This window comes from Almyronema sp. (assembly GCF_052168255.1).
Lineage (GTDB): Bacteria > Cyanobacteriota > Cyanobacteriia > Phormidesmidales > Phormidesmidaceae > Sphaerothrix > Sphaerothrix epifaneia.
This window is the reverse complement of record NZ_JBQLZL010000034.1, coordinates 1-57,671: the sequence shown is the minus strand read 5'-3', so window position 1 is coordinate 57,671 and position 57,671 is coordinate 1. Positions and strand designations below refer to the sequence as shown.

The following is a 57,671-nucleotide window of genomic DNA, read 5'->3' as shown; positions in this document are numbered from 1 at the left end:
CCTCAATCGGACTCAGTTCAGCCACGGGAGGCTGAGGGCCAATGATCAACTCCACATCGGGAATCACTTCAATAATCACTTGCGCCTGAGAACCCAGCGTGGTTAGCAACCGCTCTTGCCAATGGGAAAGCTGATAAATATCTTCAGCCAAGAGCTGCGCCACCAATCCCTGAAAAGCCTGCCGAAAAGGTGCATAAGGCACATTACGCTGGAGCTGGTCGCACTTTCCCGCAACAAAATAACCACGCTGCTGAGTAACTGGCTTATGAATTTCGTTGACCAAAGCCGACTTACCAATGCCAGAGTAACCCGATACCAAAACCAGCTCTGCTTGCCCTACCGTCTGCGCTTGGCTCAAGCGATCAAACGCCGTCAGTAGGGTTTGCAGTTCAGTCTCACGGCCATACAGCTTTTGGGAAATTTGGAGCTTGCCGGAGTAGTCTTGCTGGCTCAGGACAAAGGTTGTGATATCACCTGTGCTTTGCCACTGTGCCAGACAACGATCTAAGTCGGCTTTCAGGCCAAAGGCGCTTTGATAGCGATTTTCCGCAATTTTGGACAGCAGCTTGAGCACAATCTCTGAGAGGATAGGCGGAATTTCAGGCCGCAGTTGGTGGGGCGGTACTGGGGTTTTGGCGAGATGGGCATGGACTAGCTCCATCGGATCTTGGGCGGCAAAGGGCAGTTGTCCCGTCAAAATTTCATAAAAGCTCACCCCTAAAGAGTAGAAGTCGGTGCGATAGTCGATGGCGCGGTTCATGCGTCCGGTTTGTTCCGGCGACATATAGGCCAGCGTTCCTTGAAATTCGTGTGGGCTGCTGAGTGTTTGGGTTTCTTGTGCCAAGAGCGACGAAATCCCAAAGTCGGTAATTTTGACAAATCCCGACTGAACATCAAAGATAATGTTGGCTGGCTTGATGTCTTTGTGAATAATCCCTTGCTGATGGAGTTGGCCTAACGTCTCAGAAAGCTGAATCGCAATTTGCAGAAACTCTGAGAGTGAAAATTGCTGGCGCTGCAGCACTTGGCGCAAAGACTCATGACCGAACGCCTCTAAAATTAAGGCTAGGCCGTTGTGATATTTCTCCAGGGTATAAGATTTAACCACACCCTCGATCGCCAATGACCGGGTCAATTGATACTCATGGCGGAGCTTGGCAATATCTTGTAGCTGCGGATATTGAGCTTTGAGAACCTTCGCCACAATCGGCTGCCGATCAGCTTGGCGCAAACCCCGATAGACATCAACGCGAGTTCCTCGGTTAATAATTTCTGAAATGTCGTAGCCCGGCAGCACAATCATGAAGGCACCTAAAAGAGGGCGCTAGCTATGGTTACTTCAGCTTGAACGATGAAGCCTTAGACAGGTAGAAGCCGATACAACGCTTTCGGCTGTTATCTGCTGTCAACATGCCGATTAGCTCAGCTCTAGCGCTGATGCCCACTACCGCAATATTCGGATAGACACCCCCTACTTTTAACTAAGCTAATACAGGCTTTAAAATGTTGCAGCTTTAGTCAACATTTACGCATATTTTCCAAAGATCCAGGAGTCCCATTCACCAATAATTGGTTTTCCATAACTTAAGCCAAACTGCTGCTTTAGGATAGCTCTAGCCGCCTGCATACTCGACATGACCGTAGCTTCGATACAACTGGCGTTATAACCGTTGTTGACCCAGTCGCCCGCTAGATAGAGGTTATCAAAACCGGATTCATCGGCCTTGAGCCGCTGTGACAAGGTACCAGGTAATGACAGCACGTAGCGCTCGGTAGGGAAAATATTAATTCGCCAATACTGCGACTGCAAGCGTTCGGCCAATCCTTGGCCGTTATCGAGATCGACTAGCAAATTAGCCGCTAGCGATCGCGGCTGACCAGCAGCGGTAGCCAGCGGCCACAAATAGCCAATGTCGTTTTCAAGAAAATGCAGCGATCGCGCTTCGACAGCCGCCTGAGCCTGAGCCGGAAAATCATAGTGATCGGCTGGGGGAATGCCCGGATCGGCAATCACCCCGGTAAAATAGGCCAGATTGTGGGGATAGTTTTCAGCTGGCCAGTTTTCGCGGGGGAGCAAATCACTCATATCGGCGTAGGTATCGAGCGGTTCTACATAGGCACCGACCACTGGACTGGCTAAGGGCCAACCTAGCTGGCTGAGGGTAGGCGTAAGCCAGAGTTGCCCCCCCTGAGTGGGGACGGTTTTAGCTTGAGTTTGATCAAGCAGCGTCTGCCAGCGGGGGCTAGCAGCAATCAGTTCTTGGCAGAGATCCGGCAGTGCTGCCAGCGAAATACCCAGCAGAACCAGGTCAAAATCTTGGCCTGCTTTTAGCGTTACTGGTGTTTCTCGCTGTTTCCAGGGTGACCAGTACGACTCTAGGTTGATGCCTTGCTGCTTGAGTTCGGCTCCTTCTACGAGCTGATCATAGTGCGGTTCGCTCGGCCAGCAGCCCATTCCTTTGACGGTAATTAACGGTTCGTATCCCTGAGCAGGGTCTTTGAGGGTAGCCTGACGACCCAGGGTAATTTCAGCGATCGCCGTTTTTTCTGCGTTCAAGTGCAGATGTTGAACGCGGTGAAAAAACTCAAACTTAACCCCCCGTCGCTTTAGCACGGTGTACAGCGGCGTAAACACAACATCTCCCATGCCGCCCTGCATCTTCCACATGACAGCGCCGTTGTATTGAAAAATGATGGTAATCAAAATGCGCACAGCCACCCCAGCCGCCAGCCGAGGCTGGGTGATATTACCACCGGGAAAGGCATAGACCAAGTCGTACAACACACGGATAAAGGCTGATTGCAGGCTGCTGGGACGAGCGCCATGCTGCAGCAGCCAGGTGCGGTAGTCAAGATGATCGATCGCGGCTAGCGAACCGTGGTAAACAATGCCATCCACCAAAAGCCCTTTAAGATTGGCAAGGGCAATATCAATGAGCGCCAGCCGCCAACGGCCATCATAGATCTCGTCTGATTCAGCGGCACAGCGCAGACTAAAGCGATCGATAAACCGCTCTAAAAGCTGAACCAGCAAGCGATGGTGTTCGCGGCGGTGAAAGCTGGGGTTTTCGGGTAGCGCTTCTGCTAGCTGTAAAGCCAGATGCAAAAATGCCCCTTCTGACCCCACATCCCAGGTCTTGAAAGTTTTTTCTATCCGCTCAAAGGCACTGCCCAGCCAAGCCTGCCAGCGCTGAGGTTCTTGCACCAGCGATCGCAGTAAATGCGCTGGCAAATGCAGAAAAACGCCGTCAAAGGCGTATTCAAAAATCTCACGACCCACTTCAAATTGTTCAATCAGCGTTTCTAAAAACTGAGGGGATCCGGTTTGGGGCGATCGCTGAATTTGGCGATACTCTACATACAAACTCAGCACAAAGCGAATTGTCGTGCAGACATGCTGCCACAGCGACCAGCGACAGCCCCCCGTCCAGGGACGCAAAGCATTGGGTGGAAAGTTGAGGGAAATGGGTTGCCATTGATCGTTGGCATACTCTTGCAAAACGATCAGGTTATGAGGCTTGAAAGCATCTTCAACCGTAGCGAGGGGGCCATTGCCTCCCATCTCGGCGTAGCAGCGCTGCATCAGCCGAAAGGCATTTTCATAAAAGCCAAAAAAGATATGCAAACCGTGTTCTTCAATGCGGTAGGTGGGTTCAGCCGCATCCGCATGGGGCTGAAGATTGCGCCCACTTGCACCTTTACCACCCAGTCGCCATCCCATTTGGTAAACAGTAATGTCGTACAAGCTATCCCAACCGGGCTGGCTGGTCAGTTCAAAGGCCGTTGTCAGAGAGGCCATACCACCACCTAAGATGGCAATTTTTTGACGCTGCGGAAGTTCAGACATAGTAAAAGCTGGAGAAGGGGCTATGGGTTATGACATCAAGACCGACCAATCACTTTTCGGTAACGCCAAGCAGACCAACCTCTGCCAGCGCTGTGGGCAATTGCGGCGCAGCACCTAGAGCCTGCAGACATCATGAAACATGGCTTGGTTTTATCAATCAGGCAGACTAGCGACGAGCCTCCCAGATAATCTGGCCGTTTTGCAACTGAAAATCAAAATCGACCCAAAAAGCAAATTTAACGGGCACCTGTAGCGGACTATCTGGCTGTAAGCTGCTTCCCTGGGTGGTTAGTCCTAAATCTTGCACCAACGGATGGCTGGCAAACTGCCCAATGGCCACCGTAAACTGATAGCCTAAGTGCTCAGCCCCTAACAGTCCACCGGCTTGCAAGGCCGTGAGCTGGGCGGGGGTTTCGACGATGGCTTGATAGCAGGCGCGATCGCCCCTCACCACATCGCGAAACTGCTTTAGCAAAACAATCGGCACCTCACCCGTTAGCAAATCGTCTGCCAGACTAAAAGGTAGCTCCCAACCCGGAATATCAATCGCATTTTGGCCACTAAGCAATAGCTCCACCAAATGCCGCCCTGCTTCCGCTGCCGTTTGCCAGCGCTTGATCGGTTCGCTTTGGGGTTCAGCCGCTTGCACTTGAATCAGCGTTTCCCAGCGAGCCGGGGTTTGAGGCGAGAGGGTTTTCCAGGTCAGTGCCTGCAGGTGAGCGGGTTGCGTTAGTTGATTGAGATCGGGCAGCTTAAATTTCCCTAGTTCTTTGGGAAAGCCACAGACTTCGCGCCCGGAAGCAATAATCGGTTCATTGCTGGCAAACATATAAGGAATAAACCAGGCCAAACGCTCCGCACGAAAAACAGGCCCGCATTTTTTGCCCGCCAGCGTTAGCACCCAAATCGCAACTTCTTTTTCAGAGAGAAAGCCCCGGTTAGCATCCGGTGGGTTGAGCGAACTCACCCGCCCCATGTGCTGAAAGCTCAAAATCACGTAAGGAATCGCCACCTGATAATGCACAGATCCATCGGCAGGCTGATTCAAGCTGCGATCGCAGAGTTTTTGCAACTGCGCCAAAGATCCTTCTAAAACAAAGCCAAAGAGCTGAGTATTTTTGAGTTCATAGGGCTGCAAAAAAGACTGATCGTTCGGGCGGTTGATGTATTTGGGCAAAGGGCGATCGCCCCAAGCTCGGCCAGAAAACTGTTGACAGGTGGCTTCTAAAGCTTCGGCAACCACAGCCCCCTCCGTTACCAGTCCGGCAAAGAACTGCGATGGATTTTGCTGTAGCTGTTGCCAATCCTGGCTGAACTGCTGCGGCTGCTGGGGCAAGCTAGCCATGCGCTGCAACGTCCCTAGGGCAGCGTACCAGCCAGACTTAAGCGGATCTGCAGGGGGGGAATGCATAGGGGCGGTACGAAATTAACGATGGCGTCATTCTAGATTGGCGAGAGCTGCCGCCCTCGGTTTTCTAAGACTTTTCTAAGGCGGGGTGGGGTAGCGCCCCTGGCTGTAAGTAAAGATTTCTAAAAATTGGCGGATCTAGCCTGTGGAAAACTAATTCTTCTCTGTGGAAAAACTGTGGAAAGTTAGGGGATAAGTTAGCCTGTTCAGTGGAAAAAAACTGACAGTTTATAAGGGCTGTGGAATACTTTGTCAGTTTCCCACAAGTTTTCCACAGGCTAGCGATCGCTCAAGCCACCGCCTCATGATAGATCCCCTCCATTTTCCACATTTTCCACAAGCCCTACTACTACTACTTTAAAAATTTTTTAAAAAGAGAAGAAGAGCGAAAGAGCGACAAAAATCTTTGGATTGAACCCCCCAAACAAGGGTGTTACGATTGGCATCCAGCCCTTAGAATCCTGAGTGAGCTGCCAAATTCGCTAGACTAAATGCTTTGAACCTGGGCAAAATCCATGAAATTCGTTTGTTCTCAGAGCGAATTAAACACGCACCTTTCCCTTGTCAGTCGGGCTGTTCCCTCACGACCAAGTAAACCCGTTTTAGGCAATGTTTTGCTCAAAGCCGACGAAACCGCTCAGCAGGTAATGTTGACTGGGTTTGATGAGAGCTTAGGCATTCAAACCTGTTTTGCGGCTCAGGTGGAGCAAGCGGGGCGCTTGACTTTACCAGCTAAACTTTTGGGCGATATTGTCTCGCGGCTGTCGGCTGAAGATTTGGTTTTAGAAGCGCCAGAAGCGGAAACGGTGCTAACACTCACCTGTTCTTCCGGCCATTACGAGGTACGAGGACTCAGCGCCGAAGAATATCCCAATTTGCCCGAAGTTGAAGCAGGACAGTCGGCTGAGCTATCGCCAGAAATTTTGCTAGAAGGGCTGCGTGGCGCTTTGTTTGCCGCTAGCGCCGATGAAACTAAGCAGGTGCTGACGGGGGTGCATCTGCTGAGTGAAGCTGCCACGCTAGAATTTGCGGCGACTGATGGGCATCGGCTGGCTGTGGTGCAAACACCTGACCAACCCGCTGCCGCTGCGGCTGAGACAGCCATAGAGGTGACGGTTCCTGGCAAAGCGCTACGCGAGTTAGAACGCATTGTGCAACTGCATCAAGGTAGTGAAGCGATTGCGCTCAAGTTTGACCCTACGCAGGTCATTTTTGAACTGGGGCAGCAGCGAATTACCACGCGCTTATTAGAGGGGCAATACCCCAATTATCGGCAACTGATTCCGCGACAGTTTTCCCGACAGATGACGATTGATCGCAAGTTATTTGTCGCCGCCTTAGAGCGGATTGCCGTACTGGCTGACCAAAAAAATAATATTGTTAAGCTCAGCCTGGACAATGAACGACAGGCGATCGCCCTGACGGTAGAAGCTCAAGAAGTGGGCAGCGGCCGAGAAAATGTGACGGCTCAAATTACGGGCGATAGCTTAGACATTGCCTTTAACGTGCGTTATTTGCTCGATGGCCTCAAAGTTATCAACACCTCTGAGGTGCAGTTGCAGTGCAACAGCGCGACTAGCCCTGCGGTACTGTCTCCGCTAGGCGGATCTAAGATGACGTATCTAGTTATGCCTGTGCAGATTCGAGGCTAAGGTCTATAGAGGGTGACACCAATCTCCACTTAGGGGCTGGGTTCGGGTACAGTAATGACAGCTCTCATGTACCGCTCTCGCCCGTGGGCGACAAGGTGCAATTGACTGTTGTCATACCTTAGGAGACTATTTATGGATCTTGCACTGGCTGCTGTGGTTTTTGGCACCATACTGGTTTTGTTTACCCGCGACGTTTTTAACAAGTAACGGCGATCGCCCCCTGGTTTTTTAGACAACACCGCCCTGTAAAAAGAAGCTGACCTCTAGAGCGGCAGAGCCGCTTTCACTCCAGGAGATCAGCTTCTTTTTTGTTAGGCAGTTTTGGTGGTTTTGAAGTCTGGCGGTAGCCCTGAGGGGGGTCAGCCCCTTAAAGGGCTACCGGCGGCTGACAGAAAGCTTTTCCGTTTGGCTTTTCGCGATGCCTAGCCCGCTGCTAGATCAGGTAGGGTTTTTGGTGCCGTAAAAATCGATGCGATAGTCGGTAATCGTAATGCCGATTTCCGCTTCAATTTTACGAATCACCTCTGGCGGTAGCTCAACATGCACGTCAATAATCTGATTAGTATCGAGACAGTTAACATGGCTGTGAGAGTCGCTAATGTTGCCATATAGACGACCGTCTGAGCGCTCTAAGCACTCAATAATGCCCTGCTCAGAAAGGGCTTCTAAATTTTGATAGACAGAAGTATGGCCAATTTCGCGGCCTTGGCGATTGAGGCGATCGTAAATTTCCCGCGCCGAAAGGTGCTCTTGCGCCTGCCAAAGCAGCTCTAAAATGTAGCGCCGTTGCCGACTCAGACGCATACCCAATTCTTGACAGCGCTCTAGCGCGTCATCGAGAGATCGAAGCCGTTTATTGGCGATCGCTTTACTTTGCATGGATGTCATACTCTAATCCCCCTGGGAACACAGCTGCTAACCCAAGCTAATTGCCCGCCCTTAAATTCTATCGTGGCTAGATTTTGAAGTTGCTGCATAGCGTAAATCAGCCATTGGGTGCGGTTTTGCCGGGAAGGTGAGTTGGCTTAGGCTAAACGATACGGTCGTTATCAAGCCAGATACAAGCGTCAATTTGCTCGACAGGCAGCGATGAAACCGTTCGCTAAAACATAGTCAGTACCACTTTAGCTTAGAAAAGAGGCGACTGTCTACGGCGTTCAAGGCCAAAGCGTCATCTCACGCCCGTTACATTTGCTGCTCTAACCACTGAGGGATGTACTGCCAAGCTTGCTTAAGCTGCTGCCGATGTATTGCATAGTCGGGTAGGTGTTGTTCAACCAGCCGCCAAAAAGCGGCGGAATGGTTCATTTGCAGCGTATGACAAAGTTCGTGAACCAAAACGTAGGTCACCAGCGGTGGCGGTAAAAACAAAAGCTTGTAGTTGAGGCTAATATTTTGCTGACTGGAGCAACTGCCCCAGCGCGATTTTTGCCCCCGCACGCTAACTCGCTGATAGGGCAGTTGGGCGCGTTGGCTGATTTGGCTCAGCCAGTTGGGCAAAACCAGGCTGGCCTTGCGCTTGAGCCATTTTTGTAAACCTGCTTGGCAAAGTTTGAGGTTGTCGCTAGGGCCAACGACCGCTAGCTGGCGTGAGTTGAGGGGGGTAACTTGCAGGCGATCGCGCGAGTTGAGTAAATAGACCAGCTCCCAGCTTTCATCAAGGGCACGTAAATCGATTTGCCCTGGCTGAGCGCTCGTTAGATCCGGTGCGATCGCCTGCCGCTGGTGAGCTAGCCGCGCTAGGGTTTGCTCAATCCAGGCTTGTTTTTGGCGCAAAATCGCAGGCAACTTTTGGGGGTCAAACTGTCGCGGTGTCACAACCTCAATCTCACCGTAGGGAGAGATTTTAATAGAGATATGTTTGGCTCTTGCGCTTTGGCGCAGGCGATAAGGGTGAGTGCCAATCGTGCCGCGATCGGCAAAGGTTGGAGGTTGACAGCTAGCCATAAGTGCCCTGCAATTTTAACGCCCTTGGTCTGACCAGGTGGGTTACTCGCCGCCGTAGCTGCCGCCAGTAACCTTACCCTGAAAAACGATGTACTGGTAAAGGTTGTAAAACAGCATCACCGGAATCAACCCGCCAATAAAAATCAGCATAAAAACCAGCGCGCTGGGATCGGCAGCAGCTTGGTAAATCGTAATTTGGGTGGGAATGATGTAAGGAAATACGACTAAGGCCAGTCCCACAAATGTCAGCAGAAACAGCAAAATTGTCCACACAAAGGGCCACCTTTCTTCATGACGATTGAGACTGCGCAACAACAGCGTAATCAGCAACACGCCCAAAAGGGGAATGACCGCAAAAATGTAGATTTGCGGCGTCTGAAATAGGCGAGTGCGGGCATATTCGTAAAAGATTGGTGTGGCGATCGTAATCAAAATTGCCCCAATCAGTGTGGTAATGGCAGCTAGCTTAGCCGTGCGATAGTGGGTTTGCTGCAGTTCCCCTTCCGTCTTCCAGACCAGATAGGTTGATCCAATCAGCACGTAACCTTGAATCAGCGTCAAGGCCACCAGAACCGACGGCAGATTGAGCCATTCCCAAGTGCTGCCGACAAAGTGCCCGGTGCCATCTACCGGAATACCTGCTAGGACGCCACCGAGGGCAAAGCCCTGGCCTAGGGCTACCACAAAACTGCCAACACCAAAGGCTGTATTCCAGAAAAATTTGCGATTAGACTGTTCCCGAAATTCAAAAGCAACAGCACGAAAAATGATGCCAAACAGCATGATGAAAATGGGAATGTATAACGCATTGAGGATGGTGCCATAGGCAAGCGGAAACGCTCCAAACAAGCTGCCACCCATCAAAATCAGCCAGGTTTCGTTGGCATCCCAAACATTACTCAAGCTGGTCATCAAAACACTACGACGTTCTTCTGACGAGGCGGTAAGTGACAAAATCCCCACGCCTAAATCAAAGCCGTCCAGCATGACATAGAGAAAAAGAAAAAGAGCCAAAATGCCAAACCAGACTTGCGGTAAAAAGTAGCTGAGCGTGTCCATAAGCGTAAACCATTACTGTTGGGCTTCTACGGGGCGTTCGTCCGGGCTAAACTGGCCGGGTTCTGTATTAACAGCGGGTTTGTCTTCTATGCCAGGAATCGGTAGATCCAGTCGCGGCCCGCGCCGAATAATGCGACTGCCAAAGTAAATCGCGCCGAAAAATAAGATGGTATAGGTAGTGGCAAAGCCCACCAGCGTTGTTAGCACATCACCAGGGGGGAGGTTGGAGGCGGCGTCTACGGTACGGATTTGGCCGTATACCACCCACGGTTGCCGCCCCACACAGCGCACAATCCAGCCCGACTCAACCGCGATATAGCCCAGAGGAGCCGCAAAAATCCAGCCGCGCATCAGCCATCGCTGCGCGGCGATGGTTTCGGCAGCAAGCTGACCTCGCAGCCACTGAAGCGTTGTCAGCAGCATCAATCCGGCCAAAAAGAAGCCGATCGCAATCATAAGGCGAAAAGAATAGTAGACTAAGCCAACCATGCTAGGACGATCTTCGGGGGGAAATTCCTTTAACCCTTGCACGGGTTCCGACAGGTTAGGCTTGAGTTCTAAAATGTAGCCCAGCGCGTTAGGTACTTTGATTTCCCAATCGTTTGTTTCGGTTTGTTTGTTGGGCAAGGCGACCAGGCTCCAGTCGGCGGGTTGGCCAGCGGGTTGAGTTTCCCACAAGGCTTCCATCGCGGCCATTTTAGTGGGCTGTTGGCGATACACTTGTTCGCCGCTGAGGTGACCCACATAGATTTGCAAAGGGGCTACGGCGATCGCAGTTGCTAGCGCGATTTTGAAGGCTTTTGCAAAAAAGGCGGGATGACGCTGATTGAGAATGTACCAAGCGCTAATGCCGCCGATGACAAACAGAGACGTCTCCAACGTCGCCAAAAACATGTGGGCAATACTCACGGCCATGAAGGGATTAAAAATGGCCTGAAAGTAGTCGTTGACAATAAAGATGCCGTCGGTAAACTGTCCCCCGGCTGGGGTTTGCATCCAAGAGTTGGCAGTGAGAATCCAGAAGGTTGAAAGGTTGGCACCGAAGGCCACCAAAATAGTGGCGACAAAGTGAATAATCGGGTTTACCCGCTCCCAGCCAAACACCATGATGCCGAGAAAGGCCGCTTCTAGCATGAAGGCCCAAGACGCTTCAAAGCCGATAATGCTGCCAAAAAAATTGCCAACGGCTTCCGAAAAAGGTGCCCAGTTTGTGCCAAACTGAAAGCCCATCGGGATGCCGCTGGCTACTCCGATACCGAAGTTGAGAACGTAGAGCTTCGACCAAAACCGAGCGTGGTAGTAATAATCAGGATTGCGAGTTTTGAGCCACAAAGCCTCAACTAAAACCAGATAGATACCCAATCCGGTGGTGAGGACTGGCCAAATCATGTGGAAAATGGCTGTGAGCGCAAACTGCATGCGCGAAAGCACGACCGTATCGGATAAAAAGTGCATGATGATTGATCGTTAGGGAATCGCTAAGGGCTGACGCAAGACAGCGATCGCTGCCTGCTCAAACGATTCCATGCTAGCGGCAAAGTGCTAAATGGCGAGTATTGAGCTATTCAAATCTGATCGCTTAGCAATAGGCGATCGCGGTGGTGATTCAAGCTAGCTTTCTGCCTCTGGCAAGATCGAGGATGACTCAATAGAGGCTGGCTCAACTGGGCATATCGGCAACCGGACGGTGAAGGTGGTACCAACGCCTTCCTGACTTTCAAAGGCGATCGCCCCCTGCTGCCGCTCCACACACTTCTTGACGATCGACAACCCCAGCCCTACCCCTGGCAAATTGCCCACATTGCTAGCCCGCCAGAAAGACTCAAACAAGCTGGCTTGATCGATCGTGGGGATGCCGATGCCCGCGTCTTGCACCTGAAACTCAACACTTTCAGCCCAACAGCGCAGCCGGAAATGAACCACTGAGCTAGCGGGTGAATATTTAATGGCATTGTTCAGCAAATGGACGAATGTTTTTTTCAATACCCGACCATCCCAAGTGGCCAGCGGACAGTCGCCCTGGTGGCTAAACTCAATCCTGTGGGTGTGATGGGGGCTAGCTAGCTGCACTTCTTCGACCAGCGCTTGGCAAAATGGTAGCAAGGCCAGCGGTTGCGGGTTGAAGTCGATCTGGCCAAAGTCAGTTTGCTCTAGAAACAAAACATCGTTAACCAATTGAGTCAAATGCTGAACGGAATGCTGAATGCGGCCAAGATGTTTGAGCTGTAGCTGTTCGGTGAGCTTTTCGCGATATTCTTCTAAAACGCCAGCCGAGCTGCTGATAATAGCTAAAGGTGTGCGGTACTCGTGTGAAATCGTCGTGATAATTCGCGATTTGAAAGCGCTAAGTTCCTGCTCTTGCGCCAAAGATTGGCGTAACTGGCCTTCTAGGCGTTGCAGTTGCTGGTTAGCGGTGGTGAGTTCAGCCGTACGCTGCTGCACCCGTGTTTCTAAGTCTTGGTTGAGCTGTTGTAGTGCCTTTTCGGCTTTGTGACGTTCTTGAACTTCTTGTTGTAGCTGCCAGTTTTGCTGCTTGAGCTGGTTTTGCAGGCGAATAATGTTGAGCTGATGCTCAATGCGGGCAACGACTTCTTGAATTTCAAAGGGTTTAGTAATGTAATCGGCTCCGCCAATAGAAAAGGCTTTGACTTTATCGAGCGGTTCGTCTAAAGCACTGAGAAAAATAATTGGAATATCTTGAGTGTTTGGATCAGCTTTGAGCCGCTGACAAATTTCAAACCCGTTCATCTGCGGCATGATAATGTCTAGCAAGATTAAATCGGGAGGATTCACCTGGATCACGTCAAAAACGAGTTCTCCCTTAATCACCTTGCGGACTTTGTAGCCTTGCTCGTTGAGCAGATGAGAGAGCAGCCTGAGGTTATCGGCTCGGTCGTCAACGACCAAAATATCGCCTTTGGGAGTCAGAGTTTGGGGCATTGCCGGGAGGGGTGAGAGGTTGGTTTAACTAAGGGCAATCAAAGCTAAGCCAGATGGCTGATGGCTGTGGCTGTGGTTTCGGTATAGAGGTACTTCACCCCTAGATGTTCTGCAAGTTTGCTCAAGAGCTGTTGTTCTGAAAGAGGCTGGCGTAACCAGTCGTCACAGCCCGCTGCAAGGAGACTGCTTTTTTCAGTTTCAAAGACGCTAGCGGTCAAAGCAATAATGACGGTTTGCCTCCCTTGAGGTTGAGATTTGATCGACTGGGCAACTTCGTAGCCACTCACACCGGGTAGCCGCATCTCTAGCAAAATTAGTTGCGGCTGATACTGCTGCCACAGGGCGATCGCTTGGTGAGCGTCTGGGGCTTCGTCAACTTCAAACCCAATGGGTTGCAGAAGCTGGCATAAAAGCTGACGGTTTTCAGCGCGATCGTCTACGACCAAAAGGCGGTAGGTGGGCTGATCCGCCGCTAATCCTACAATTTGCCGAACGTGGGTGGGCTGAAGCGGGGTTTCGGTCAGGTGAACAATGCGATCGAGACGAAAGTTATTGACCAGTTCTGCTAGGGCATCGGCTAACGGAGCATCGGCGGGTGGAATTTGATCTAAAAGCTGCCAAATCAGTTCATCTTCGGCTCCTCGTGCTGCCAGGTTAAGCTGCGCAATCCATTCGGCGGGCTGTTTAGCCAAATCACCTGGCGCTAGGGGTTTAGCGGCTGAGGGGGGCGTTGGATTGGGGCAGGTTGCTTCAGCGTAGGTATAGGCAACGCCTAGGTGCTGGCTCAGGCGATCGAAGATTTGCGTTTCCGAAAAAGGTTTACGGACAAAATCATCACAGCCAGCCGCTAAAATACTGGCGCGCTCCTCTTCAAAAACGCTGGCAGTGACGGCAATGATGACGGTATCTTTGCCCTCTGGCTGAGCTTTAATCCACTTGGTTGCTTCATAACCGCTCAGCACTGGCATCCGAATATCCATCCAAATCAGATGGGGCTGGTGTTGTTGCCACAGGACGATCGCCGCTTCACCGTTTTCTGCTTCATATAGCTCAAAGCCTAGCGGTTCTAGAATTTGAACCAGTAGCTGGCGATTCTCCCAGCGATCGTCCACAATGAGCAGGCGATAGACAGGCTGATGAGGCGCTAAGCCCACCACCTGACGGCAACCAGGAGACGCTTGATTTGACTCCATTTGACCTGGCCGTACCTGAATAGTGAACTCAAAGACGGTGCCAGCGCCTAAGGTGCTGCTGACTTGAATTTCGCCGCCCATCAACTGCACAAATTGATGGCTAATGGGTAAGCCAAGTCCGGTACCTTCTTGAGCGTTGCGACCGCTCTCGGTTTGCGAAAAAGCGGTAAAAAGGTGATCTAACTCGGTGGCGGCGATCCCTGGCCCGGTATCTTCAACCGCAAAATGAATCAGGTGGTAGGGGGCGGTTTCTAAATGAGTTGGGGCAGCTAGTTGGCGAACCCGCAGAGTAACGCTGCCCTCGTTGGTGAATTTAAGGGCGTTGCCCAACAGGTTGATTAAAACCTGGCGCAGCTTACGTTCGTCACCCATAATGCACTGCGGCACCTGGTCGCCACATTCATAGAAAAGGGTGAGTCCTTTGGCATCGGCTCGAATTTGCAGCATTTCAATCAGTGCTTCGAGCATGGCCAGCAGGTCAAACACGGCTTCATTCAAGGTGATTCGACCCGCTTCAATCTTAGACATGTCGAGTACGTCGTTAATCAAACTCAGCAGATGTTCGCCGCTGCGATGAATAATTCCTAGGGTTTCTCGCTGTGCTTGCAACTGTTCGTGCTGGCTGGTGGTGTGCTTGCGATTGAGGTTGCGCAACATTACCTGGGTAAAGCCCAAAATAGCGTTGAGCGGTGTGCGTAGCTCATGGCTCATGCTGGCTAAAAACTCACTTTTGGCGCGGCTTGCCGCTTCGGCAGCTTCTTTAGCTTCTCGGAGTTCGGCGGTACGCGCTTCAACCCGGCGTTCTAAGGAACTGTTGGCGGCTCTCAATCTAGACTCAATCCGGCGGCGGGCGGCTAGCTGCAACCCGCCGTAGCTCAGGCCGCCAATGAGTAATCCTGAAAATAGCAGCCAGTAGCGGTGCTGGTAGGCGGCAGCGGCAATTGAAACTTTGCCCCAATCTTCGTAGGGTCGCACATTGAGCAGGCGTAGGGTTTCGTGGCAGGGTTGGTAGTTGGCCGGAATCGTCCAGCCTTCATAGCGCCCAGCTTGCGCGGCTGGGTGGTCGCTGGGCAGGGTCATGAGGGCGATCGCCACTTCTTCCGCCAAATCGACTGACGTATGGGGAAGGGTGGCAAAGGGCCATTCTGGATAGAGCCGAGTGCTAACAGCAAAGGGAAAGCTATCGCCATACTGGGCTTGCTGGTTGTTTAGCACCACAAAGTCTGCCCGGTTGATTTTGCCTTCTTGCGCCATGCGCTCTAGCGTGTCAGTTCGTACTGTTCCGGCATCCACTTCGCCTGAGCGAACTGCATAAACCACGGCGTCGTGGCTACCGCCAAACTGAATTTCTTGAAACTGCTGGTAAGGATCAATATGGGCTTCTTTGAGCGTGGCCCAAGCCATTTGCCATCCGCCGAAGGCAATTTCGCTCACGGCCATAAAAGACTTGCCCTTGAGGTCTTGCAGCGTTTGAATATCTGTGCGATCGGCGCGCCGAAAGATGACAGCGCCAAACTCTGTATAGCTTTTGCCTAGGCGCAAATTTTTTAGGGTGGCGATGCGCCTTGCCCCGTAAAGCGTCTCTAGCTCAACATACATGCCGGGATTGGGCAAGACAAAATCAATTTGCTGATTGGCGATCAGGTCTTCTAGCGTGTCGAATTCGAGCGGCACGAGTTCGAACTGGTAGCCAGAAATTTGGCGACTGAGATAGTCAATGGTGGGCTGCCACTGTTTATGAGTTTGTTCGACCCCGCGAATGGCCATCACGCCCACTCTGATGATGGGGCGGGTTTGGGGTGCCTCGGTGCTGCTAGCGGGGGGGCTGTTAGCGACTGCGATCGCGGCGGGCAGTCGCAGCGCTAGACCTTGCAAGGTGGTTAGCAAACCGAGGCTTAGAGCGGTTAGGGGGCGATGCATGCAAACCTCAACGCTAATGACGATGTCTGAGGATGGCTCAACGGGGCGCAAAATGAGCTACGGATCTTACAACCTGGCGCTGCGTGCCTGAGAACGCTCAAGCCAGAACGCCGCCTGAAAGACCTTTGGTCAAAGGCTTTTAGCCACTCAAGTGGCTCAACTCTGGTAGCTGCAGCTATACCTGGCCGAAAGCTAGCCGATGGGCGATAGCCGGGACAGTGCCCCTCTAGCTTCTGCGACTTTTTCGCTGTCGTCATCGGCAACCTTAGGCATTTTCTAGCAGACAAAATTAAGTGAGTGTACGGAGAAAAGAGGCTTAAACTCTACGAGTTTCTACAGAGATAAACGAGTTTGCGGCGATCGCCTGCCTTCTAATTCAGACCGCTGTTGCCCTAAATAAAGGTGCGGCTCGTTAACAGACGGCTGCGATCGCCTGTCGCTCATAGACAAGAGCCGCTGACCGTAAAAATACGGATGCAACAATTGCCGTGACTCTGTATGTCTTCGGATGGGATACAGCGCCGTCGCCTCAAGCGTTAAGACGCTCAAATAGCCCCAAGCCGATGACAGCATAGCCTTGCTTTTGCCCTCAGCCTTACCTTTTTGCCTTTAGCTATAACTGCGGCCTAGCCTGACGACTGACCCAGCCCAATATCTGGGCGACTTGAGTGCTTAAACTGAGCGGGTTGAAGGGTTTGTAGATAACTCCGGCAATGTCAAGCTGGGCAAAATGGGCGCGATCGCTGGCTCTGCCTTTAGCCGTCAACAAAATCACTGGAATGGTCTGAATTAGGCTATCTGCCTTGATGGCAGCTAATATCTCCAACCCGTTTGTAGCAGCAGGCATGGCAACATCGAGCAAAATCGCATCTGGCTGTTCTAGTCTGGCCTGTGCTAGCCCCTCCAAACCCGAAGCCGCGCCCCAAGTTCGCCAACCTGCTAAATCTTCAAGACAAGCCCGCACCACCTCACGGATGCGTTCTTCATCATCAATAATCAAAATTTTTCTCGCCATTGGACAGCGGCAATGTAAAGAAGAAGGTACTGCCTTGGTTAACCTGGCTATTCACCCAGATTTTACCGCCCTGTTGCTCTACCAGGCTTTTACAAATCGCTAACCCCAAGCCCGTACCGGGTGCGGCAGCGACACCGGATGGATGAATTTGATGAAAACGCTCAAAAATGACGCTGCGCTGATCGCTGGGAATACCGCAGCCCTGGTCTTGAACCATAAAAACTACGCTTTGGCGGGTTAAATGCCTGCAACTCTGTTGAGTATCCGGCAAGCTGCTCGCTTTTAGCCAAATGGTACTCCCCGGTGGTGAAAACTTGATGGCATTGCTAATGAGATTGGTAAGGATTTGCAAAACGGCGTCTGGATTCGCCTGTACCTGCACGGTTGAAGGTTCAATGTGGTAGCAGATGGCTTTGTTTTGGGCGATCGCGTGTAGACTACGGGCTGCTTGCTCTAGCAGGCTGACGGCATAGCAGGGTTGTAAAGGCAGTAAGACTTGTCCGGTCTGCAAGCGCTCAAACGCTAAAATCTCATCAATCAGGCGCACCAGGCGATCGCATTCTAAATCAGCGATTTCAAGCATACGATTGGCCTTTTGAGGATGGCTTTGATAAATTCCGGCTTTGAGCAGTCCCAAAGATCCTTGAATGGCGGTCAAAGGGGTTCGCAATTCGTGGCTGATATTGGCTAGAAATTCAGTTTGTTTTTGTTCTCGACGGCGATGCTGGCTGATGTCTTGCACAATCAGACTTAGCAAGGGTGGGCGGTCTGGACTGTTAACCAAAGTCGCCTGAAGACTAACCCAAATGACTTTGCCAGGTTTAGTTTGCAGGCGTCGTTCTAAAAAAAGGCTGCGCTGGGTTTGAGTCAGCAGGGTGTAAACGCTAGCCTGATACTCAATCCGATCGCCCGGTACGATCAAATCCGCTAAGGGGCGATCGATCAATTCGGCGCGGCTGTAGCCCGTGAGGCGGCACAGCGATTCATTTACCTCGATCAAGCGCCCCTCTAGCTGACTAATCCCCCATCCAAGCGGTGTCTGCTCAAACAAACCTGGATAATAAACTTGGGTGCGGCTCACCAAGGCTTTGGCTTGCCAGCGTTGGCTCCACACGCCGAACAGAGTAGCGCAGCCCAAACCCGCAAAGCTTAGCCCTCGAATGCCCCAATGGTGATGGGCACTCAAATAGGCAATGATGCCCCCAATAAAGCCAAGGGGCAAGGTCAACAAAATTGCGCTTCTAACCATGACTGATGGGCAAGCGCGATCGCCCGATACCGCAGACGTCTGAAGCAAACTGAAGGCAACCGAAAGTGACTGCAATCTCTCTAAGATTTTTCTCATGCAATCATAAAGATCAAACAGGGCAGTGCTGCACCGCTAAGTCTCATAGTAAAACGGTGCAGTAGGTGTTACGCCCTTGTGCTTTGGCCTCATACAAAGCCTGGTCAGCCGCAGCAATCAGTTGCTCTACTGAGTTTTCAGTTGCAGGCACTAAGGTGGTAATGCCAAAGCTCAACGTGACAAAGTCGCTAATGGGGGAAGGATTGTGGGCAATTCTCAGCAGGGCGATCGCTTGCTGAATTTGGTTGACAATGTGAACAGCCCCCGCCAGCGGCGTTTTGGGCAGTACTAGGCAAAACTCTTCGCCGCCATAACGAGCAACCAAATCGGCTGGACGGTTGACCAATGTGCGAATAGTTTGAGCAATTTGCTGTAGACAGACATCGCCTGCAGGGTGGCCGTAGTGGTCGTTGTAGTTTTTGAAATAGTCAATATCGCAGAGGATGAGGGAGAGGGGGGCTTGTTCACGCCGTAGCCGTTGCCATTCGTGTTTGAGATATTCGTTGAGGCGGCGACGGTTGGCAACCTGGGTCAACGTATCAATAGTGGCTAGATGATAGAGGGCTTGGTGTTCTTGCTGCTTGCGCCGCTTGATTTGCTTTTGTAAACGCGATCGCTCTACCCGTCCCACCGTCCGTCGTAGCAGGTCAGAAGGCTCAATCGGCTTGCTGATAAAATCGTCGGCTCCAGCCATAAAGGCCATTTCAATCGTTCGCTGATTGGCATCCGGCGTCATCACCACAATCGGCAGGTCGCCCCAATGCGGATCTTGACGCACCACCTGACAGAGATCAAGCCCGCTAAAGGTGGGCATTTGGGCATTGAGCAACAGCAAATCGGGAGCCGTCGCGGTTAGCACATGCCAAAAGTCGTTGGGATTTCCCAGTGCAATAACCTGAAAATTATGGCTGCTGAGAAAAATGCTAATGTTGCTCAGCATGGCCGGGTCAGAATCGACAATGATGACTTTGTTGCTGGTTGCTTGTCGTTGAAACAGGGTTTTCATCACCTCTTCAAAGACCTGAGCCGAAGGAATGGGTTTAGATAAAAACCCTCGGCTACCCAGACGAGCCGTGGTAACCCGGTCGGCTAGGCGATCGCGAATGGTCATCGTCAGCACTGGAATATCAGAAAACTGCTCTCGCAACTCTTGCAACAGTTCTAAGCCGTCTTCGTCTGTATCCGGAAAAATGAGGTCAAGCAAAATCACATCCGGCGCTGACTGCATAATTTGCTGACGGGCACTGCCGAGGTCGTGGGCAACTTCTAAGTCAACCCCCCAAGCGATCGCATCTTGCTTCAGCGTTTCTGTCAGCGCCACATCGTCATCCACAACTAAAACAGAAGGAATCTGGCTGGGGACGAGTGCTTCTGGTACCGCGATCGCAGGGGGATAGGTGAGAGCTTGTTTGAGGGCGGCTAACTGGGCGGCCAAATCTTGAATCAAAGATTTGTTAGAGCGATTAGGGTCACTCAAAATCCATTCAATTTCGCGGGCAATATCGGATGCAGTCAGATAGCCAAAAATCCCCAATCCCCCCGCCAGTTTATGCGCTTCTTGTTCGCCCGTGCGTCTGAGTTCAGCTTGCAGACCCTGTTCTAAGAGCTGATGATAGACCCGCTCTAAATTGACAACCTGTTCTTGAAAAGAACCTCGAAAGCGCTCTAGAACGCGATTAAGCCCCAAAGAAGGCGCTAGTCGATTGGGCGGAATAGGCCAGATAGGAGGTGACTGGGCGATCGACGAATGTAGGCGATAGCCCGATCCATAAACCGTCTCAATTGGCCCTGCTTCTATCCCAGACTGCCTAAACTTGTGGCGCAGTCGGCGAATCAGCTCAGCGATGGCGCGGCGGCTCAGCCGATGTTCAGGTGTACTGAGGCGTTCGACAAGCTGCGCTCGACTAAAGGCTTGCTGAGGAGACTCTAGCAGCAGGGCGATTAAGTCAACTTCTGGCGGCGTTAGCGCGACAACTGCGTGCTGGTACCTGAGAGTGGCAGTTTCCAGATTGAGCAAGAGGCTACCGTGGCTCAAAACCCGTAAAGTGGGCGTTGGTGCCGTTAATCGGCTGCGGCGCAGCAACGCTCGAATCCGAGCCATTAGCTCCGCCAGATTGTAAGGCTGAGCAATATAATCATCTGCTCCGGCTTCAAGTCCGGCACTGACTTCGGCACTTGAATTACCGGATGTGATCAAAAGGATTGGCTTGTGATAGTCTCGACCCCGCAGTTGCCGACAAAAATCAATGCCGTTGAAGTTAGAGATCAGCAGTGTGAGGAGAATTAAATCATAGTCAAAAGCGATGACTGACTCTACATTGACTTGCTCAGCCGTTGTCATGATGCTGACTTCATATTGTTGAGCCGTCAAGGCTTCTGCAAGCAGACTAGCGGTTAAGCCGTCATTCTCCACCAACAGAATTTTCACAATTTATCTAAAAAATCGATCTAAAGATGTTGTCAACCATAGGCAAAGTTACCTTACAGCAATTTACAAATTCTCGTTGAAATCATGGAATTGTCCATTTGTCTGGGTAAGTCAGCGTGGCTCAGATCAGTCTGCCTTGACAAAGCATGAAACGGGGGGGGGCTCAATCAGTTTACTCTTCGACGCCTTGTAGCTAGGTGCGTGGTGCTGAGAACCGCCGGATCTTCAGCCTAAGTAGATAGGCCATGCCTGGATTTAGCCCAAGGCTGAACTTGCTGGGGTGTGGGTGCCTGATGGGGTAGCCCTTTGGCCACTTGCCAGTATGAAAGACACCTGCTTAAAGGAGGTGCTAACACAGCAGCTTAAAAATGGAGCTAAGCGGACTCGAACCGCTGACCCCCTCAATGCCATTGAGGTGCTCTACCAGCTGAGCTATAGCCCCATGCTGTAAATTGCGTTATTCATCATCGCTTGTCTATCGCGTCAACGTCAAGCTTTCGATTAACTTTATTTTGACCTGAGGCGCGATCGCTCACAAATCGCGCTAGAGTCAGGGAAATTGACCACTGAGGCCGTTGTGCCGATCTGCTATGACCTCGACTCCTTCTAACCATTCTGATGGGCACGCGACGACTGCCGCCAGCGATCAGGCTGCTCTCCTGCAACAGTTGCGTCGTAAGCAGGGTACTTGGGTGGCTTGGGGCCAAGCCTGCCAAACTCTCCAAAAAGCGGGACTGAGTCCGCAGAAAATTTTTGAAGAAACGGGTTTCGAGCCAATCCAGCAAAATCAAATCATTGTGGCGGCTCAAGTCTATGCTTCAATGCTGGCCGCCGGGGTTTCTGAGCAGGCGCGATCGCATTTTCAGCAACGTGGCAGCGATTTGCTCTATGAACTGCGAATTTTGTCGCAAAGCGATCGCGCTCAAGCCGCTGATTTAATCGTGCAGCACAGCCTAGAGATCGAACAGGTGCGCGAGATTGCTAAAGCCCTGCGAGAATATTCTTACTCTGAGCAACCGCCGACAGGTTTTACCAAACATGCCGGAGATGCGGTGGCTTATCACTACTGGCGCTTAGCTCGGCAGCAAGCCGATTTACCCAAGCGATCGCGCTTAATTGCCCAGGGGTTGCGATTTGCCCACAGCGGTAGCGCCCGTGAGCAAATCGAAAAGCTACTACTCGACTTTACCGTGGTTAAAGCTAAACCCGCGCCCAAGCTGCCCATTTATCGCCTCGAAACTGAAACCGAACTGCCGCGTCTGATTCCGGTAGCGGGTGAATGGCCTTTACCCACCGAGGCTTTCAAGGCGGTACCCGTAACCTTGGCGGAAGAACCCTTTGGCTTGGTTAAATTTGCCGAGGGGCCAGGGGCTTGGGTGCCCGTACCGGGTTGGCAGGTTATTTTGCAGGCTGAAGATCCGGTTGGAATTTTGGCTCAAGCGCGACAGTTGCCGGGATTAGACCCAAACGCGACGGAAACGGTGCTGCTTGTGATCGATCGGGCGCAACGCGATTGGCGAGCCGATAGTTACTTTGGCGTTGAGGCGGGCGATCGCCTGGATTTACAGTGGTTTGACGCTCAGCCCTCTGATCGTCTGCTGGGACGGGTCATTCTTGTGATTCGGCCTAAGCGCATTTTAGATGAAGACTACACCCGCGAACTCTGGCAAATCGACGAATAGAGAGGTCACCATGCCGTTAGAACGCCGCTTATCTCGCAGTATTTTTGAACCGTCGGAGCTAGTCGAACTGCGACAAGTTTGTCTCACACCAGGACGAGTGTTTGAACCCGGCCAGTATATTGCGGGTGAATTACCAGATGTGGCCTTTGAAATGGGGCTAGTGGAAAAGTTGCCGCCAGTGAGGGGTAAGTCTGAGGAGATTGAGGGGAAGGGGTGATGGGGAAGGGGGAGGAGATGTGAGAGATGGGGAAGGTGGGGAAAGTGGGGGAGCAAGGGTACTGATTTGAACGGCGATGTTCTAAGGGGTGCTCGGTCTGGCTGGCTGGAGCAAGGGGCTTGGGTGAGCTGAACCCAAAACCAGCAGTGCTCTTAATTGACGAACCCTCTACTGCAGGCTGCTGATCTTTCTAGTTTATCTACCGACTTCTTCATGGTCTTATCTCCCCTCCCCGTGACTCGTTACTATGAAAACAGCAAATCACTCACACCCTAGGAGTACTCCGCATGGTAGGAACGCAAACTTCAGCCCGCGAACTGTTTCGCTCGGCTTACGAAAATCGCTATACCTGGGATGCCAATTTTCCGGGTTATACAGCAGAGGTGACCTACAAAGTGGGTGACGAAACCTTTACGGGTCAAGCCACTGTCAGCGCCGACTTGAAAGCGGAGGTGACAGGTATAGACGATGAGGCGGCTCAAAAAGCCATTCATCAGCAGCTTTGGGAAACTGCTATTCACCGGGTGCGGCGTAGCTTTGAGGATACTCACGGCCAGAATACATTTGTCTATGGCGAAACGGATAGCGAGGGGGCTGTCGAAATTTTGATGGGGGGAAAAGCTGAAGGCGATCGCTATCAGTTGCGCGACAACGAAGTGTCAATGGTGCATCGCCATATTCATGGGGTTGTGGTGACGATTCATACCTTTAGCAGCCACCAGACGGGTGCAGGCTATTTGTCCCACCGCTACGACTCTGTTTACCACGATCCGCAGTCTGGTGAGCAAAAGGGAGGAAAAAGCGTGTTTGAAGACGAGTATGAAAAAGTAGGTGACTATTTCATCTTGTCTCGACGTCAGGTTGTGACTGAAACGGAGACGGGTTCAGTGGCGCAAGACTATCGCTTTACTAACATTCAGCTCAAAAAATAGAAGCTTTAACTAGCTCACGGCAATGCCGTTATAGGTAAAGGCTGAGGGCTGAGGGCAGAAGAAATTCATCTGTCAATAGCTTTCAGCCGCTGACCTGTCTCAATTTCTTAAGGTAAACCTGAATGCTTGCGAAACCGGATTTTGGTAAAAGATCCGGTTTTTTGTTGACGGTGTCAATGAATTTGGACACCGTTAAACAAAAGGAGCGACAAGAAAAAGTCAGCAACAAACAAAGACACCCAGGTCGTGACAACTGCCGCTGTCGCTGATTGCCCAACTGATTTACTACAGGTAGTGGTTAACCCCCAACTACAGGCAAAGAGGGCAATCATCGCGCCAAAAAGCGTAGACTTGAACAGCACCATGACCAAATCTTGTAGCTCTAAGAGCGATCGCACCGATTCTAAAAAGACCGCAGGTGCAATGCTATAAAACTGGTGGGCTACAAAAACGCCACCCGCAATGCCAACCACTAAGGAAAGTATGGTCAAAACAGGCAACATAACGCAGCAGGCTAAGACCCTAGGCACGACCAGATAGTCGATGGGGTCGGTTCGCAACATCTTAAGCGCATCGATTTGATCGGTAACTTTCATACAGCCAATTTCAGCCGCAAAGGCTGAACCCACCTGCCCCGCTAGAATGGCTGCTGTCAAAATCGGTGCCAGTTCACGGCAAAAGGCAACGGCAAATGCCCCCCCCAAAGCATGGCTAGCGCCATAGCGAATCAGTTCGCGGGCGGTTTGAATGGTGAAAATCATGCCCGCAAACAGATTGGTCATTAAAACGGGCGATAGCGAATTGGGGCCAGCCGCTACCATATAATCCATGACATGATGGCGGTTAATGCGTCCTTGAATGACCCGCATCAACACCTGACCGCCTAAAAACAACCCCAAGGTCAAATGGTAGACCCAGGATTTAGGCCGAGTAAAGGTATTCTCAACGTATGGTGATGGGGGCTTGACGGCAGCAGAACGTGCCCAGTCATTAGACCACTCTTGTGCAGATTTCACCATATCGCTTCCTTAGTTTTGAATAACTATGACGGTACATGCCCATTGGCTCAGAATGCCCGACTTTAGTTCTCATGTTAGGAAATGGATCTGGGTCGCGGCTGTGGGATAGGCTAAGGGCTTTGGGGTTCAGGCCGGGTCAGGGCGTTAACTCAAAATGCTGAAGAACAGGGCAATTGTAGAGAATTTTGCTAGCCAGACTTCAACGTGCGATCGCCCCTCTCGCTAGCTTTTGGTTTTCATCCCTCCACAATTACGATTCTGTCTAGCGAGAGATTGCAGAAATTTACATAGAGAGTTCGTAAAATGGGCAAGGGTATAGTACACTTGTACTAACCTGAATGGAAAACCATTCTCCGCGTTCAGCCGCCCATGAACAACACTGATATGGAACTTCGAGCGATTCGAGAAAAGCTGCAGTCTCTCCAGCAGGAACCGCTTTCGTTAGAGGCTACTGCGCTTCCCTGGGATGGGCACTCAGACGACCCACCGGGGTCGCGAGAGACACCCCGGCGATCGCCTACCTTGCCTCGCTCAAGCCCCGATCAGATTCGGACAACGGTCGAAACGCTGCGGCAGCGATCGAGCCAGCCGCTAGCCTCGCCGCCGCCCGATCGGGGGGTGAGTGAGCCGCCCCCCGCTGAAGTTGAGCTGCCAGTAGCGCAGTATCAGCAACAGCTACAGCAACAGGCCCAGCAGATCAATCAGTTGTCGCTAGCTCAAGAAGAGGCGATTCTTCAGCTAAAGTCTATGAGCGATCGCTACAACCTCGATCTTAAGCACCACCTGACGCGTAGCGGCCAAGCTGTCCCTTTGCCGTTGCCCCTTTGTGCGTTTGACGCGGCTTTGGTGCCAGCGGTGCATCAAAACGCCCAGGGCAATCTAACGCTGACCTATCGCCACCTCGATCTGCAACAAGAAGAACGCTATGCCTACGAACTGGCCGAAAACCTCAGACAGCGCCACGGCTATCAGTCGCCTGGTTTAGGCGAACCCAGTGACGGCTTTGACCTCGCTCTAGAGGCCATTTGGGCAGAACCCATTAAGGCTATGCAGACGCTGAGCCTTTGGATACAGCAGGTCTACCGTCTGTGGCGGCGAAAGCTCGGCTCACCAGGGCAACGAACGCGACAGCGGCAATTACAATCTGCGCCACTGACGTTTTTAGATGCGGTAATTTGGTTCAGCGGCGGGGCGATGCTGCGGGTGGGCATTAATTTTTTGCTGATAGCGCATCCCTTGTTGCGTTTGCCAGTGATGCTACTGCTGCTGGGGCTGAGTGCTGGGGCCATCTACCGAGCCGTGTTGCTGCCTCGGCCCGATTATGCGATGGGCTACCGCCTACTGATTGCCATTGCGGGCCTGATAGTGGGTGGACGGCTCTAAGCCGCTATCTTTGGGTTCAAACCAACGGACTCCTGTGCGCCACGATCATCCCTGGAGAATACAGCCATGCAAAATTTCAATACTCATCCTTCTCAGCCTGTTTTTCTCAAGCCTTTCTTAGCAGGCGGCTTAATGTTTGCCGTTGTGGGCTTGCTTTTTGACTTTCAAGGGGTTCGCTCTTTTCTCGATCCGTCTAAAGCGGCTTCAACCCAGCGTTGCGAGACGATTGTACAGGCTCAAGCCAAATTGTCGCGTGAAACCTTAGCCCAGTTGCTGACAATTCCAGAGCGCGATACTAAAGCGCGGGTGAGAGAGGTTGTGGCTGAACCCTACTGCCAGTTGCCAGAACTTAAAGTCCGCTCAGGCGTTGTGGCAGAGCGAGAAGCCTATCCGCTAGAGTTTGACCCCAAAACTCAGCTAGTGATTCTTTACGAGAACGATGAGTATGCTGGCTATCGCTTCGATTTTCAATAGCGTTTTGAGGCTGCGATCGCGGTGGCGGAGATCAGCGCGAACAGTCAATTTAGGGCTGGGGTTGAAAGCCTGTTTGTTGGGGGGGAGCCTGGGGATGGTCATAAGCTTGACGGGGTGCCAGTTGAAGCCCGCAGTCGCGCCGCGATCGGTGCCTGTGCAGCAAACCTGGGAGCTGCAGCTAGGCGATCGCATTGCTGGTTATTTGATTAGTGCCAGTTTGGGGGATATTTCTATCGAGCTAAAGGGAGCTAAGGTGTATGCCCCTTTTACCGGAGAGGTGGAGCCGACTGATAAAAAATACTGCGTTGTCTTTTCTAGTGCGGAAGTTCCGGCCTATCTCTTTCGCCTTTGTGGTTTAAAGCGGCCTAAGTTAGGCAGCATCAGCCAGGGAGAGGCGATTGGGTCGGGTCGCTATTTACACTTTGCGACGCTGCGCCGTCAGCCAGATGGGACATGGGCCATTGTAGAACCTTCGAGTTCGGTGTTAGAGCGAACTTTGCAACCCGTACTTTAGCGTCAACAGTTTGGCGTTGAAGTGGGGTTTTGTGACGGAGGGTCGGAACAGTTTTTGTGTTTTAGGAGAATGCTGTGATCAAATCTCCCCCTTTGCTAGCAGCCAGTGCGCTGGTGATGACGCTTGGCTCGACTCAAACGGCGACCGCTCAAGAAGCGATCGCCCTCACGTTTGATCTGCCAGAAGCGGCTGTGCAGCCCCCTACTGAAGCGGCTGTAGCCGCCGAACCGTCCGCTGCGCCCCCAGCCGCTGCTGTTTTGCCGATACCGCCCGCGGCGGCCAATCCGCCTCGTTCTCGTTCGTCGCAGTCTTTGCCCAAAACCGTTTATCGTACCGCTGATCTGATGGCGATCGCCCCTGATGAGCAGGTTACGGCTTTGTTGCCACCACCGCCATCGGCTGCTAAGCCAGAACTGCCTGAGGCTGAACGGCAGACTACGGTTGAACCGTCGCCCCCTGAGGCCATGGCAGTTGTCGCCCTCGATTTTGAGCTAACTGCAAGTCCCGTGATAGCGGTGGCGACAGCCGTTACCCCACCAGCGCAACCAACCGCATTACCCAACCTAGCCGAGCAAATTTTTCGAGGCGGCACGGATTCTTTGGTGGCGCGAGCGGTGGGGAGTGCTGAAGGTACCCGCACGCCGGAAGGCTTGCGAACACCTGCTTTTTATGGTCACGTTGATCCTGGTAATGGCGTGTGGAACTTAGGAACTTTTTCTTACCAGCACGGTGCTCAGTCTCCCGAAGAAGCTGACGACAAGCAGCTCCAGCGGCTGCAATCACAGTCAGAAATTATTCAACAAAAAGCGAGTGATTATGGCATTGAGCTAACGCTAGCCGAAAAGCTCAACGCTTTAGATCTGGCTAATCAATCGCCTCGAGCTGCTTTAAGTCGGGGTGGATATATGGACTGGCTGGCTGAAGCGCGTAAGCTGGGTATGTCAGGCTCAGAAGCTATTTTATGGGCGCGAACCCGTTCGTTTCTAGATCCTGATACGCAGCGCTGGAATGCTCCCGGATTGGGGAATAACATCCATAGCATTAGCCGCGATCAAGAGCGGCGCATGCGAGCGATTGACCGGGCGGTTGCTGCCTATGAACAAGCCTCCCCCGCCCAACCTGTGGCGATCGCGCCAACGCCAACCCCCGCCAAAGCTCAAATTGGTGCTAGCTCTTTAGAGTCAAAAGCGGCTGATTTTATCTTCTCGCTAGATCTCAATACGCCACTTGAGCGATCGCCTGATAGCGCGACTCCCGTCCTAGCCGATAGTTCGCCAACCCCGCCAACGACAAATCCAGCCGCTCAATCCCCAGCCGCAGCCAGCGCGGCGTCAGAGCCGACTGCAACTTTTACCGCACCGGGGCTAGCAGAACCAACGGTTCCCTCACTGCCAGCGCCGCGTTTGCCGCAAGTTTCTGCTGTACTGGAGCCGCCGAGGGCACCTTTGCCTGCAACGATTGATCACTCTGATCGAGGGGCAGTGCCTCAGGCTCTTATCTATCCGCCTGACCCAGCGGCAGTAGAAACTAAGGCAAAACCTCCCAAAGCGATCGCCGAGACTGAAAACTTTGCCGATTTCTTCCGTGAAGCAGCGCAATCGCCGCGATCGCAGCCACCCGAAACAAACGAAACCGTCGCCGATTTGCTCAGCGATCCGGCGGTAAAAGAGTGAAACCCAACTTTGTGAAGCTGCCCCACGCTCTGAGCCAGCCGCTATGGTAGAGATGGCGAAACTCTGGCTTAACTTTGCAAACTTCGATCGCTTTGTTGCAGACTCCCCACAGCGGTTATCACTGGGATGGTAGCCGTCGTCGCTTCTTTGAAGGCTGGTACTACCGGGTGACGCTGCCCGACGTTGGCCAAACCTTTGCGTTTATGTATTCCATTGAAGACCCCATAGGGGGACAACCGCACAGCGGCGGCGGGGCGCAAATTCTGGGGCCAAATGATGAATACCTCTGCCGTACCTTTGCCAATGTTGATCAGTTTTGGGGTTGGCCGCAGGCTCTGGGGTTAGGGCACTGGCGCTATGCTACAGCCCAGCGGCCTGCTAAATTTTTAGATCCGGCTGCGTTTGATCAAACGGTGCAAGAAGGCTATCAGGCCACGGCGACCTGGCATCAGGGAAAGTTGCAAGATCCGGGCACAGGTTTGGCGGCGCGTTGGCAATATCAGATTGAGCCTGTCTACGGCTGGGGCGCACCAACGCAGCCGCAGCAGTCTACCGCAGGGTGGCTGTCTCAGTTGCAAATTTTTGAACCGGGCTGGCAAATTCTGATGGCTCACGGCTGGGCCTCTGGCTGGATTGAGTGGCAGGGACAGCGCTACGCGTTTAGCCAAGCACCTGCTTACGGCGAAAAAAATTGGGGAGGGGCTTTTCCAGAAAAGTGGTTTTGGTTTAACTGCAATGCCTTTGATCAACAGCCCGATCTGGCTCTGACAGCCGGGGGCGGGCGGCGACAAGTTTTAGGCTGGATGGAAGCGGTGGCAATGGTTGGCATTCATTATCAGGGGCAGTTCTACGAATTTGTGCCCTGGAATGGTCAGGTATCTTGGCAAATTGAACCGTGGGGTCACTGGTACATGCAGGCGGAAACAGCCGAGTATCAAGTTGAGCTAATCGGCACGACGGATCTACCAGGTACGCCCCTGCGGGCACCGACCCATGAAGGCTTGGCCTTTTGCTGCCGAGATACCATGCGAGGCCAGCTAACGTTGAAGTTGCGCAAAAAGGGCGATCGCGTGCCTTTTTTACAAGCAACCAGTTCTCTTTGTGGTTTAGAGGTTGGCGGTGGGCCGTGGTTAGAGACGTGGATTTCGCGTTAAGGGCGATCGCCCCAATTACGTATCTTTACCAACTCAGCTAAACGAATGTTGTATAGTCGTACTGTCTGGGGCTGTAGCTCAGCAGGATAGAGCAACCGCCTCCTAAGCGGTAGGTCATGCGTTCGAATCGCATCAGTCCCGTCTTGAGCGCTACCTTTTAGGTATAGAAATTTGCTAAATTCACCTGCCTACCCGGTGGCGTCTTGACGCCGCTTACTTGAGGCGTTTTTAGGCTAAAGCTCTTGTAATTGCTCAATGCCTAAGCGTTGCTGTAGGGTGTCTCGAACGGCTTTGAAGTCACTTTCTTTTTCAAAGAAAAGATCGTCTTCACTTTTCAAGTCAGGGTATAACTTTTTAGCTTTGGCATATGCTTTATTCGCTTTGACGAGGCACTCAGTTTCATCAGCTTTTAGGCAGCAATGAAACAGGGCTAGCAGCGTATTGTAGTGATAGTCCGGTGCTGTTTGAACGGCTTTTTCGTCAAAGCTGTCTAAAACTAATTCAAAAGTAGCGATCGCTGATTTGTATTGTTCTAACGTTCTCGAACTTGTGGAGAGAATGGCAAAGAGTTCCTGACAGGCTTCTGGATGATTGGGCTGAAGCTGCAACGCCTTTTGATAATCTTTAATGGCGGCTAGCTCAGTTTCCTCGGCTTGAGCGGTGAGTCCATCGCGAGAAAATTCTCGATAAGCTCGAGCGCGATCGCAATAGGCATTAGCTTGTTTTTCTTGCCAGCGACTAGCGTTATAGCCCGCCGGGTTCACTTTTTTCGCTGCGATCTCAATAACTTCTCCAAAAATATCGGCGGCTTTCTTATATTCTTGAACTTTGTCGCGTAAGATCACCCCTAGCTGATTGTGAGCTTCGTAATATTTGTGATTGGCGCTAATAGCCCTTTGATAACTAGCAATGGCTTCTTCAAAAGCATTGAGACGGGCATAGGCGTTGCCTCGATCATACCAATACCAAGCTTGACGAAGTCCTTTGCGTAGGTTTGGCGGTTCGGCGGTTTCAGTGATAGAACCGTTTGGAGAATTGCTTGAGTTACCCGCTTGGTTAACTTTTTGAATTTGATCGTCGTTGCGAGATTCAGCACATTCAATCGCTTTATCATAACTGGCGATCGCTTCTTCATAGCGCTGTAACTCTGTCAGCGCCAAACCTCTTCTATACCAAGCATCTTCATACTCAGGATCGAACTGTATCGCCTGATCAAAATTTGCTAATGCCTGGTCATAGTCAGCCAAACTCGAATTGCCTGCTTGTTGTTGCTGAGCAACCTTAAAGAGAGCCAACCCTTTGTTGTATAAAGCCCAGGTCAAATCCGCCTTTAGAGCCAAAGCTTTATCATAATCTTGAATAGCTTTGCGATAGTGATCACGCTTTTGCTCGTAAGCGGGTTGATACTCCGCCCGTTGAGCATAGGCTAAACCTCGGCTGTACCAGCCCCAAGGATACTCTGGCTGCTTCCGAATCGCTAACGTATAACAATCGAAAGCTAACTGTAGCGTTTGATTATTTTCCTCGACCGAACGATCTTCTAATAATTCTTCGCATCGAATATGATCTCCTTTGTCAATTAGCTCTCCATAGCTCAACCGCTCAATGTGGCTAAAATTAGAAGCAGCCTGAATTTTATCAGCTTCATCATTGGCTTGATTAGACAGAGCAAAGTCTTTCAAAGCCTGATCGCGAGCTTTTTTAATATCTGCACATTTTTTGTTTAAGTCGCCATCATTAGGTCTAAATTGACGAGCTTTGTCGTAACTGTCAAAAGCGAGTTGATAGTAAGCTGCTTGCTGAAGCTGGATGCCATGAGACGCTTTCTTACAATTTTCGTCATGAATGTCACAGGTATCGTAAAAGAGTAGCTGAGACTTGAGTAACTCACCTAGACATTCTAAAACTTCTCCTTTGGATTGCCAGTATCGATGGTCGTAAGATTGAATCTTCAGAGCCTTTTCGTAACTTCTCAAAGCTTCTTCGTAGCATGATTGAGCTTTTTCTCTGCTTTGCTGATTGCGATATTCGTTGTTTTGCTGACTGCAATATTCATTACCTTGAATTTGCAAAATCTTTCCCTTTTTGAACCAAGCATTGGCGTTGTCAGATTTGTAGTCAAGCGCTTGTTCACACCACCGCAGAGCGTCGTCAGCTTGAACTGCTTGCCAGCAAACGCTTTGCATAAAAAGGTGACTACTAAATTCGGGATCAATCTTATCGGCAGTGTGCTCAATTGCTTCTCTGAGTCGGGTTTCCCATTTACTGCGTTCGACCTTGCTAGCATTGAGTGGAAAGTTTTTGACAATATACTCTAAAGCTGCAACGGTACCAATTCCATCCGGTAAGTCATGAATTTGATTTTTAATCAATTGAACAGCATCTTCAATATCGGCGCTATACTTACCAAAATCAGTTTCATGCGTTAGCTCAAAAGCCACCCAATTGTACTTGACCACAAAAGCAAGCTTTTTAAGGAAATTTCGGGTTGGGCTTTGTAAAAGCGGATGGTTTTCGAGGCTGAACTCATTTTCAATCTCTTTGAAAGCAATATTGATGACTGCGGCTTGGCGCAAATAAATAGATGCGAATAAGTGATAAATAAAAGCTTTTTGGTAATCTTCTTGTTGTGAAAAACAAGCGTGGTAGAGATACTCTCCTGTATATTCGCACCATTCTAAGTCACTATATTTAGTGAACTGGGGTTTTTGCCGCTGTAAGTTATCGGCTCGCTCCTTAAAATATTTTGCTAAGCAGTCGTGTACCTGGTAGAAAAGCTCTCGATTTTCTTGAAAAAGCCGTCTTCTCAATACCTGCCTAACTAAACTATGCAAATGATACCGATCTTTCTCAAACTCGACAAAATGCTGCTTCATCAGCCACTCAAAGGTCTTACAGTGTTGTTCGTTGCTGGGGTCTTCATCTGGGTAGAGAGTGAGCTTAGCATCTAAGATGGCGAGAACCGCTTGAATGGCTCCTTCAATCAGTTGGCGATCAAACCAGCGACAGCAAGCAAGAACTTGTATCATCTGTTTTTGGTTTTCAGAAAAGCCTTCTAAAAAGATGTTAGAAACTTTCTGACTGATAACAGAATCGTCTAAATCACAAGAATGATTGCGCTGGTTGCAAATAAGCTGAAGATATTTAGGATGGCCTTTAGAAGATTCCAAATATTTTTCTCTTTCAAGCGAGGTTAGAGGCTCTTTAATTCGCTTTTTGTCTTTAAAGTATGCTTCAAAGTATTCTCTAGCTTCTTTGGGAGAAAAAGGTTCAAGCCGTAGCTCAGTAAAAGCATCGTCTCGATAGTGGCATAAGTTAGCCCAGCATTCTTGCTGAGTTAGCTGATTTTGGCTAGAGATAACAATACGAACGCCATGCGCTTTTTTAAGCAGATCACTATCAGAGGACAATAGGTGCTGACAAAGCCAGTCATTTAGTGCTGAACTTGTTTCACCCATAGAACTGGTCTTTTCGTACTTTTTAAGCACAAGCACAATGTTGCGGTGCTTAGAAGCGACAATGAGAAAATGGATAAACAGAGGCGTCATGTAAACCAACGGCATCAACAAGAGATTACGTGTTTTCTCATCTTCAATGTCTGCATGCTTGTTCAAAAGACCATCTTTGAGCGTGAGCAGATCGCTAGCAATTTGAGGCATTGTTTGCCCCATCTTAGTCGCAATGCTAGAGGCAACGGGAATTAGCTCTGGCATACCGAGGGCGGAAATAATAGTCGGCGCGATCGCTTTACTACCTAGCTCTGTTAAGCGCACAACGCTTTCTATTTGCTCTTTGGAAACGCTTTTCTCGCCATCGCGCCCTTTGGTTTTGAGCGTCCATATTTTTTCTTGATAAAGATCGTAAACTTCCTTAAAAGTTTTATCTCGAAAAGGATTCGTTCGGCTGGGCGATCGCCGATGTCTGAGCGGCAAAAAAGAATCTCTGTCTGTTAAATGGGCATCTTCTAACTGTTTGACCACTTTCTGCATAAATTCTAAAGGGGACTGTGGCGTTCCGAGTTGATCAAAGGAAAATGAGATAAACAGAGGCGATTCTAGACTATTCGTTTTTCTGATTCGATAAAGTGATTCAACTTTTTTTTGTAGGTGTTGCAAGAAAACGTGCTTGCCTACACCGCTGAGGCCGTGGAGTAGAAATATAAAAGGAGATTTTTGAGCTTTATCGGGTGTGGGTTGAAGCGCGAGTTTAAAGGCTTCAACAAATGCTATAACTTCTTTTTGCTCTCGTTCAATATAAACGTCATGAGCCGGCTGCTGCGTTTGAGCGGAATTGACAGAGTTATCCATAGTTTTCTCCTTGCTTATCCAAGCTTGTATAGCTGCAGCTATCAGTATCGGAGATATTTAAACGGCTGAAAGCTGCTGGCAGAAAACCCTTCATGCTGTCTGTTGCCTTTAGCTATATGCTTGAAAATTTAGCTTTTTGTGTCAGGTTAAATTTAATCAAAGCCAAGCTTTGAGCAGCCCTGATCTAGCAAGTTGAGATCAGTAGCTCGCTCTTTCTAAACGGATGGTTGAAACCTCCGGTATTGCTGATTCGATTGGCTGCGGAGAACTGAGGGAGAATTTCAGATGAATTTTATCAGTCTGTGTAACGACGACTGATAGAAGTACTGAGTATTTCTACTACTTAATTATAGGTTTAGATTTTTGCCAGAAGCGACTTGGCAAACTTGTGACACAAAGCTTAGATGTTTGAAAAACTGAAGGCTTATTGAGTTGAATTCTATGTACAAAAACAACTCAGACGTAGATTAAGTCTTGCTGATGAGCGGCGATCGCTATTCGTGACAACACTAATAGGATCTTTGGCTAGAAATGACTTTCAGCAGCGCTACTTTGGCCGCTTCTTTTTCAGCATCTTGCTTCCGACGACCTTGGCCTTTGCCATAAACTCTGCCTTGTACGGCAACGGCTGCGGTGAACTGACGGGCATGGTCAGGGCCAGATTGGCCGATGATAGTGTACTCAGGGATTTCACCAAAATTCGCCAAAGCCCACTCTTGAAAACGGCTTTTGTAGTTGACTTGGTGGGCAGACGCCGCCAACTGCTCAACCACGGATTCAAATAAAGGCGTGATGTAGGCTCGAACCGCTTCTATATCAGAGTCGTTGTCTAAAAAATAAGCGCCAATCAACGCTTCAAAGGCGCTGCTAAGCAAGCGTAGGTTTGTCCGGCCACCGCTGCCTTCCACGCCTCGACTCATGCGAATCTGCGGGCCTAAATTGAGCGATCGCGCAAATTCTGCCAGTTGCTTAGCATCGACCAAGGCTGCTCGCAACGGCGTCAGTTCTCCTTCTGATTTGGCAGGGTAACGCTTGTAGAGAAAGTCTCCACAGAGGAAGGTCAAAATAGCGTCTCCCAAAAACTCTAGCCGCTCGTTGTGGGCGAATTTTGGAAATTCGTTGCTGTAGGATTTGTGCGTCAGGGCTTGTTGGAGTAGGGCAGGCGATTGAAATCGCGGTAGTTGTCCGGTCATCGTTGTTGAAGCGGCGGCAAAATCAAAGCGGTCAACCTCACCTTACCGCAGGCAGCCGTCGATCTGTGTAGTTAATGACTTTTGCCCCCTCTTTTCTCTAGACCACAGGCAAGAAACCTGGCTCGAAACGGCTGTTTCAGGCAGAGCTAAAGTCAGAAGGTTGAGGGCAGCGGCTAGCAGGTAAGCTTTGCTGTCAGTGGCTTTCAGCCATTGAAGTGTCTCAATGCTTGTGGCTACAGTTATATTTCTCTTCTATTAAGCTGGGGACAACCCTCGATTTTCGTCGGCTAAAGCGACGTAAATTTGTCGATTTTTCCTAACCCGACAAAAAAGATATCCCGATGCTGAAGGGTAAAGGCGCGCAATCTGTGGGTTGATCAAGGTGCCTGGGTTTGTATCCATTGCTCAATTCCTGTCGCCAAAGCGTCTGCGAGTTGCTGCTGAGCGGCTGGATCGGTAATCCACTCAAACTCAGCCGGATTAATCATAAAACCAAGCTCTAGCAAGACGGAAGGTGCAATACTGGGACGCGTCAGCGCCAGATTGTTCCAAAAGACGCCGTAGGAAGGGCGGTTGAGCGTTGTCGTAAGGTAGTTATGCAAAAAGACAGCGAGGTCGTGGGCTTGAGCGTGATACCAAAAGGTGCCAATGCCAGCGGTGTTGAGCGCATCCCCGTTGTCGGGCAAAGCGTTGTAATGCAGGCTCAGCGCTAGCGTTGGCACAATCTGTTCAATTATGGCGACGCGATCGCCGGGATAAAGGTCGTCATCGCCTTCGCGGGTCATCACCACCGTGGCACCTTGGGCTTCAAGGCGATCGCGCAGCAGCTTAGCCACAGTTAGCGTCACATCTTTTTCGGGATAGCCTGTTGGCCCTCTAGCGCCCAAGTCTTCAGCGCTGCCATGTCCCGGATCGAGCAAAATAGTCGCTCCTTGCAGAGGCGTACGGCTATTCGCCCTGGTGGGTGGATGGCGCAGTGACAAAATCAGCGTTGTGCCTTCGTAGCGCAGGCTGTAGCCCCACTGCTGGTCTGTTTTGAACTGAAAGCTATATTCAACCTGATCGGGCAAAACGGGTCGCCAGTCTAGCCGTTCCACGATCGGGTCGTCGTTAAAAAAGATAGTGTCGGTTTGGGGTACGGTGTTGTATAAAGTCAGCGTTAAGCGATCGGCGCTTTGCTCAACGCTGACAGGTACCGGAACTTGCAACGGAAACAACACCTCGGTAGCCCCCGCTACCAAACGCGATCGCACGCTACGAATAAGCGATCGCGGCGGCAAGGTACTTTCTCTAATTTCGGTTTCGCTGGCCCGAATCCAGCCACCGTAGTCTAAGCGCAACCAGTCGCCTTCTCGCCCGGTGATAGCGGCGCGAGTTCCCTGGGGTAGCGGCGTTAGCCGCGAGTAATCAGTGCTGGGGCCAGTCCGGGCTACGCCAGCCTCAGCCGTGACCGTAGCTACCTGAAAGTGTCCGGGTTGTAGCAGGCTGATTTGGCCGCTACCGATTTGAGTCAGTGTCTGGCCGTTGAGCTGGAGCTGAAATTCAGGTACGCCTAAAACGCGCTCAGTCGCTCCGAAGGCGGGGCTGGCGGTGGCGGTTATCTCGCCTTCGGTGGCGGTTTCGTTCATAGGCGCGATCGCGGCACCCGTGATGCAACCTTCGTACTGCACAGCGCTGTTGACGGCATAGGGATTGTTTTGATCGGTAAGAACCGCCGAATTGGGCGGCAGTTCTATCAGACTGGGCTGGGCTTCTAACGGCAGGGTTTGGCCAGCGAGAACCACCGAAACCGCAGCCCTCTCAGGGGCGATCGCGCCGAAGCAAATGAGTTCGCTGGGTAAACGGGCTATATCAACAGCCGGGGTGAGGGAGTCAGGTACAAAGGCTACCCCTGACGGTGGCTGCGGCGCATTGGGCAAACGGGTGATGCTGAGCGTTAAGCGTTCGTCTCCTTGGGTTAACGTCAGCGTATTTTCTCCTAACGCTAGCGGCCAAGTGGGGGCGAAGTGTCCGGCAGGGCTGCGATTGTCAACCACCTGACCATTAATCCGCACTTCAGCGTCAGGATCAGCGGTGCCAATGATAAAAATGCGATCGGCCACCGTCTCATGGTTGGCGGGTGGGTACGCAACAAAGAGCGACTGCTGAGCGAAACCAGGGGCATTCATCATCAATAGGCTAGTGGCAGCTAGTCCCGTCCCCCACCAGATTGGCGCAGCAGTTCCCATTGGCTGATACTCACAATAACGCTCTCTAGAGTTTACGACTCTGCTGCCTGCACTTGGGCATGACCATTCTGATAGGTACCCTCTGCTGCCTCAGATTTGAGATTGTTTAAGTATAAAAGCTGGGTGGGGTAAGCAAACTCAATGCCGCGCTCGGCAAAAGCGGCTTTAATTGCCAGATAAATTTGCTGCTGCGCGTCCATATATACGGCGTAGTCGCTGCTTTCGACGAAGTACACCACTTCAAAGTCCAGACTAAAATCGCCGTAATTGCTAAAGTGAGCGCGATCGAAGGTGACGTTTACCGTCTGGTGAATGATGTCTTGAATGAGGTTAGGAATTTCTTTGAGGCGATCGAGTCCAGTTTCGTAGGTGACGCCTAATTTAAAGACAAGGCGGCGACGAGCCATGCGCTTAAAGTTTTGAATTCGTGACCCGGTCAGGTCGGTATTGGCAATAATGAGCTGCTCTCCCCCTAAGCTCCGCAGGCGGGTTGTTTTAATGCCAATTTGCTCAACGGTACCGACCAAGTCACCAACGATAATAAAATCACCTAGCTCAAAAGGGCGATCAAACAAAATCGAAAAATAGCTAAAGAGATCTTGCAAGATCCCTTGAGAAGCCAGGGCGATCGCTACCCCACCAATTCCCAAGCCAGCAACAACCGCTGAAATATCAAAACCAAGATTATCCAGCAAAAAGACAAGTCCCACCGCCCAAACAACAACTTTAATGGCAGGAACCAGCGCGTTTAGCGTTTGCTCTATCGCCTGATCGCGATTTCGGGTAATCCAGTAAATCCGAACCCCATACTCTACCAGCGAACCCAAAAGCTGAATGCCCAGTATCGTCGCCACAATCACACAGACCACTTCAATCGCCTGATCCAAAATGGGATGCAACGTCAAATTGTGGATGCTGATATAAAACGTCCCCACATAGCCCAACCGCATGACCGGACGCTCGATCAAACTAATCAGGCGATCGTCTAGATCGGTGGTGGTATAGCGAGACCATCGCTTCAGGCGATTGAGAAGCAGAGCTTTGACCAAATTGATGGCTAAAAAGCCGCTCAGCAAAATGGCGATCGCCAATAGATAGTCAGAAACTTGATTACTGATTAGCTCCGTTTGGAGAAAATCACCCAACATTAACACCTCCTCAACTGCGAACAACCGAAGTTGCCATATCTGATTGTGACCTGGGATTTAGTTAAGATTTTAGACAGACCAAGTCCCGGCAATGTTAACAATCCGTTACAGCCTCACCCCATCTTGCTATCGATAGAGATTAGAGCGCTAGGGGGGATCTATCCACACTCCTGAACGACTGTGGCACAATTAACGGGTTAATGCTGCTTTGGTCTGGGTGAAGTCGGGCGATTTATGACTAAGTTTGTGTTTGTCACGGGTGGAGTCGTTTCGAGTATTGGCAAGGGTATTATCGCCGCCAGTTTGGGTCGTTTACTCAAGTCTCGAAACTATTCAGTCTCAATTTTGAAACTAGATCCGTATATCAACGTGGATCCGGGTACGATGAGTCCGTTTCAGCATGGAGAAGTCTTTGTCACCGAAGATGGAGCTGAAACCGACCTCGATTTGGGCCACTACGAGCGGTTTACCGATACAGCCATGTCGCGGCTTAATAGCGTCACAACCGGATCAATTTATCAGGCTGTGATCAACAAAGAGCGCCGGGGGGATTATCAAGGGGGAACGGTACAGGTGATTCCCCACATCACCAACGAAATTAAAGAGCGCATTCATCGCGTAGCCCGCAACACCAGTCCTGATGTCGTACTCACCGAAATTGGCGGTACTGTTGGCGATATTGAATCGCTGCCCTTTTTAGAGGCTATTCGGCAGTTTCGTAAAGATGTGGGTCGTCGCGATGTGCTGTATATGCACGTTACGCTGGTGCCTTGGATTCCGTCGGCTGGCGAAGTCAAAACTAAGCCGACGCAGCACTCGGTCAAAGAACTGCGATCGATTGGCATTCAGCCAGATATTTTGGTTTGTCGTAGTGAGCGGCCAATTGCTGCCCATATTAAAGAGAAGATCTCAGAATTTTGTGATGTCCCCGTTGAATGTGTGATTCCGGCTCGTGATGCCAACAGCATCTATGAAGTGCCGCTGATTATGGAAAAAGAAGGGCTAGCCCACCAAGCCCTAGAGATTTTAGATTTAGAGCAGCGGCAGCCTGATTTGGCTCACTGGCAAGCTTTAGTTGATGGCTTGTATCGCTCTAGCCAGAAGATTGAAGTTGCCATCGTCGGTAAGTATGTCAGCCTTAATGATGCTTATCTATCGGTGATTGAAGCGCTGCGTCACGCGGCGATCGCGGCTGATGCTGACCTAAATGTGCGCTGGATTAGCTCAGAAGATATTGAAATCAATGGCCCCGAAGCTTATCTCAAAGGCATAGACGGCGTAGTCGTGCCGGGGGGGTTTGGAACCCGTGGCGTCGATGGCAAAGTGCAAACGATTCGCTATGTACGAGAGCGTCAGATTCCTTTTTTGGGACTATGTTTGGGGATGCAGTGTGCGGTAGTAGAATGGGCGCGCAATGTGGCGCATTTAGAGCAGGCCAGTAGCTCAGAAATTAATCCCAACACCCCCAACCCCGTGATTAGCCTACTCCCCGAACAGCAAGATGTGGTGGATTTGGGCGGTACCATGCGATTGGGTTTATATCCCTGTCGGTTGCAGCCTGAGACGATCGCCAGCCGCCTTTATCAGGAAGAAGTGGTTTATGAGCGGCATCGGCACCGCTATGAATTCAACAATGCCTACCGCAATCTGTTTTTAGAAACGGGCTATGTTGTCAGCGGTTCGTCCCCCGATGGCCGCTTGGTCGAAATCATTGAGCTACGGGATCATCCCTTTTTTGTCGCCAGCCAGTTCCACCCAGAATTTCAGTCTCGACCCAGTTCGCCGCATCCGCTTTTTGTCGGCTTTGTTAAGTCAATTTTGGCACTGCGATCGGCTATGATGCACCGCGAACCTTCGCTGTCGGTGGAGGGCTAAGAGAGGGTTAGGGAAAGTGATCAGGGGAATGGGAAGATAGGAGAGAGCAGAAAGGTAACGGAGTGATGACAGGGCAGGGCAGCTTTGTCAATAACGTGTGTATTCTTGTAGGATCCTATTCTGTCAACCCGCTAGCTTTAGGGCTTTTTTCCCCTTTCTCCCTTTCTCACCCTTCCATCCCCCTTCTCTCAACTCACCCAACTCGCCACTCAAATTACTGTGCTCCATACTGTCAGCCCTCCCCTAACCAGTCAGTTAGTGACTTTAGAGGCCATCAAAGCGGCCCGATCGCGAATTGCTCCTTATATTCGCCAAACCCCCGTTGTCGAGGCGATCGCGATTAAACAGCCGATTCCAGCCGTAGACCACTTGTTTCTCAAGCTAGAGTGTTTGCAGGTGACCGGAGCCTTTAAGGCCAGGGGGGCATTAAATAAGCTGCGATCGCTGCCAGACGATCAAATCCAGCGCGGAATTGTCACGGCTTCGGGGGGCAATCACGGCTTAGCGGTTGCCTATGCGGGCTGGATTGCCGGGGTACCGACGACAATTTACCTGGGGGAAAATACGCCGCCGATTAAAGCTGAACGGTTGCAGCAATGGGGCGCTCAGGTCGTGATTGAAGGCGCGGTTTGGGACGATGCTAACCGCGCGGCTTTAGCGCTGGCTGAACGAGAAGGGATCGCCTATTTTCACCCCTTTGCGGATCCCTTTGTGATTGCAGGACAAGGCACGATTAGCCTTGAAATTTTGGAGCAAATTCCAAACGTTGACACGCTGATTGTGGCCATTGGCGGCGGCGGGCTAATTAGCGGCGTGAGTACGGCGGCCAAAGCGATACGGCCCAAAATAAAAATTGTGGGGGTTGAGCCGACTGGGGCACCGACGCTTTTAACCAGTGTTCAATGTGGCCAGGTGACGGAGCTAGCAGAAATTACCTCGCTAGCTAACACCTTAGCGCCGCGCAAAACGGAAGAGATTAACTTTGACCTCGTTTCACAGCATGTAGATGAGATTGTGCTGGTAAGCGATGAGGCCATGCGTGACGCCGCTCGCTGGCTCTGGTTTGAGCTAGGGGTAGCGGCTGAACTGAGCGGTTCGGCTTCGGTAGCGGCTCTCTTGAGCGGCCAATATCAGCCTGCGCCAGGTGAAAAAGTCTGTGCTTTAGTTTGCGGAGCAGGCACCGATGGTATGAACTAACCCTTTTTGCCCTTTGTTCCTAGCCTCAGGATAAATTTACCTATCCTTGCCTGATCCCCATAATTACGATGCGTTGCGGCAGTATAACAAAGAGTTTTATGGCAAGACGCAAAAGTCAGTGAGTCGTGGCAGCCTATTTCATCTTGAGCCAGTTGAAAACCTGCTCTGGGGTCAGAGCTAGCTGAATGCTATCTAACACGGCTAAGGGATCTTGCCTGTAGCAAAGTTCTGGTTGCTGCTGAGGGTGGAAGACTAAAATCGAGCGATCGCCGGGATCGATCAGCCAGCCTAATCGACAACCATGCTTCAAGCAGTGCAAAATATTGCCTGCTACTCGATTAGCACTTTGCTCAGGCGAAAGAATTTCAATTGTCCAATCGGGTGCAATCAGAACGTTGTCGATAGGCTCACCGTTTGAATCAAACTCAATGTGCTCCCAGAGCAGAACACTGATATCGGGCACAATTGAGCGATCGCCAAACGTACAGCGTAATTCTGGAAAGGCGTATGCTATGTGGCTTTCCTCGACGACTTCGTTGACAACGCTAGTTAATTTACCCTGAAGTCGGGAAAGGTGAGCTTTAGGCATTGGTTTTTGAAAATTGCACCGTCAATATATTCGCTGGCAGGCTTGGTTTCTGGTAGCTTTAGAAAGCTTTCTAGAGTGTGTACTGAAATATTTGATATAGCCATGATTGCTTGTAGTTCTTACTTATGGTTGTGACAATATCTAAAGACTTACTCTCACTTCTTTAAGCTTGAATAATAGTCATGATTTCACCCCCTTTCAATCAAAGCTTTTAGCTTGAATCTATTTAATTGCTTTTTTTATTATTGATTTCTTCAAGCCCAAAATCTCGAATTTTTCCAGCTATTTGAGTTTTTTACTAGTTTATTGTTGACATCCTTTGATAGAAAAAATCCGCAAGCGATCGCTGAAATTGGTATAAAGCGGTCGGGCTGGGCAGCTTTGAAGTCTATACTGGGGCAAAAGATGGGAGCTGAGCCAAATGGCGTGGGTTGGCGCAGCGGCCAATCGCGACACCCAAACAAGAGGCGTTTGTGCCGCGTCTGAATTGATTGGGGAACTCTAAGTCAACTAGAGAGCCTGGACTTTTCACCCAAGTTGTTTCTCTATGGGGGCAGCGATTAAGCTACCGTCGAGACAGCGGGTTTAGCTGAGGAATAAACACGATGCATCAATCGGGGGACGTAATTTCAGGTCGTTACCGGATTGTGCGGCTGCTCGGCACAGGCGGCAGTGGCCTTACTTACGAAGCTGAAGAAATTGGTTTGAAGCGTCAGGTGGCTCTCAAAGCGCTTTCGCTACGAGGCTTGCAAGACTGGAAGCAGCTAGAGCTATTTGAACGAGAAGCGCAGGTCTTGCAAAATCTAGATCATCCAGCGATTCCTGACTATATTGACTACTTTCAGGTAGATTCTGAACGCGATCGCCGTTTTTATATTGCTCAAGAACTGGCTGAAGGACAATCTTTAGCTGCTTTAGTAGAGGCTGGCTGGCGTGTGAGCGAAGCTGAGGTCAAGCAAATAGCGCTAGCAGTCCTGAAAATTTTGGACTATTTGCACCGTTTAAACCCGCCGATCATTCACCGGGATATTAAGCCGCAAAATATTATTCGCCGGGAAGACGGTGCCATCTTTTTAGTTGATTTTGGCGCAGTGCAGCACGTCTACCACAGCACAATCAGTCAGGGCGGTACGGTGGTGGGCACCTATGGTTATATGGCACCTGAGCAATTTCGTGGCGTAGCTTATCCCAGCTCAGACCTGTATAGCTTAGCGGCAACGCTGCTGTTTTTATTGACTCATCGATCGCCTGCTGATTTACCCCAGCGGCGGTTAAAAATTGATTTTCGCAGTGAAATTAATACCAGCCCGGAGTTAGCTGACTGGCTAGAAAGTATGCTGGAACCAGCGATGGAAGACCGCTTGAGTACGGCTCAAGAATCGATCGCGGCTTTGACGCAACCGCGATCGCCGCTAGTGTCCTCCTCAGGTGCAAACACTGGGGCAATGCGGCGGCATCAGCCAAAAGGTAGCCAAATTAAGCTAGCCCGCACGCGATCGCAGCTCACCTTAGAAATTCCGCCAGTTGGTTTGAGGACAGAAACCCTTACCCTGGGTGGCTTCGCCATTTTTTGGAATGGCTTTGTGCTGCTCTGGACTATTGGAGCCACTTGGGGGGCGGCCTCTAGCGGTTTTTGGATTTTTCCGCTATTTTCCATTCCGTTTTGGCTAGTGGGCTTTGGCATGGCAGCGTTTGTCTTGAATGGCTTGCTAGGCAGAACTCGCTTAGAAATCAACTGGAAGCAGTTCCGGCTTGAGCGACAACTGCTGGGCTGGCAGCGCCAAGTTAGCGGCGAATTTAGAGATTTGGCTCCTTTTGAACTCCGCACAGCTTACTCGCAAGACGAACGCCCTGTAAAGGCCATTACCTTAGTAGAAGGCATCAACACCCATAAGTTTGGCACGATGCTTTCTAGCGCCGAAAAAGAATGGTTGCTGCAAGAACTCAACCAATTTATTGAAACGGCTCGAGAACATCGTTGATGACGGGGAATTTTGCAGGCAGTTACAATCCCTTTGCAGATGAAGCCGAGGTTTGCCGCCCTACTGAAGTCTGACCGTTATAGAAAAGAGACTGAAAAGATATTGCTTCAATGGCTGAAATGTCGCTGACAGAAAAGCTTTTTCTTTAGCCTTCAGCCTTTAACGATAGGACTCAGAGCCACGGAGGGTTTGATCAGCAAACGACTCTCCGTGGCTCCCTGTCTTTATTTTCCGTGTCAGCCTGATCTTTAAATTTAAGATTGACAGCCGCCTAAGCTGTGGTCACCAACCCCCGATGCCTCAATAAGGCTTCCGTGCTAGGTTCTCGACCCCGGAACGCTTTAAATACCTCCATCGGGTGACGGCTACCTCCTAAAGCCAACACCGTATCGCGGAAGCGGCGTCCGGTTTGCAGCATGGCAGCCTCATCTTCTAGTCCCGCTTCTTCAAAGGCGGCAAAGGCATCTGCGCTTAGCACTTCAGCCCAGAAGTAGCTGTAATAGCCCGCAGCGTAGCCTCCGGCAAAGATATGACCGAAAGCGCACAAAAAGGCATCTTCAGGGATAGGTTTGAGCACAGTTGTTTTTTCAGCAAGGCGATCGCGTACTTGCCAAATAGTTTCTTCGCCACCGGGTTGATAGCGATGATGCAGCTCAATATCGAGCCAGCCAAAATTCACCTGCCGCAAAATCGCGCTTCCTGTCATGAAGTTACGAGCTTCTAACAACCGCTGATACTTGTCTTCTGGCAGGGGTTCGCCTGTTTCGTAGTGTCGCGCTAGTCTAAATAGCGTGTCACGGTGATAGCACCAGTTTTCCATAAACTGACTGGGTAACTCCACGGCGTCCCATTCCACGTTGTTGATCCCAGCAGCACCAGGATAGTTTACCTGCGTCAGCATGTGCTGTAGGCCATGCCCAAATTCATGGAATAACGTTTCTACATCTCGGAAAGTCATGAGGCTGGGTTTACCGTCTACAGGCGGTGACTGGTTGCAGACCAGATAAGCCACTGGTAACCGTAGCTGGTCACCAAATCGCCCGCGATTAAGGCACTCATCCATCCAGGCACCGCCGCGCTTTTCGGCAGGGCGACTGTAGGGATCTAGATAGAAATGAGCGATCGCCCTGCCTGCCTCGTCTGCTACTTGAAAATAGCGCACATCTGGGTGCCAAACGGGGGCTTCTCCATCAGCCGCCGTAATCGTTACCCCAAAGAGCTGATGGGCAAGATTAAACAATCCTTCTAAGACCCGTGGTAAAGGGAAATAAGGCCGCAACTCTTCATCTGTTAGCTCATACTGGGTTTCGCGCAAACGTTCTGCCCAAAAGGCCGTATCCCAATTCATCAAGTCTTTTGCTTCGGGGGCGGCTTGGGTTTGGGCAAACTGCTGTAGATCTGCTAAATCTTGCTTGGCCGCTTCATAGCTAGCACGGCGCAACTCTTCCATCAGTTGTTCTACGGCGGTTACTGAAGGAGCCATTTTGCGAGCAACGCTTAGCTCAGCGTAAGTTTCGTACCCTAGCAGCATTGCCTGCTGTTGCCGTAGCTTGAGGATGCGCTCAATCAGGGGCGTATTGTCGAGATCGCCTGAAGATGCGCGGGTAACAAAGGCTCGGTATAGCTTTTCGCGTAAGTCGCGCCGTTGGCTGTGCTGCATAAACGGAATGTAGCTGGGATAGTCCAACGTTATCCGCCAAGGGCCAGACTCAGCCGTCGCCTTTTCTGTGCCAGCTTCACGCGCTGCCTGCGCTGCTAGTGCCAGCAAGCTAGGCGGTAACCCAGCGATGTCTGCTGGTTGGGTTAGCGTCAGACTAAAGGCTTTAGTGGCATCTAGAACGTTGTTAGAAAACTTGGTTGAAAGTTCTGCCAGTTCTTGCTGAATCTGGTTAAATTGCGCTTTAGCGTCTCCTTCAAGCCCTACACCTGCTAGCTCAGCGTCGCGAATAGCTGATTCTACAATTCGCTGTTGGGCAGGCTCCAAAGTTTTCCAGGTATCACTCTGGCGAATCTGCTTGAAGGCTTCGTAAAGGGGTTTGCTTTGTCCTAGCTGGGTAGCAAATTGAATCACCCCTGGCTGAACTGCTTCATAAGCTTGGCGAAGTTCGGGGCTATTTTTGACTCCCATCAAATGGCTGATGATCCCCCAGCTCCAGCTTAAGCGCTCACTCAAATGGGTTAGGGGTTCTACCAGCCCTTCCCAGGTTGGGGTGACGTTGGCTTCTAGGGCACTTAGCGATCGCGCTAGCTCATCCAGCAATTGGGTCATCCCCGGAACCACATGCTGCGGCTGAATCGCCTCGAAGGGCGGTAAGCCTGTGCCGATCAGCAGCGGATTTTGAATTGAATTTTCAGGTAGCGTGACGGTTGGACTCATAGGATTCAAATAAGATACAGCTTCAACAGTAAAGATTGGCCGAGAGCTTTGAATATTCAGGGGTGGTCTAGCATTGCTGGCTTGCTCGGATTCTAGTCATAGTCGTTACGAGTTTATTTAGATATGATAGCGTGCCCCAGACTTGAAAGCATCCTTTCTGACGATGGCGTCTAAGGGGTATGGCTAAAAGCTGCGGGCAGGGGATAAAAGAAAAGCTTTTCTGTCAACGGCTTTTAGCGATTGAAGTGTCTTAACGCTTGCGGCTACAGCTATACTGCAGCTTCCAGTACCGACAGCAAGAATTGCTGGCTCTACTATTGCAAGTTAGTTGTCCATTGCAGAAAATTGGCGGCGATCGCAATGCAGCGTCCCTTTAGGCGAATTATTGTCGGCAGCGTTTTCTTTATCCTGACAGTATTAGGCGCGGTTTACGGCTATATCTTGGCTGGCTGGTCTGTCTTAGACGCCGTTTACATGGTGGTAATTACTATTTTCGGCGTTGGTTATGGAGAAGTTCAGCCCCTTGATTCTGCCCAACTGCGAGTGTTTACAATTTTGGTGATTATAGCTGGAGTGCTATCAGTCGCCTACATTGTCGGTGGATTTTTGCAACTCGTGACCGAAGGAGAAATTCGCAAAGTATTTAAAAACAAACGTATGACTCAGGAAATCCAAAATTTACAACGACACGTTATTGTTTGTGGCTATGGACGCATGGGCCAAATGCTTTCTCGGCGACTGTGGCAAGAGAAGCAAGCTTTTGTCGTCCTCGACCAAGACCCAGAGCGTATTGCGATGGCTCAAGAATTGGGCTACCTGGTTTACCACGGCAATGCGGCTGACGAAAACAACTTGCAGGCTGTCGGAATTGAGCGGGCAAAGGCTCTGTCAACTGTTTTGCCCGATGACGCCTCTAATGTGTTTATTACCCTGACGGCTAGAGAAATGAATCCGGCTCTAATCATTTTGGCGCGGGGTAAGCTGCCTTCTACCGAAAAAAAATTGCGTTTGGCAGGTGCTAACCATGTAGTGTTGCCAGTGGCGATTGGCGCGATTCGGATGGCTCATCTAATTACTCATCCCACTGCGGTAGATTTTCTTTCACAAACTGATAAAGGGGCTAGTTTGAATGAACTTTTAGGAGAGCTAGATATTCAACTCAACGAACTGCCCATTACGGCTAATTCCCCTTTAATTGGTGGCACCATTGGTGATATTGAAGTGCGAGGCAGAGGTACCTTCATCATTGTGGCTTTGCGGCGAGCCACGGGTGAGGTTTTAATTCATCCCAGCCGAGAAACTTATTTGGCGCAAGATGATTCCGTTATTTTAATGGGTCACCAGGGGGACATGCCTAAATTTGCTCAAAATCACACCCACCGCAGTGGAATGCGCTATCGCGGAGCAAGAGTGCGTTAGGGCTGGTTATAGCCAGGGTGGAAAGACCGAATAAGCCCTATGTTGCGTCTTAGCAGCGTCATCTTTAAGGAAAAATCATTGCATTATCGGGTAAATATGCTTGAACGGCTCAAAATCCTCGTTAAGGTATCTGTAGATTAGGGAATCAGAGAGAGGAAAATACTTTTCGTCCGCTTTACGGACTTTAAAGCAAAGCACCCACAACAATGCCTTAAGTTTTTTGCCTGCTGCGATTAGTTTTCTAGGAGCCGAGTCTCGCATGCCAGCTGCCCCTATTCCTGGTAACGAAGCAGAACGTTTAGCAGAACTGCGAAGCTATGCCATTTTAGACACGCCACCTGAGCCTGCGTTTGATGATCTGACTCGCTTGGCTGCTTATATCTGCCAAGTACCTGTCAGCCTTGTGAGTTTGGTTGATGAGTGTCGCCAGTGGTTTAAGTCTCGCTACGGGCTAGAGGCTGCTGAAACCCCTAGAGAGCAGGCTTTCTGCGGGTATACAATTCTAGATGATCAGCCTTTTGTTGTGCCAGATGCGATCGCCCATAATCAGGTCAACGACAACCCGCTGGTGCTTTGCGATCCTCATATCCGCTTTTATGCTGGTATACCGCTGACGTCTTCACGCGGCTATCGCTTAGGTTCTCTTTGTGTCATCGATTTTATGCCCAGAGAACTCACGCCAGCGCAAATGGACAGCCTCAAAGCGATCGCCAATCAGGTCGTCTTACTCTTAGAAGCCAGACTGCACCACAAACGAATTGAAGACTATACACAGGCGTTAGAAGTGGCTCGCCAGCAGGCTTTAGAAGCCAGCCGAGCCAAATCTGAGTTTTTAGCGATGATGAGCCACGAAATTCGCACCCCCATGAACGGCGTCATTGGCATGACCGGGCTTTTGCTAGATACTCAACTCACGCCTAAGCAGCGAGAATTTGCAGAAATTATTCAAAAAAGTGGCGATACCCTCCTGGCGCTGATCAACGACATTCTAGATTTTTCTAAAATCGAAGCGGACAAGCTGGTCTTAGAAAAACAGTGCTTTGATTTACATACCTGTGTAGAAGATGCCCTAGAGCTTGTCGCGCCCAATGCCGTTGCCAAAAGCTTAGAGTTGGCTTCATTGGTTGCACCTGATATACCGATCGCTTTTTTGGGTGACGTCACCCGCTTGCGCCAGATTTTGATGAATTTGCTCAGCAATGCGATCAAATTTACCGACAAAGGCGAGATCGTCGTGCGGGTTCAGGCTGAAGCGTTACCTAAGTCGCCCTCAACGCCAAACAGTAATACCTACGAATTGCACTTTTCGGTCTCGGATACGGGGATTGGTATTCCTGCTGATAAACAATCAGAATTGTTTAAATCCTTTACCCAAGTAGATGCTTCAACCACGCGTCGCTACGGTGGCACCGGGCTGGGCTTAGCCATTAGTAAACGTTTGTGCGAAATGATGGGTGGGCGTATTTGGGTTGAGAGTCGCTTGGGTGAAGGCTCTACTTTCCACTTCACGATTCAAGCCCCTAGTGCCCAGGTGACTGCGATTCAAAGCCGCGCCCGACTGACTAACCTGCAGCTTACTGGCAAACGCATTTTGATCGTAGACGACAATAAAACCAATCGTCAGATCCTCAGACTACAACTGCAAGCCTGGGAAATGTTGCCCGTGACGGTTCGATCAGGCAAGGAGGCGCTTGATCTGCTCAAAACTGCCGAGCCTTTTGATCTGGCAATTCTTGATATGCAAATGCCCGAAATGGATGGTTTGACCCTAGCGGCTGAGATTCGCCAGCTCAGCCAAGGCCAGAGGCTACCGCTGCTGATGCTCACTTCTATTGGGCTGCCGCTGCGTCAGACTGAGGCAGAACCCACCGGGGATAAAACTTTATTTGCTGCTCAACTGCCCAAGCCTGTCCGGCAGTACCAACTCTATGACACGATTGTGCAGGTTTTGACCGGACGCCAGGTTCAACATCAGGCACCTTGTGCGCCCAAGCCGATTGATCAGCAACTAGCCGAACGCCTACCCCTGCAGATATTAGTGGCAGAAGATAACCGGGTCAATCAGCGACTCATCATTCATGTGCTAGCTCGCATGGGGTATCAGGCGGAGATTGTTAATGACGGCCTAGAAGCGATCGCAGCCCTTGAAAAGCAGCCCTACGATGTGATTTTGATGGATGTTCACATGCCTAAAATGGATGGTTTTGAAGCCACTAGAGCGATCCGGCAGCAACTGTCTAACCAGCTACAGCCTCGAATTATTGCAATGACGGCAAGTGCCATGCAGGGCGATCGCGAGAAGTGCCTCAATTCGGGTATGGATGACTATGTCAGCAAACCCATCCGCATTAAAGAGCTAGTAGCTGCTCTGATTAAGTGTGGCTCGCCTCGGCAGATTGCCTCTTTATAGCCGACGAAAAAGTCAGCAAGCTGGCTCAACGGCGGCGATAGGAGGGGCATAGCCCTTTATTCGCTAGCAGGCGCAATGGTTTGTAGCGCCTCAGATTCAAGCAGCGGCATGAGCTGAGATTGCACATCTGCCGGCTGGTTGCCCCAAAGCATTCTGACAAAGCCCCCCTTTCCCTGTTGACTGGCTCGGTTGATGACGCCCGCTAGCTTTTCCAGATTGGCAGTGTCAGACATAAGCGATCGCTCCGTAAATGCTGGGGAATGTGCCTAATTTACAGGAATTAGGGTCTCAATAGGATTGTGATAACCAAAGCTGTTGCTGGCTCAGCCAACGTTGCGATCGCGGTTTGCTTATGCTTAAAAGGCTTTGGTTGACCCGGTTTTTACCGTTGAGATTGCTTGACAAATCAACTTTTTTTGATTTTTCTAAACATAGAGCTGTAGCCACAAGCGTTGAGATACTTCAATGGCTAAAAGCCAATGACAGAAAGGCTTTCCTTCTGCCCGCTGCCCTTAAATTTCTGCTTTTAGCTATAGAGCTGCAACGCCTACTAAATGCGGAAAAAGTCCTGTTTTTGAAGGTTCTGCATGAACACGCCCTCCCATTTTCTAATGACGGCTGCCCTAGAGAAAGCCAATCCCCGGATTCCGATTGTTAAGAGTGCTTTTTTGCTAGGCTCAGTTGCCCCCGATTTATCGCTTTGGCTGCTATCGATTGGGGGCATAATCTACTATCACTTCTTTTTGGGCTGGTCAACGCGGGTTGCCTTCGACTACATGTTTGATCAACTCTTTTTTCACGATCCGCTGTGGATTGTGTCGCATAATTTTTTGCACGCCCCCTTGATTTTGCTGGCAGGCTTGGCCTTAGTCTGGCGATCGCGGCGTCACATCAATTCGCGATCGCGCTGGCTGTTCTGGTTTTTGGTGGCTTGTCTGCTGCACGCGGGTGTCGATATTCTGACCCACGTAGACGATGGCCCGCTGGTATTTTTTCCCTTCGACTGGCAAACTCGCTTTCAAAGTGCAGTTAGCTACTGGGATGATCGGTATCATGCCGAAAAATTTCAGGTTTTTGAGCAGACGACTAATTTGGTCTTTTTGCTTTACTTGCTAACCCCGCGCCTGTATCGCCTCTGGCGCTATCTCAGGCAGCGGCTGTCTAGTTTTTAGCGGCTTCTAGCTACCGATTTCGATCGCTAAGCAAGCTAAGGCCATTTAAAACTCGGCGTTGACTGAGCTTTGCGCAAAGCGTTGACGGTAGAAATGACAACTTCAGCGATGCGCTCAATGTCTGCAATAGTATTGAATCGACCAATGCCAAACCTGAGCGAAGCGTAAGCCAACGCTTCTGATCTGCCTAAAGCCCTCAAGACATGAGACGGTTCAGCTTTAGGGGTACTGCAAGCTGCTCCTGAAGAAAGAGCAACAATTGAGCGTAACCCTAGCAGCAGCGCTTGGCCATCTACGCCCTCAATACTGATGTTGAGATTGCCCGGTAGCCGCTGTTGCGGATGGCCGTTGAGATAAATTTGAGAAAGCGGCTGGAGTTGTTGCCAAAGACGTTCACGAAGCGAAGCGAGGCGTTCTGCTTCAGTTGGCATCTCAGCGATCGCTAACTCAACTGCCTTAGCAAAACCTACAATCTGCGGTGGGTATAGCGTACCTGATCGCATTCCCCTTTCTTGTCCGCCTCCGTGAATCTGAGGAGCTAGCTGCACCCGTGGCTGTCGTCGCCTGACATAAAGCGCCCCAATTCCTTTAGGGCCATAAACCTTATGAGCTGTCATCGACATCAGATCAAGGTTCATTGCCTGCACGTCTAAAGGAATTTTGCCCAACGCCTGAGCCGCATCAGTATGAAAGGGTATCTGGCGTTCATGACAGAGCTGACCTATCGCTGCCAAAGGTTGCAAAACCCCAATTTCGTTGTTGGCAGCCATGACAGAAACTAGAATCGTATCGTCTCGTAAAGCTGCCTTGAGGCTATCTAACTTCACTAAACCGTTAGCCTGAACAGGCAGATACGTGATCTCAAAACCCAGATTTTCTAGATAACGACAAGGATCTAAAACTGCGCTGTGCTCGGTTTGCACTGTCACAATATGGCGTCCCCGATCAAAATAGGCTTCAGCCACCCCTTTAATCGCTAAGTTATTGGCTTCTGTCGCTCCACTGGTAAAAACAATTTCTTCAGGCTCAGCGTTGATGGTTTGGGCTAAACTTTCGCGCGATCGCTTAACAGCCGCTTCCGCTTCCCAACCATATTGATGCAGGTTGCTGCCAGGATTGCCAAAGTATTCTGTAAAGTAGGGCGTCATAGCCTCTAGCACCCGTGGATCAACAGGTGTCGTAGCATGACAGTCCAAGTAGATGGGACGATGCAACATGAGCAGCCAATGTCAAGTTTGAGCTGTTTCTATTATGCTTTGTCTCATTGCCAGTAATTTCTTCTCTAGCACTGCCTTTCCTCACTCAACCTGTGTTCGCCAGCCTGTAGAATTGATCAAATGTTGAGCTATCAACCATTTGATTGCTAGTGAGAAAAAGACAAACCATAGCCTGCTTTCGCATTGACCAAGCATTCAGTAATTGAGCTCTCTTGAGAGGCTCGTCATAGCTACTTTTTGCAAAAGTATTTAACAGTACTTAATTAAAAAAGAGAGCGATCGAGCTGCTTTTATAAACAAATCTGATCTTTGTTCACACTGAACGCTCAGAACATAAGCCAATTTGCTGTTCATCGAGCATTCTTCTCTTTAATTAAAGGGTTTTTTCGTAAAAAACAGGATATACGGTAGTTTTGGGTGATATATCCAAAAGCTTCTGTGGAGAAGATATGTTACAAGAACGAGTGTCTACTGGCATTGTAGGGCTAGATGAAATTCTTCATGGTGGTTTCGTTTCAGGAAGGGCCTATTTGCTACGGGGAGGGCCAGGAACAGGTAAAACGACGGTAGGATTGCATTTCTTGGTAGAAGGCGTAGCTCAGCAAGAGAAAGTGCTTTTTATTACCTTAAGCGAGTCCGAGTCGCAAATTCGCCAAAATGCCAACTACCTCGGCGTAGATTTGGTCGGTATCGAATTTCTTGACCTCAGTCCAACGCCAGAGTTTTTTGCAGAATCCCAATCGTACGATATTTTTTCTCCAGCGGATGTAGAGCGCGAACCTACAACCCAAAAAATTATGGAATGTATTGAGGCTCTACAGCCCTCAAGAATTTTCCTAGATTCCATCACTCAGTTTCGTTACTTATCCACAGACGAATTCCAATTTCACAAACAAGCCCTTTCCTTCATCCGTTACCTCACCCAAAACGGTGCAACCGTTTTATTCACATCCGAAGGCAGTCAAAGTGCCCCCGATGATGATCTTAAATTCATGAGTGATGGAGTGTTGTCGCTCAGTTATGAACAAGGTGAGCGTCTTCTTTCAGTGACCAAATTCCGAGGATCTGACTTCTCTGAAGGTAATCATTCTCTACGGCTAACCTCAAACGGTATGACTGTTTTTCCGCAACTACGGCCAGTAGAGTTTCAGCGCCACTTTAAACCTGAGACAATTTCATCGGGCGTGCCTGAACTAGATGAACTACTACATGGCGGTATTGAACGTGGAGCCATCACGATCGTCACGGGGCCGACTGGGGTGGGCAAAACCACCTTTGGTCTGCAGTTTATGAAAGAAGCTGCGGGACGTGGCGAACGTTCTGTCGTCTATACCTTCGAAGAAACAACGGAAACAATTTTGCATCGTTGTGAGAGTATCAATATTCCAGTACGAGCCATGCTGGAACGGGGCACGCTGGCAATTATGGAAATTGAAGCTTTGCTTTATTCTCCTGATGAATTTGCCCAACTGGTTCGCCAAGAAGTAGAGCAGCATCAAACGCAGATTGTCATGATTGATAGCTTAGCTGGCTATGAACTCTCAATCCGTAGTGGCAATATGGTGAGACATGTGCATGCCCTATGCAAATACTTACAGAATATGGGTGTAGCGACTCTACTGATCAACGAAATAGAGGATATTGCTGGAGGAACTTTTCGCGCAACTAATATGGGCGTCAGCTATTTAGCAGATAACATAATTTTTCTACGTCATTTAGAAATCAAAGGTGAATTACGTAAAGCGATTGGGGTTCTAAAGAAACGGCTTTCAGGGTTTGAACGGACATTACGAGAATTAGAAATTACTCGATACGGAATCAAGGTAGGTTCGCCTTTAAGTAAACTGCGTAATATTTTGAGCGGTGTACCAGACTGGACTGATGACTCTAATTCATAACAGCGGTATCTAGAAAATTGCTTGTAATTTTAAGTCTTGCTCATAACACTTATAACCAGAGTTTGTTAGCAGCATTTTTAGAGCCTTTAGGATGCCGTTTATTAGGAGTTCAGACCTACGAGGCTTTAACAACTGTTTTGCAGCAAACCTCAACCATTGATCTAGCGCTAATTGATATTTCTGGTTTTGATCGGCAAGTTTGGCACTATTGCGATCGCCTAAAAGATCGCCAAATTCCTTTTTTCGTGCTGACGCCCAGGCTTGATTCAAAAGTCAACCATCTCAGCCTGCTACATGGTGCTAATGCTTGCCTCGGTAAACCTCTAAATCGCCAAAGCCTGATTCAGCTAATTCAATATCATCGTTCACACCTCCAATGAAATGAGCCGTTTGCTGCTGCTATTCCAACAAAAAGAAAATCGTCGCTTGCTCTCCCAATGGTTAGCGGAAAACTATCAGCTTGTAGCCCCATCTCTAGACACGGACTCAGAGGCTATATCAGCCCTCTCAGCAAGCGATTTTGACTTGTGTATTTTAGACGGAACTGCTTTTAGCCAGCTTGAACCTTGGTTGAAAAATCAGCGTCAGGCGGCAGAACCAGTGTTTTGGCCCTGTGTACTACTGATCGCCCGCTCAGACGTAAATTTAGCCACTCGACAGCTTTGGCAAAGTGTAGACGATTTGCTGACAACCCCGCTAGAGAAAATAGAGCTACAAGCACGGCTAGAGGTTTTGTTGCGAGCAAGACAGTTTTCACGGCAACTGCAGCAGGCTAACTTAGAATTGCAGCAAGCAGATGAGATGAAATCTCGCTTTGTTTCTATTCTGACTCACGAATTTCGTAACCCTCTCAATGTCGTTTCCGGCTTTGTGCAACTGCTAGAGCGTAGCCAAAACGATCCAGCAAAGCAAGCCTTCATGTTACAGCGGATTCGTCATTCCATTGGCAAGCTGAATGAACTAGTAGAGGGTGCTTTGGTTTACAGCCGTGCTGATGTCGGTAAGCTGAAATTTGAACCTGGCATTTGCCATCTAACTGAATTCTGTCAGCAGCTAGTTGCAGACTTTAAACTGAGCTGTTCTACTCCTCCTCACCTGTATTTAGAGCTTCCTGAAGCAGTGCCGCCAGTCTATTTAGATGAAACTTTGCTGCATCATATTTTATCTAACCTACTGTCCAACGCTGTGAAATATTCTTCACCCGAAAGCCCAGTCCATCTGCGCGTCCACTTCCAGCCCAATCAGGTTGTTTTTGAGATACAAGATCAAGGAATTGGCATCCCCTTGATAGATCAGCCAGATTTGTTTGAATCATTTCATCGAGCTAGCAATGCCAAAGAAATTGCTGGAACAGGATTAGGACTGAGTATTGTCAAACAGTGTGTTGATCGACACGGCGGTCAAATCACGTTCGAGAGTCAGCCAGACGTGGGTACCCTGTTTACCGTATGCCTGCCAGCAGCATACGAACAGATAGACTTCGACTTCCAGCACCATTAAACGCTTCGGCAATCAAACGCCTTAGAAAAGATGCTGCAATAACAAAACACAAGCTTTGTCTCTAGATTGGCTTGCTTTGCTGATGTACAAGTTCAAGCTTCAAAGCTTTTTTGACCAAGCCTTTTTATATAGATATCCGCCAACCTGTCTCTAGTCTGATGAGCTTTAGTAGATTGGCTAACCTACTCTTGGGCTTTTTCTTCATCAATGTCAACCTGCTTAAATCTATTCGAGATCTAGCCGCATACTAATATCCAACCAAGAGGCTTGCGTAATGGGGGCACTGGTAGAAATGTAGTCTACGCCTGTTTCGGCAACCTCTCTAATAGTTTCTAGGGTTATGTTGCCGGAAGCCTCTATTTTGGTGCGATCGCTATGCTGACGAATCAATGCCACAGCCTGCTTCATCTTGTCTAATGGCATGTTGTCCAGCATTATAATGTCTACTTTTTGCGCCAGTGCTACTTTCACTTGCTCTAAGGTTTCCGTTTCTACCTCTATAGAAAGTGGGTAAGGCATATTGGCACGAATCTGCGCCACCGCCTGTTCGATGCCTCCTGCGGCTGCAATGTGGTTATCTTTTATCATGACTGCATCGTCTAGTCCCATGCGATGGTTGAGGCCACCTCCGACCCATGTGGCGTATTTTTCCAAAACCCGTAATCCTGGGGTGGTTTTTCGCGTATCTACTAATTGAGCCGACGCGCCTGATAGCTGCTCTGCATATTTGCGAGTCAGCGTTGCAATGCCACTGAGACGCATTACTAAGTTGAGTGCCACCCGCTCACCTGTGAGCAAGGCAGCCAATGGCCCATGAAAGCGAACAATAATTTCTGAGGGTTGACAAGCATAGCCATCCGACTCGCTAACTGCTGCCGTCACTCTAGGATCTATAAGTTGAAAGATACGAGCCGCGACCTCTAACCCCGCAATCACCCCCGGCTGCTTAGCAATCCAAACAGCCTTACTCATTTGACTTCGTTCCCCTAAAAGACCTTGAGTGGTGCGATCGCCCCGACCAATATCTTCAAGCAACCAGCTTTGCAGCAGCGGGTCTAAAACTAACCAAGAAGGCAGCATATGGATGTGAGGTTGAATTCAGCAGCTTCTAGCATAGAGCGAACTACCTAACCCATGACGCTGTGGTCTTTATTCCTCGTTCAACCGCAAACTTCAAACGAAAAATCTAAAAAAGAATTTTGAGAAAAATCAGACGACCACACTAAGATCTCTCAACGCGAATGGCTAGAACCCAGAAAAATCGAGGCTTTGCCCCAAGCGAAAATATTTTCCAAAAACTTGTTGACAATAGTTGAGGGGAGTGGCTATATTAGTAAAGCGCCTGAGGGAGGGACGC

Annotated in this window: 40 protein-coding genes, 2 tRNA genes and 1 pseudogene (1 of these 43 running past the window's edge); 19 read left to right on the top strand and 24 right to left on the bottom strand. The window is 50.2% G+C overall.

Features of this window, described 5'->3' with window-relative positions:
* From ACTS3T_RS07085 to ACTS3T_RS07075, 3 genes are all read right to left on the bottom strand, one after another.
* Window positions 1–1,303, bottom strand: the beginning of a protein-coding gene (locus tag ACTS3T_RS07085; RefSeq protein WP_377965852.1) for an AAA family ATPase. Its footprint begins 4,091 nt before the window's first position; the window shows 1,303 of its 5,394 coding nt (coding positions 1–1,303); its start codon is at window positions 1,301–1,303; its stop codon lies off the left edge, out of view.
* Window positions 1,304–1,525: 222 nt separating this feature from the next.
* Window positions 1,526–3,847 (bottom strand): NAD(P)-binding protein, encoded by a 2,322-nt coding sequence (locus ACTS3T_RS07080; RefSeq protein ID WP_377965850.1) that lies wholly within the window; start codon window positions 3,845–3,847, stop codon window positions 1,526–1,528.
* A 166-nt stretch (window positions 3,848–4,013) separates the two neighbouring features.
* On the bottom strand, window positions 4,014–5,258 hold the full coding sequence (locus tag ACTS3T_RS07075) for an acetoacetate decarboxylase family protein (RefSeq protein ID WP_377965848.1): 1,245 nt from the start codon (window positions 5,256–5,258) through the stop codon (window positions 4,014–4,016).
* A gap of 512 nt (window positions 5,259–5,770) precedes the next feature.
* Between ACTS3T_RS07075 and dnaN the strand changes: the two genes are divergently transcribed.
* Window positions 5,771–6,907 (top strand): DNA polymerase III subunit beta, encoded by a 1,137-nt coding sequence (gene dnaN, locus ACTS3T_RS07070; RefSeq protein WP_377965846.1) that lies wholly within the window; start codon window positions 5,771–5,773, stop codon window positions 6,905–6,907.
* A gap of 438 nt (window positions 6,908–7,345) precedes the next feature.
* On the opposite strand, the gene ACTS3T_RS07065 is transcribed toward dnaN, so the two are convergent.
* From ACTS3T_RS07065 to ACTS3T_RS07015, 11 genes are all read right to left on the bottom strand, one after another.
* Window positions 7,346–7,786, bottom strand: a complete 441-nt coding sequence (locus tag ACTS3T_RS07065; protein WP_377965984.1) for a Fur family transcriptional regulator — start codon at window positions 7,784–7,786, stop codon at window positions 7,346–7,348.
* 306 nt (window positions 7,787–8,092) lie between these two features.
* Window positions 8,093–8,854, bottom strand: coding sequence for a M48 family metallopeptidase (locus ACTS3T_RS07060; protein ID WP_377965844.1), 762 nt, complete (start codon window positions 8,852–8,854; stop codon window positions 8,093–8,095).
* Window positions 8,855–8,896: 42 nt separating this feature from the next.
* Window positions 8,897–9,913 (bottom strand): cytochrome d ubiquinol oxidase subunit II, encoded by a 1,017-nt coding sequence (gene cydB, locus ACTS3T_RS07055; RefSeq protein ID WP_377965842.1) that lies wholly within the window; start codon window positions 9,911–9,913, stop codon window positions 8,897–8,899.
* Between the two features lie 12 nt (window positions 9,914–9,925).
* Window positions 9,926–11,368 (bottom strand): cytochrome ubiquinol oxidase subunit I, encoded by a 1,443-nt coding sequence (locus tag ACTS3T_RS07050; protein ID WP_377965840.1) that lies wholly within the window; start codon window positions 11,366–11,368, stop codon window positions 9,926–9,928.
* Window positions 11,369–11,524: 156 nt separating this feature from the next.
* Window positions 11,525–12,853: a response regulator gene (locus ACTS3T_RS07045; protein ID WP_377965838.1), complete on the bottom strand. Its 1,329-nt coding sequence runs from the start codon at window positions 12,851–12,853 to the stop codon at window positions 11,525–11,527.
* A gap of 44 nt (window positions 12,854–12,897) precedes the next feature.
* Window positions 12,898–15,966, bottom strand: a complete 3,069-nt coding sequence (locus ACTS3T_RS07040) for a response regulator (protein WP_377965836.1) — start codon at window positions 15,964–15,966, stop codon at window positions 12,898–12,900.
* Between the two features lie 333 nt (window positions 15,967–16,299).
* The gene (locus ACTS3T_RS07035) at window positions 16,300–16,539 is read right to left on the bottom strand and encodes a hypothetical protein (RefSeq protein ID WP_377965834.1); all 240 of its coding nucleotides are present in this window, start codon (window positions 16,537–16,539) and stop codon (window positions 16,300–16,302) included.
* A gap of 40 nt (window positions 16,540–16,579) precedes the next feature.
* Window positions 16,580–16,981, bottom strand: coding sequence for a response regulator (locus tag ACTS3T_RS07030; RefSeq protein WP_377965832.1), 402 nt, complete (start codon window positions 16,979–16,981; stop codon window positions 16,580–16,582).
* Window positions 16,956–18,278 (bottom strand): sensor histidine kinase, encoded by a 1,323-nt coding sequence (locus ACTS3T_RS07025; RefSeq protein ID WP_377965830.1) that lies wholly within the window; start codon window positions 18,276–18,278, stop codon window positions 16,956–16,958. The genes ACTS3T_RS07030 and ACTS3T_RS07025 overlap by 26 nt, the downstream gene beginning before the upstream one ends.
* Window positions 18,279–18,369: 91 nt before the next feature.
* Complete coding sequence (locus ACTS3T_RS07020) at window positions 18,370–20,754, bottom strand: response regulator (protein ID WP_377965828.1); 2,385 nt, start codon at window positions 20,752–20,754, stop codon at window positions 18,370–18,372.
* 369 nt (window positions 20,755–21,123) lie between these two features.
* A tRNA-Ala gene (locus ACTS3T_RS07015) sits at window positions 21,124–21,196 on the bottom strand.
* Between the two features lie 148 nt (window positions 21,197–21,344).
* Between ACTS3T_RS07015 and ACTS3T_RS07010 the strand changes: the two genes are divergently transcribed.
* The 3 genes from ACTS3T_RS07010 to ACTS3T_RS07000 all read left to right on the top strand — a co-directional run bounded on the left by ACTS3T_RS07010 (window position 21,345) and on the right by ACTS3T_RS07000 (window position 23,585).
* On the top strand, window positions 21,345–22,436 hold the full coding sequence (locus ACTS3T_RS07010; RefSeq protein WP_377965826.1) for a RuBisCO accumulation factor 1: 1,092 nt from the start codon (window positions 21,345–21,347) through the stop codon (window positions 22,434–22,436).
* Window positions 22,437–22,446: 10 nt separating this feature from the next.
* Entirely contained in the window at window positions 22,447–22,653 is a 207-nt protein-coding gene (locus ACTS3T_RS07005; RefSeq protein WP_377965824.1) for a hypothetical protein, read from the top strand.
* A 287-nt stretch (window positions 22,654–22,940) separates the two neighbouring features.
* Window positions 22,941–23,585, top strand: coding sequence for a DUF3386 domain-containing protein (locus ACTS3T_RS07000; RefSeq protein WP_377965822.1), 645 nt, complete (start codon window positions 22,941–22,943; stop codon window positions 23,583–23,585).
* A gap of 173 nt (window positions 23,586–23,758) precedes the next feature.
* On the opposite strand, the gene ACTS3T_RS06995 is transcribed toward ACTS3T_RS07000, so the two are convergent.
* Entirely contained in the window at window positions 23,759–24,604 is an 846-nt protein-coding gene (locus ACTS3T_RS06995) for an MlaE family lipid ABC transporter permease subunit (protein ID WP_377965820.1), read from the bottom strand.
* 369 nt (window positions 24,605–24,973) lie between these two features.
* Between ACTS3T_RS06995 and ACTS3T_RS06990 the strand changes: the two genes are divergently transcribed.
* From ACTS3T_RS06990 to ACTS3T_RS06965, 6 genes are all read left to right on the top strand, one after another.
* Window positions 24,974–25,987, top strand: a complete 1,014-nt coding sequence (locus ACTS3T_RS06990) for a hypothetical protein (protein ID WP_377965818.1) — start codon at window positions 24,974–24,976, stop codon at window positions 25,985–25,987.
* 66 nt (window positions 25,988–26,053) lie between these two features.
* Window positions 26,054–26,461, top strand: a complete 408-nt coding sequence (locus ACTS3T_RS06985; protein WP_377965817.1) for a hypothetical protein — start codon at window positions 26,054–26,056, stop codon at window positions 26,459–26,461.
* Window positions 26,427–26,975: a hypothetical protein gene (locus tag ACTS3T_RS06980; RefSeq protein ID WP_377965815.1), complete on the top strand. Its 549-nt coding sequence runs from the start codon at window positions 26,427–26,429 to the stop codon at window positions 26,973–26,975. The genes ACTS3T_RS06985 and ACTS3T_RS06980 overlap by 35 nt, the downstream gene beginning before the upstream one ends.
* 74 nt (window positions 26,976–27,049) lie before the next feature.
* On the top strand, window positions 27,050–28,648 hold the full coding sequence (locus ACTS3T_RS06975) for a hypothetical protein (RefSeq protein WP_377965813.1): 1,599 nt from the start codon (window positions 27,050–27,052) through the stop codon (window positions 28,646–28,648).
* Window positions 28,649–28,722: 74 nt separating this feature from the next.
* A complete protein-coding gene (locus tag ACTS3T_RS06970; RefSeq protein WP_377965811.1) occupies window positions 28,723–29,802 on the top strand; it encodes a tocopherol cyclase family protein in 1,080 nt (359 codons plus the stop codon).
* Between the two features lie 67 nt (window positions 29,803–29,869).
* Window positions 29,870–29,943: transfer RNA gene (locus ACTS3T_RS06965), tRNA-Arg, on the top strand.
* A 92-nt stretch (window positions 29,944–30,035) separates the two neighbouring features.
* Here the strand turns inward: ACTS3T_RS06965 and ACTS3T_RS06960 are convergent.
* From ACTS3T_RS06960 to ACTS3T_RS06945, 4 genes are all read right to left on the bottom strand, one after another.
* On the bottom strand, window positions 30,036–33,791 hold the full coding sequence (locus ACTS3T_RS06960; RefSeq protein WP_377965809.1) for a tetratricopeptide repeat protein: 3,756 nt from the start codon (window positions 33,789–33,791) through the stop codon (window positions 30,036–30,038).
* An 827-nt stretch (window positions 33,792–34,618) separates the two neighbouring features.
* On the bottom strand, window positions 34,619–35,302 hold the full coding sequence (rnc, locus tag ACTS3T_RS06955) for a ribonuclease III (protein ID WP_377965807.1): 684 nt from the start codon (window positions 35,300–35,302) through the stop codon (window positions 34,619–34,621).
* A gap of 377 nt (window positions 35,303–35,679) precedes the next feature.
* Window positions 35,680–37,530: an N-acetylmuramoyl-L-alanine amidase gene (locus tag ACTS3T_RS06950; RefSeq protein ID WP_377965805.1), complete on the bottom strand. Its 1,851-nt coding sequence runs from the start codon at window positions 37,528–37,530 to the stop codon at window positions 35,680–35,682.
* Between the two features lie 32 nt (window positions 37,531–37,562).
* Window positions 37,563–38,678 carry a mechanosensitive ion channel family protein gene (locus ACTS3T_RS06945; RefSeq protein WP_377965803.1) on the bottom strand — a complete coding sequence of 372 codons (1,116 nt, stop codon included), beginning with the start codon at window positions 38,676–38,678 and terminating at the stop codon, window positions 37,563–37,565.
* 234 nt (window positions 38,679–38,912) lie between these two features.
* Between ACTS3T_RS06945 and ACTS3T_RS06940 the strand changes: the two genes are divergently transcribed.
* Both ACTS3T_RS06940 and ACTS3T_RS06935 read left to right on the top strand, forming a co-directional pair.
* Window positions 38,913–40,553, top strand: coding sequence for a CTP synthase (locus tag ACTS3T_RS06940; RefSeq protein WP_377965801.1), 1,641 nt, complete (start codon window positions 38,913–38,915; stop codon window positions 40,551–40,553).
* 219 nt (window positions 40,554–40,772) lie between these two features.
* Entirely contained in the window at window positions 40,773–41,750 is a 978-nt protein-coding gene (locus tag ACTS3T_RS06935; RefSeq protein ID WP_462934866.1) for a threonine ammonia-lyase, read from the top strand.
* A gap of 133 nt (window positions 41,751–41,883) precedes the next feature.
* Here ACTS3T_RS06935 and ACTS3T_RS06930 read toward each other — a convergent pair.
* A pseudogene (locus ACTS3T_RS06930) lies at window positions 41,884–42,443 on the bottom strand (Uma2 family endonuclease).
* A 501-nt stretch (window positions 42,444–42,944) separates the two neighbouring features.
* Here ACTS3T_RS06930 and ACTS3T_RS06925 point away from each other — a divergent pair.
* Window positions 42,945–44,321, top strand: a complete 1,377-nt coding sequence (locus tag ACTS3T_RS06925; protein WP_377966749.1) for a serine/threonine protein kinase — start codon at window positions 42,945–42,947, stop codon at window positions 44,319–44,321.
* Between the two features lie 271 nt (window positions 44,322–44,592).
* Here the strand turns inward: ACTS3T_RS06925 and ACTS3T_RS06920 are convergent, their stop codons facing one another.
* The gene (locus ACTS3T_RS06920; protein WP_377966747.1) at window positions 44,593–46,698 is read right to left on the bottom strand and encodes a M3 family metallopeptidase; all 2,106 of its coding nucleotides are present in this window, start codon (window positions 46,696–46,698) and stop codon (window positions 44,593–44,595) included.
* A 360-nt stretch (window positions 46,699–47,058) separates the two neighbouring features.
* On the opposite strand from ACTS3T_RS06920, the gene ACTS3T_RS06915 reads away from it, so the two are divergent.
* Both ACTS3T_RS06915 and ACTS3T_RS06910 read left to right on the top strand, forming a co-directional pair.
* Window positions 47,059–48,117 carry a potassium channel family protein gene (locus tag ACTS3T_RS06915; RefSeq protein WP_377966745.1) on the top strand — a complete coding sequence of 353 codons (1,059 nt, stop codon included), beginning with the start codon at window positions 47,059–47,061 and terminating at the stop codon, window positions 48,115–48,117.
* Window positions 48,118–48,376: 259 nt separating this feature from the next.
* Complete coding sequence (locus tag ACTS3T_RS06910) at window positions 48,377–50,527, top strand: response regulator (protein ID WP_377966743.1); 2,151 nt, start codon at window positions 48,377–48,379, stop codon at window positions 50,525–50,527.
* A 56-nt stretch (window positions 50,528–50,583) separates the two neighbouring features.
* Here ACTS3T_RS06910 and ACTS3T_RS06905 read toward each other — a convergent pair whose 3' ends face one another.
* On the bottom strand, window positions 50,584–50,760 hold the full coding sequence (locus tag ACTS3T_RS06905; protein ID WP_377966741.1) for a hypothetical protein: 177 nt from the start codon (window positions 50,758–50,760) through the stop codon (window positions 50,584–50,586).
* A 354-nt stretch (window positions 50,761–51,114) separates the two neighbouring features.
* Between ACTS3T_RS06905 and ACTS3T_RS06900 the strand changes: the two genes are divergently transcribed.
* Window positions 51,115–51,699: a metal-dependent hydrolase gene (locus tag ACTS3T_RS06900; protein ID WP_462934865.1), complete on the top strand. Its 585-nt coding sequence runs from the start codon at window positions 51,115–51,117 to the stop codon at window positions 51,697–51,699.
* 35 nt (window positions 51,700–51,734) lie between these two features.
* On the opposite strand, the gene ACTS3T_RS06895 is transcribed toward ACTS3T_RS06900, so the two are convergent.
* Complete coding sequence (locus ACTS3T_RS06895; protein WP_377966738.1) at window positions 51,735–52,916, bottom strand: cysteine desulfurase family protein; 1,182 nt, start codon at window positions 52,914–52,916, stop codon at window positions 51,735–51,737.
* Between the two features lie 449 nt (window positions 52,917–53,365).
* Between ACTS3T_RS06895 and ACTS3T_RS06890 the strand changes: the two genes are divergently transcribed.
* The 3 genes from ACTS3T_RS06890 to ACTS3T_RS06880 all read left to right on the top strand — a co-directional run bounded on the left by ACTS3T_RS06890 (window position 53,366) and on the right by ACTS3T_RS06880 (window position 56,314).
* Window positions 53,366–54,814: an ATPase domain-containing protein gene (locus ACTS3T_RS06890; protein ID WP_377966736.1), complete on the top strand. Its 1,449-nt coding sequence runs from the start codon at window positions 53,366–53,368 to the stop codon at window positions 54,812–54,814.
* A 137-nt stretch (window positions 54,815–54,951) separates the two neighbouring features.
* Window positions 54,952–55,194 carry a hypothetical protein gene (locus tag ACTS3T_RS06885; protein ID WP_377966734.1) on the top strand — a complete coding sequence of 81 codons (243 nt, stop codon included), beginning with the start codon at window positions 54,952–54,954 and terminating at the stop codon, window positions 55,192–55,194.
* A gap of 1 nt (window position 55,195) precedes the next feature.
* On the top strand, window positions 55,196–56,314 hold the full coding sequence (locus ACTS3T_RS06880; RefSeq protein ID WP_377966732.1) for a hybrid sensor histidine kinase/response regulator: 1,119 nt from the start codon (window positions 55,196–55,198) through the stop codon (window positions 56,312–56,314).
* A gap of 225 nt (window positions 56,315–56,539) precedes the next feature.
* Here the strand turns inward: ACTS3T_RS06880 and nadC are convergent, their stop codons facing one another.
* Window positions 56,540–57,394, bottom strand: a complete 855-nt coding sequence (gene nadC, locus ACTS3T_RS06875) for a carboxylating nicotinate-nucleotide diphosphorylase (protein ID WP_377966730.1) — start codon at window positions 57,392–57,394, stop codon at window positions 56,540–56,542.
* Window positions 57,395–57,671 lie beyond the last annotated feature (277 nt).

Coding starts and splice junctions, on each gene's coding strand:
- ACTS3T_RS06950 (WP_377965805.1), bottom strand. CDS start 37,530: ATGGGAACTGCTGCGCCAATCTGGTGGGGGACGGGACTAGCTGCCACT.
- ACTS3T_RS06980 (WP_377965815.1), top strand. CDS start 26,427: ATGAGTATGCTGGCTATCGCTTCGATTTTCAATAGCGTTTTGAGGCTG.
- ACTS3T_RS06990 (WP_377965818.1), top strand. CDS start 24,974: ATGAACAACACTGATATGGAACTTCGAGCGATTCGAGAAAAGCTGCAG.
- ACTS3T_RS07080 (WP_377965850.1), bottom strand. CDS start 3,847: ATGTCTGAACTTCCGCAGCGTCAAAAAATTGCCATCTTAGGTGGTGGT.
- ACTS3T_RS06905 (WP_377966741.1), bottom strand. CDS start 50,760: ATGTCTGACACTGCCAATCTGGAAAAGCTAGCGGGCGTCATCAACCGA.
- cydB (WP_377965842.1), bottom strand. CDS start 9,913: ATGGACACGCTCAGCTACTTTTTACCGCAAGTCTGGTTTGGCATTTTG.
- nadC (WP_377966730.1), bottom strand. CDS start 57,394: ATGCTGCCTTCTTGGTTAGTTTTAGACCCGCTGCTGCAAAGCTGGTTG.
- ACTS3T_RS07010 (WP_377965826.1), top strand. CDS start 21,345: ATGACCTCGACTCCTTCTAACCATTCTGATGGGCACGCGACGACTGCC.
- ACTS3T_RS06960 (WP_377965809.1), bottom strand. CDS start 33,791: ATGCAGAAAGTGGTCAAACAGTTAGAAGATGCCCATTTAACAGACAGA.
- ACTS3T_RS07060 (WP_377965844.1), bottom strand. CDS start 8,854: ATGGCTAGCTGTCAACCTCCAACCTTTGCCGATCGCGGCACGATTGGC.
- ACTS3T_RS07035 (WP_377965834.1), bottom strand. CDS start 16,539: ATGCTGTCATCGGCTTGGGGCTATTTGAGCGTCTTAACGCTTGAGGCG.
- ACTS3T_RS06880 (WP_377966732.1), top strand. CDS start 55,196: ATGAGCCGTTTGCTGCTGCTATTCCAACAAAAAGAAAATCGTCGCTTG.
- ACTS3T_RS06890 (WP_377966736.1), top strand. CDS start 53,366: ATGTTACAAGAACGAGTGTCTACTGGCATTGTAGGGCTAGATGAAATT.
- ACTS3T_RS06985 (WP_377965817.1), top strand. CDS start 26,054: ATGCAAAATTTCAATACTCATCCTTCTCAGCCTGTTTTTCTCAAGCCT.
- rnc (WP_377965807.1), bottom strand. CDS start 35,302: ATGACCGGACAACTACCGCGATTTCAATCGCCTGCCCTACTCCAACAA.
- ACTS3T_RS07045 (WP_377965838.1), bottom strand. CDS start 12,853: ATGCCCCAAACTCTGACTCCCAAAGGCGATATTTTGGTCGTTGACGAC.
- ACTS3T_RS07075 (WP_377965848.1), bottom strand. CDS start 5,258: ATGCATTCCCCCCCTGCAGATCCGCTTAAGTCTGGCTGGTACGCTGCC.
- ACTS3T_RS06925 (WP_377966749.1), top strand. CDS start 42,945: ATGCATCAATCGGGGGACGTAATTTCAGGTCGTTACCGGATTGTGCGG.
- ACTS3T_RS06995 (WP_377965820.1), bottom strand. CDS start 24,604: ATGGTGAAATCTGCACAAGAGTGGTCTAATGACTGGGCACGTTCTGCT.
- ACTS3T_RS06945 (WP_377965803.1), bottom strand. CDS start 38,678: ATGTTGGGTGATTTTCTCCAAACGGAGCTAATCAGTAATCAAGTTTCT.
- ACTS3T_RS07030 (WP_377965832.1), bottom strand. CDS start 16,981: ATGGCGAGAAAAATTTTGATTATTGATGATGAAGAACGCATCCGTGAG.
- dnaN (WP_377965846.1), top strand. CDS start 5,771: ATGAAATTCGTTTGTTCTCAGAGCGAATTAAACACGCACCTTTCCCTT.
- ACTS3T_RS06940 (WP_377965801.1), top strand. CDS start 38,913: ATGACTAAGTTTGTGTTTGTCACGGGTGGAGTCGTTTCGAGTATTGGC.
- ACTS3T_RS06900 (WP_462934865.1), top strand. CDS start 51,115: ATGAACACGCCCTCCCATTTTCTAATGACGGCTGCCCTAGAGAAAGCC.
- ACTS3T_RS06895 (WP_377966738.1), bottom strand. CDS start 52,916: ATGTTGCATCGTCCCATCTACTTGGACTGTCATGCTACGACACCTGTT.
- ACTS3T_RS07005 (WP_377965824.1), top strand. CDS start 22,447: ATGCCGTTAGAACGCCGCTTATCTCGCAGTATTTTTGAACCGTCGGAG.
- ACTS3T_RS07040 (WP_377965836.1), bottom strand. CDS start 15,966: ATGCATCGCCCCCTAACCGCTCTAAGCCTCGGTTTGCTAACCACCTTG.
- ACTS3T_RS07050 (WP_377965840.1), bottom strand. CDS start 11,368: ATGCACTTTTTATCCGATACGGTCGTGCTTTCGCGCATGCAGTTTGCG.
- ACTS3T_RS07065 (WP_377965984.1), bottom strand. CDS start 7,786: ATGCAAAGTAAAGCGATCGCCAATAAACGGCTTCGATCTCTCGATGAC.
- ACTS3T_RS06920 (WP_377966747.1), bottom strand. CDS start 46,698: ATGAGTCCAACCGTCACGCTACCTGAAAATTCAATTCAAAATCCGCTG.
- ACTS3T_RS06910 (WP_377966743.1), top strand. CDS start 48,377: ATGCCAGCTGCCCCTATTCCTGGTAACGAAGCAGAACGTTTAGCAGAA.
- ACTS3T_RS06915 (WP_377966745.1), top strand. CDS start 47,059: ATGCAGCGTCCCTTTAGGCGAATTATTGTCGGCAGCGTTTTCTTTATC.
- ACTS3T_RS07000 (WP_377965822.1), top strand. CDS start 22,941: ATGGTAGGAACGCAAACTTCAGCCCGCGAACTGTTTCGCTCGGCTTAC.